The organism is Okeania sp. SIO1H4, from assembly GCF_010672695.1.
Classification (GTDB): domain Bacteria; phylum Cyanobacteriota; class Cyanobacteriia; order Cyanobacteriales; family Microcoleaceae; genus Okeania; species Okeania hirsuta.
Map to the genome: position 1 here is coordinate 1 of NZ_JAAHGB010000024.1, position 57,671 is coordinate 57,671.

Sequence of the window (57,671 nt, forward strand, 5' to 3'; positions counted from 1 at the left end):
TCCATAAATTCTCAAATTTCCACCTTTTTTCCTCTTTAATATTTATGTTTTTCTTTCTCTGTTCCCAGCTCCGGTGTTCCCAGTTAAGTGTGTCGTCACGCTTTGCAATATTTTATGAAATTGGTATAAAAATACTTGCACTACAGAATATTTAGTTATGAAGCAGTATTACCAATAGTATTGTTATTTTTAGTTTCCTGCAATAAATCTGCCCAAGACCAAGCAAAACTGACAATCATAGCTTTAGCTATTGCATTCATCTGTTCTTTGTTATAACTTTTGGGAATTTGTTGTGCTTCTTTAGATGTATTATTATTCATTTTGATTAATCTCATAAAATTACTCATAAAATTAAAATCCATACTTATAGATACAACTTCTATTAACTCTTTTCCGTAAAAATATAACTGTGACAAATAACAAACTGAATAGTGATCTATATCATCAAAAAATTACCGAAATATCAGTTTATAGATAAATTTACTTAGAGAAAAATGTCTTAACTGTACAAAATTATTAAAGTAGGGATTTTGCACAAATGAAGTAGAGAAATTACGAACTTTTGAATACTTGCATTATGCCAATTAAAAATATGGTTAAATACGGTTTCACAATCAACTAAATCCTGTAAAATGGCTTATTTATGAAAAGAGATAACACTGGATATCAGAAAAATTATCAACCTTTGATCAACTGGAGTTATACTAAATCCGGTTTAGATACTATCTTTAAATTGCAGGGATAATAGCATATAACTGAAGTTTTCAATAAAAAAAGCATTATTTTTAGGAATTGGTATAATACCAATTGATCGAGGAATATTATCAAACCAATAGGGAGGTTTCATAGAGCCTCCGTACAAAAGAATTTTATTTGTTTAGATACAAATATAAAAGCCTACATAGTCTCAACTACATATTTATAATTCTCACCTTTTTGTTCTTAATTCCCTTGCCTTAACATTTTTTTTATAGATGCTCTCTAATTCTAAGATATAATTATGAGAATTACGAGTAAAATAACAAATTCATATTCATAGATGCCAGTGTTTACTGTCAATAAGCAAAACTCTCGTCAACCTTATGACGGTTGGTCTTTAGATGACCGCGATCCAGAAGTAATTAAATCTTTGATGCCATTATGGGAATGGTTTTATCGTTATTATTTTCGAGTTCAAACCGATGGGTGGCATCATATTCCTAGAGATGAAAAAATACTGATCGTTGGCTCTCATAATGGTGGTTTACCCGCTCCAGATATGCATATGTGTATGTATGACTGGTTTAAAAGATTTGGTACAGAGCGTTTGGTTTATGGACTTATGCACCAGAATGCCTGGTCTGTTTTTCCTACTACTCCCTTAGCAGTACAATGTGGAGCAGTTAGAGCGCATCCGAAAATGGCGATCGCTGCTTTCCAAAGAAATGCCTCTGTGGCTGTTTATCCTGGTGGTGGCCCAGATGTTTTCCGTCCTCATTCTATGCGAGATAAAATCTATTTTGCTGGACGTAAAGGCTTTATTAAGTTGGCTTTGCGTGAAGAGGTACCTATTGTGCCAATGATTTCTAATGGTGCCCACGATACTTTAATAGTGCTGGCAGATGTTTATGAACAAGTGAAACAGCTCCATGAATGGGGTTTGCCTTGGTTATTTAGTCTCGATCCAGAAGTGTTTCCTATCTATATTGGATTACCCTGGGGATTAGCTATTGGGCCTTTACCTAATTTCCCTTTGCCAGTAAAAATTAATACTCGGGTTTGTCCTCCCATTGTGTTTGAGCGTTATGGACGTGAGGCAGCTAGCGATCGCGATTATGTTGATGCTTGTTATGAGCGAGTTATAACTAGAATGCAACAAGAATTAGACCAATTAGTGTTATCAACTTCATAATTTAGTATTGATTTCATTGCCCAAGAAATTTTAGCCTTCTCTTTCTGAACAAAAGACTCTGGTTTTAACTGGGAAAAGTTAGTGAAGTTCTCTCCCGTTAAATCGGAGATTATAACGGGAGCTTCTAAAACAGAGATAATTGAACTGAAGTGGGCTTGATTTTATAGCAATAAGTAATTATCATATTTTGATTTTACATTTACTGCTATATCATGTCAAGTAACTATAATAAAGGTTTTAGGTCTGTTTACTCTCTTGCTGTTCATATTGTATTTGTCACTCTTCTACCGAAAAAAAGTAATTACTTCTGAGATACTACAGCAATTGAACAAAATATTTGATCAAACCTGTCAAAAGTGGGAATGTGAGTTAGTAGAGTTTAATGGTGAAGTTGACCATGTACACTTATTAATCACATTTAACCCAAAAGTTCAATTGAGCAAATTTATAGCAAATCTCAAAACTGTTTCTAGTAGGTTGATCAGGAGAGACTTTGCTGATTACCTAGCCAGGTTTTACAAGAAACCTGTACTGTGGAAGGGTTCTGATTTTGTTGCTAGCTGCACCAGGTGTAACTATTGAGCAATTAAAGGAATATGTTGAACATCAATCGACACCTATTTAATTTGCTGTCGGGAATTGCCGAATCTAATTGGATATGGAGTAAAATCCCAATTACAAGTGGAGCAATAATTAACTTTTTCTTCTGTATATTTCGTATGACATATCGGACATTGATTCATATTATTTAATTCTTCTTATGAGTAAATATTGACAATAGTTTATATTATTATACCCAATACTGTCGCCGACAACTTGTAGATAGTCCACGAAATAAACCTATTTAAATATCTTGTGCAAGAGAATTTAGGAACACTCCATGAAATATCCCTACAAGGGTTTCATAAAAGGAGAATAATCTTAAATAATTTCCAACTCTAAATTATGACTTTTAGCAAAGTTATGAGTAAAATGATCTACCTCATTTGTATCACTCAATTCTAAGTTGTAAAAATCTACAAATTCATAATCTGAATATGGTCCCGCGTGCCAGGTTCCCACCTCTAATTTAATAAAACAATTCCCGGGAATTTTAAAAGCAACTACATCTTCTAATTTTGGTGCATTCTCTACACAAGGTGGAGCAACTGCCATTAACCATTCCTTAGCTTCTAGGGAACCCAAACATTGAGTACATTTTATATGACGAGTAATTTTAGTAAATTTTCGGTCTTTTCCAAATAACCGCATAATATAGAATCGTGGCGTACCATTTTCTAAATTTAATTGAGCATCGTCTTGGTTATATTGTTTATCATCTCCTGTTGCCCAAATTACTTGTCCAAAAGGTCGAAAATTCTCTGGTGTAATTTCTTGGGCAAACAGTTGTTTAACTACTATTGATTTACTCATTTTTGATTCTTATAAAATTTAGCTATACAAGTTTTTTTTACAGTAGATTTGACCAGGCGTGAGATACACACATAGGGGGCAAGATGCCCACACTGGGAACATTTAATTATTAATATTTGTACTTCTTATACGACCGAATCTACTGTATCTTTTCTATGGCGGGTTTAATCATGTTCGGATAATTACTTATATCATGTCCGGTTAAACAGTGATAAATAAATAACTACGGAGGAGTCAGGAGTCAGGAGTCAGGAGTCAGGAGGAAAGAGGTAATAAAGAAGAACAACAGGAGAAGAAGGAGAAAGTTTTTTTATAACTAATTATCCGGACATGATATTATAATAAATTTTTTGTTTGTAGTTAGGCTTTAGCCCTTACAATACTTAGTATTATTGCTCAAGCAAAACTACAAAGTCCTATTATAACTGTTCTACCGAACATGGTATAATACCTCACCTTACAGCGAGTGCTTCAAATTGTTTGGTCTCAGACCAATTCCCATGCATTAATTCTATACTTAAGTAAAACTTCAGTTATTAAGTAATTAACACAGGCAGAATTTTTTTTTGCTAATTTAAGCCAAGTTAATGTTAATTACTCTTATGTTTACTACTCCCCGACTCTCCCAGTCCCCTAATCAATAAAATCTAGAAAAGTTTTTGATAAATGGTATGATAAGACACGCCAATTCATGTCGTTGACTTATCCCCATCTACTTCTTCCTTCTTCCTTCTTCAAAGTTACTTAATTAGACTTAAACTCGAAACCATTCGCCTCAGCATAACGGTGTAAAAATCGCATGACTCTCTCAAAATTTTCCTCTGATTCTACTTCAAAAGAACATTCTACTTGAGAAAAATCACTTTCATCAGCAGACAAAAATTTAATCCCACTAGGAGCAACTTCAATATTTCCTTCCTCGTCTTTCAACCATAATTTATTTATTTTATTAGTGAAGGAACGAAAACTTTCCGTAGCTTGAAGACGGTCAAACATTAGTACAACTATTTTTGTGTCAGAGTTACGACGTTTTCTCAGACTAACTTCTGTAATTTTCTCATTCAATCCTTCAATAAATTCCACAGATACTGTCATTTTATTTCTCAAGCTGAATATTAATATTAAACAGTGATTATTTTACCAAAAAAAGTAGAAAGTGAGGAGTATAGCAGTCGAAGGAGAGATTATACCATTTCTCAAAAACTTTTCAACCCGTATCTTGAGTAGGAGACCCACCCCTACTGCTCCCAGGAGGGGAAGTAGATAGGGACATTGCATCCAACGTCTGTACAGAGAAGTAAACATACAGCAGATTCCACTTTAGTGAGATACATTCATGGCGGGCAAGATGCCCGCACTTGAATTCATTTCCTTGTTAATCTCTGTACTTCTTATGCAAGGAATCTGCTGTCTTTATCAAAATAATATGGGTCGCGCAACCCCACCTTTTAAGGCGCAATATTTTTGGATAGTTGCTCAAATCCCCTACTTCCGCTCCTGGGAGGGGTTAGGGGTGGGTTGACTTCTGAGTTCTGACTTCTGAGTTCTGACTTCCTTAAGCTCTGAGCAAGAAATCATCAGCACTCACAGATGCTTCATTGAGCAGTCTAGCAAATCTGCCACCACTACCAAATCCTGCTTCACTGCCATTTTGGTTGTAGAATAAGTTTCCGTTACCAGTGTTGTACACAATCAAAGCATTAGCAGTGGCCGCTTCTTGATTACTGCTAACTTCCTCAAACTCTGTTTCAATACTGGTAAGTGCAGTGAAAGTTCTTTGGTCTAGGAGAATCAAGTCTTGTCCGGGAACAAAATCTGTAATTCGATCTATTCCTAAATCTTCAGCAGTAAACTCCGCATTAGTGGCAAAAATAAAGCGGTCTATACTTGCTCCCCCAGTTAAAATGTCATTTCCACTACCGCCATTTAAGCGATCGCGACCAGTACCACCTTCTATAATATCATTACCATTACCCCCAAGGAGATGATCGAAACCAGGACGGCCAATCAAAAGGTCATTGCCATCCCCACCAAGTATAAAGTCGTTACCCAAACCACCATTAAGAACATCATCGCCATCCCCACCATTCAAACGGTCGTCATCCTTTCCACCCAGGAGACTATCGTTGCCGTTGTTACCATTAAGGGTGTCGTTACCTCCTAGTCCACTTAATCTGTCGTTGCCCAAGTCACCATTGAGAATATCGTTATCATTAGTACCTTCTAGGTTGAGACCAGGAACTATATCGCCGTCATCAATATTAGAAATCTCTACATCATCTGGATCGATGCCATTGTAGTTATCATCCTCACTTTCAGCGGCTGCTAGTTCAATAGTATAGTCGATGTTCCCGTCGATTTCGTTGTCGGTTACTCCTGTCACAGTAACGGTTTGGGGTTCGTCCCAATTTTCTGAAGTAAAGGTGAGACTGTCAGTATCAACTATGCCTTCGGTTTCGTCGGAACTGCTAATGGCAATGGTAACGTCGGCGGTAGGTTGGCTATCGAGAACAACGGTAAATTCGACAGTGTCTCCTGTTTCAGAGGTGTTGAGATCCTCTGTAGAATTAACTGTAATTCCTGGGTGTACTTCAATACTATATTCAATTTCCAGAGTATCTAGAGCTTCATTTGCTATGAACTGATGAGCTGCTTCTGTAGGATGAATTATATCCCAGAATATGTATTCATCTGGATCAGGAACATCAACATCACAGGATTCTACTGAACCATCTTCTCCTAAAAAGGCATCTGGGCAAACAGCCAAAACGTTATCTGACCATATATCTGTTACATTGGTAAAACCAAACTGAGCGGGATTATCAACGAACCCATCTAAAATAGGGTTAAAATTGAATAAGGTAATAGTAGCTCCAGACAAAGATTGCTCTAACTCAGCGATCTTTGACTCCAGTTTTTGATTATGCTCATTAGCTAAATTATTAAATTCCTCAGATGTAGATGTATCTACCAATGCACCTACAGGTGTGAGTTCTAATGATGATGATAAGTTAGGGACCAGGAAGTTGCGAGCGCCTACATCATATAAAGCTTCAATACCATTGGTGATATTATTAACAGTTGTATCTGTATTAGCTGGTTCCTCCGGTGGCGGTACTATGCCTAATTGAGATATAGGCTCTACAAGATAATCATTGGAACCCACCCAAATAATATATAGTGCATCAGAGTTAGCAGACTGATTTGTTGCTAATAGAGGATCGATAAAACTCTCAAGTTGTTGTTCTAAACCTGGCAGACCATTAACATTGTTTTGGTTTCCACTCTGCGCTCCAGCTATAGCATAGTTGGCTCCATCTGGAAAGACAACACCAGTGGAAAAAGCTATAGGATTTATTTCTAAGTCTAAGGATGATGCTAGAGAATCTACCCAAACAGGTCCGTTAGAAAGTCTGCCCTCAAAAGATAGGGGGTTTTCTGGAATTTGTCCTTCTAGGATACTAAAAAAATTTCCTGTATCTGAAAGACTATCCCCAAAGACGAACATTTGGGAAAAATCCAGATTGGAATTATCAAAGTTTTCATCCTCAATATCATTCATTTATTTAACCTTGATTAGTATAATAAACAGGACTTACGCAGGGACACTAAATCCAGTGATGGCCTTAGCGGAGTTTGGCGCTAGCCAATACCATTTGCCCCTACATATGGCGTTTTTAAGGTTAATTTGCGTAAGTCCTCATAAATTTACTTTTTAAGGATAATTCAAGTTATCTAGGAATGTCAAACTTATATGTCAATGCTTTTATATTTAATCAGCAAACCCTAATTAAATGATTGAGAAATCGCTGAGGAATATCTACTCTACTCCCCCAATGAATATGAAGATAGGAAGCATGAAGTTGATAAAATTTCCAACCTTCAACAGTTGCTTTGCTCCGATTTTTATCCTCATCAATTCGCCACATTTTGTATAGAGGTATTGGGGGTGCTGCAGTTAATTCAGAACGATGAAATTCATGTCCATAAACTTGTGTATTTGCTGCTAATAAAGGAGTATCTATATTAGTAATTGCTTGCCGATATCCTAACTTTAAATTTTTACCCATTACTGCCGTAGTTGGTAAAATTCCTACCATCTCCCAAGACTTACTATTAAAGTCAATAATTGCCTGAGATAAATACATTAACCCACCACATTCAGCATAAGTTGGCATTCCAGAAATAATTGCTTTCTCAACAGCTTTTCTGATTAAAATATTTTCGCTTAACTGTTGAGCAAAAACTTCTGGAAATCCACCACCAAAATATAAACCTTCCACTCCCGCAGGTAAATTTTCATCCTTTAGGGGACTCCAAAATACTATTTTTGCTCCTAACTCTTCCAGAATATCTAGGTTGTCTTGATAATAGAAATTAAATGCGCGATCGCGAGCTACTCCTATCAAAAATTGCGACTTTTTTTTCTCAATATTCTTGACATTTGATAGTGGAAAATGTATTCTATTGTTAGGGAGAACTTGGCTAGATAAAAAGTGCTGAGACCCCTCATTATGATTTTTTAAAAGTGGTAGTAATTTCTCCCAATCAAAACAAGTTTTTGCTAAGTCAGCTAAGTCATTAATTAAATTATCTAAATCTGGCATTTCATCAGTAGGAAGTAAACCTAAATGTCGGTCAGGAATAGTAATATTTTGATGTCGTCGTAGTACCCCAAGTACAGGTAAATTTATAAATTTAAGGGAATTTTGAAGTAACTGTAAATGGCGATCGCTCCCGACCCGGTTGAGTATCAAACCAGCAAAATTAATATTAGAGTCAAAAGAAATTAAACCATGAGCGATCGCTGCCACAGAACCTGATAACCGACTACAGTCAAGCACCAATAATACAGGTACATTCAGTAACCGAGAAATATGAGCAGTAGAAGCAAAATCAGGAAAACACCTACCACTTTGATCTTCTACCCCCCTTAAAAAGGGTGGACAGGGGGGAGCAAAACTTACCCCATCAAATAAACCCATCACCCCCTCAACCAAAGCAAAATCAACATCTTGAATATTTCGTGCAAAACATTGCTGCACATAAACCTCGGAAGTCAACACCGGGTCTAAATTCCGACAAGACTTACCCGTGACATACTGATGAAACATCGGGTCAATATAATCAGGCCCCACCTTAAATGATTGCACCTGCAAATTTTGCCACTTTAAATAAGACAGTAAAGCCAACGTAACAGTTGTTTTACCAACCCCACTACGTTCCCCCGCAACTATTAAACTCAATATTTCCCCCGTCTTTTTAACTCAAAAAATTGGGCATTGCTGAATTAAGATATGAAAGTAGGTTTATAGGGAACACTTAACTGGGAACAGGGAAAAGTTAATATTAACAAGTAGTTCAAACCATCCAAAATAAAAAATCCCAAATACAAAATTATCAAATCATACCCAGAATCAGCAACGCCAAAAATTGAAATCAGGAAACACCTTCCTCTTCATAAATTTCATGCTCTCGGTGAATAAAAACTTCTGCCAACGCCTGATAAGCTTCTGTCCAAGCAGATATAACTTCTGGCGTAGCTGCCTCTCCCAAAACATCCTGCATAGCTTGCAACATACATTCTCCCACCACTGGATATTGTTCCGGTAGTACATGAGTTTGCACATGGCGGTGAGCAATTTTTTCAACCATTGATTTTAGACCAGCCAAATTATCAATATGAGCAGCATAACTATAAACTGCAGTAGCTAACTTTGCAGGTTGAGATCCATCAGCTTGAGCAGACATATTAAACTGGGATTTGATTTCAGGATGATTTTCAAACATTATTTCATACATCCGAGTAGTAATTTGTTTTCCCTGTTTTTTCAGCACTGGTGCGGTAGATTTGACAATATTAATTGTTTGTTGACTGACCATATATATTGTTAATAATTTGATACCAAAATAATTTTACCTTTCGATAATTTGTTATCGAATTAAATCAACTTTTTCTTTATACATATAAAGTCAAAAAAAATAAGCAGGTAGGCGCGAATAAACGTCACTATGTAACGAAATGTTTATGCACCTCATATCCTTGAGATTGCTTCCTTCCATTCTGCTCCAATCGCAATGACGTAGTTGTAAATTTTCCCACCTACCTACTTATGGTGTTGCTGATTTGAGGTATGAAATTAAACTTTAGGTAAATTTTAAGCCAAAACAAGGCATTGCTTAGGGGTGGGATGAATATAAGTGGGGTGGGTATCCTGCCTGCCCAAAAATATCAGGAACGGGCAAATATCAGGAACGGGCAAGATGCCAATTCCACTTCCACAGTGCAAATTATATAAGACTTACGCACCTGCAACGTATTTTAGTCATTGCCATCGACAGGGTTTGCGTAGCAGTCCGGAACGGAAAGCAATCTCAAATCCTAGTTTTTCCTATCTCATAGGTAAGTCCTATATTTCTCCCTGTTGCCTGTTGCCAGATGAGTTGTTGCCTCTTTTCTGGAGATGTCTATCATAACCAAAACTAAATTTCACAGACATATTCGCTCCGTTGCTGAATCAACTTTGCTACTAAACCAGTCCAACCAGTCTGATGACTCGCCCCTAAACCCGCACCATTATCGCCGTGAAAATATTCATAAAACAAAATTAAATTTTGCCAGTGGGGGTCATTTTGGAATATTTCTGTGTCACCATAAACTGGAGATTTTCCATTTTCATCCTTGAGGAAAATTTTAATTAGTCTCGCTTCAATTTCTAATGATACTTCCCATAAATTCATCATCCGACCTGAACCTGTCGGACATTCCACTCGAAAATCTTCACCTAAATAATTATGAAATCTTTGCAGAGATTCTATCATTAAATAATTAATTGGAAACCAGATTGGACCCCGCCAATTAGAATTTCCTCCAAACATTTGACTGGTAGATTCGGCAGGTTCATAATCAACTCTATATTCTTCTCCATTCGCATTAAAAATATAGGGATTTTCGGCATGGAAATGAGATAAGGAACGAATACCATAATCGCTGAAAAATTCATTTTCATCTAACATTTTTTCGAGGATTATTCGTAGGCGTTCGGGACTAACAATTGCTAATAAACGTTCTGAGTCAATACCGCAAGCTTCCATACAAGCAATATTGGCGCTAAGGTCTATCCTATTTGCCATAAACCATTTTACCCGTTTCTGGAATTTAGGTAATTGTTGTAAAGTTTCTGAGTCAATAATTGCCACAGCAAATAATGGAATTAATCCTACTATTGAACGGATTTTTATATGTATATCTTCTTTATCTGGTTGGTGGAGAACATCATAATAAAAATTATCAGTTTCATCCCAGAGTTGAGTCCCATCTGAACCTAAATGATTCATGGCATCAACTATGTAGAGAAAATGCTCGAAAAATTTAGAAGCAATATCTTCGTATACTTCATTTTCTTTGGCAAGTTCCAGAGCAATAGTTAACATATCTAGACAGTACATTGCCATCCAACTTGTACCGTCTGATTGTTCAATATGACCTCCGGTTGGTAACTCTGAACTCCGGTCAAATACTCCAATATTATCTAAGCCTAAAAAGCCTCCTTCAAACACATTATTCCCCTCAACATCTTTCTGATTTACCCACCAAGTAAAATTAAGTAAAAGTTTTTGAAATACTCTTTCGAGAAACTTGCGATCGCTACGACCATAAAGTTCTTTTTCTATTTGATAAACTCGCCAAGTTGCCCAAGCATGAACGGGAGGATTTACATCACTAAAATTCCATTCATAAGCTGGTAATTGACCGTTGGGATGCATAAACCATTCTCTGGTTATTAGGTCTAATTGACGTTTAGCAAAATCAGGGTCAACTATTGCTAAAGGTACGGCATGAAATGCTAAATCCCAAACAGCATACCAAGGATATTCCCACTTATCAGGCATGGAAATTATATCGTCATTAAATAGATGAACCCACCCATAATTTCTAATATGTTTACGGTTTTCTGATACTGGCGGTTGGGTAGGGTCGCCTTTTAGCCATTCTTCGACAATATAATGATAATATTGTTTTGTCCAAAGTAGTCCGGCAAAGGCTTGACGCTGAATATTACGCCATTCATCCTTCATTTTACAAGGGGAAAGACGCTGATAAAATTCATTTGCTTCTTGAATTCTGGTTTGAAAAGTTTCTTCAAATTCTGTGTCTAAAGGCTGTTTAATTTCTGGGGAGTTAGCAAGTCTCAATTTAACAATTTTAGTTTCACCTGGTTCTAGTTCTAGACGATAATGTGGAGAAAATTTAGTTCCATACATCTCTGGATTAATGGCATTTTTTTGACCGTTAACTAGATAATTATTGATGCCGTCTTTGGTATAAAGAGAATCATTTTTTTCTCCAAATAAAGTTTGTTTATTAGTTTCATTTTCTGTGAAAAATAGTTCCATTGTCTGAGGAAAATAAAACCACCTTTTTCCTAAAGTTGGATGCTCTGCTTCAATCAAACCAGGATTAACTTTTTTGAGGAGAGGTTTTTGGGATTTATTATCCCAAGACCAAGTATTTCTAAACCAAAGAGTGGGCAATAAGTGTAACGTCTTAGTTTCTGAACCTCGATTATTTACTGTAATTTTAATTAAGATATCTTCTGTTGTTGCTTTAGCATATTCAACCAAAACATCAAAATAACGATTTTCTGCAAATATTCCTGTGTCGAGTAGTTCGTATTCTGAAGATTTGCGGTCGCGCTGTTGATTTTCTGCTACTAAGTCAGCATAAGGATAAGCACTTTGAGGATATTTATAAAGTGCCTTCATGTAACTATGACTGGGGGTATTATCTAAGTAAAAATAATATTCTTTAACATCTTCCCCATGATTTCCTTGACTTCCCGTTAAACCAAAAAGTCGTTCCTTGATAATAGGGTCTTCGCCATTCCAGAGAGCGATCGCAAAGCACAGTCGTTGATGATTATCTGAAATACCACAAATACCGTCTTCTCCCCATCGATAAGCACGAGAAAGAGATTGTTCGTGGGAAAAGTAATCCCAAGCAGAACCATCTTCACTATAGTCTTCTCGTACTGTTCCCCACTGTCTCTCGCTCAAGTATGGCCCCCAGCGTCTCCAGTATGCTTCATGGTTGAGGTCTGCTTCTAATCTTTGTTCTTCTTGAGTAAATAGGTTATTGTTTTGAGTATTCATGATAATTAATACTTCGGAACAGTTGAAAATATCAATTTATTATAATTTTCCTCAACTATCTGTAACACAATAACTATTTCTAAATCAGGGAATAGGGAACAGGGAACAGTGGTAAAAGCTTTTTCACGATCAACTCGATGAGCATTATCTTTTTTCTTTACGGGTTTAATACCCCCCCATCTATACGATGTTTACAATTAGTTGGGTTATAAAACATGAACAGGACTTACGCACAGACATTAAATCTAATGAGGGCGAACGCCATTCGCCCCTACATATGGCGTTTTCAAGGTAAATTTGCTAATTCCTGATGAAGTGACTTATCGAGGACTATCCCCATCCATTTTTTCCTTCTCTCCTAGATAACTAAACACCTTCTTCCTTCTTCCTTCTCTCCTAGATAACTAAACACCTTCTTCCTTCTTCCTTCTTTTATCTATTGAGATTATTTTTTTCTTCCAGTTCTTTCACTTCTTTTTCTAGGAAAAAGTTGAGAAAAGTCCTAATTCCAGCAACTGCTGCTAACTTTCCAAGATCGCTCCAACTTGGAGAGATGGCAGTTCCTACTATATCAGCAGCTAACAGAAATTCTAAAGCTAGAACTAGGGAAATACCTAAGTCGAGTCTAATTCTTCCCTCTTGTGCAAAAAGCTGATTATTTTTCCGTCTGTGCCACATTTGTGCTAGTGCTTTTAGCACTGCAAAGGCAATAATAAAAACTGCAACTGCCTCAATAAAAATCTTCAGAATAAGGACAAACTCATCTAAAAAAATCTCAGCTAATTCTATTATATTTGTAGCTAGATAAAAATATATCATTGAAAATAGATTGAGTAGATTCATTTTCCAGTATAGCGATCGCGTATTTTTCTAGATAGCAAATTAACAAATTATATCAAATTCGGTTAAACAGTTATAGAATGGTTAAGTCTTTAGGAGTCAGGAGTCAGGAGTCAGAAGAATCACAAAGATGAGCGTAGTTATGACGATTGAATATTTTTTTATGTCCAATTCCCTCGGATTTGATCTTAAAACCCGGTGTTGGTGATTTGAGGTATGATATCAAATCCGGTTAAATACCCTCACAATCAATAGACATCTCCAGAAAAGAGGCAACAGCTCATCTGGCAACAGGCAACCCACCCCTCGCCCCTCCCCCTCCTGGGAGGGGAATAATTGATAATTTATGGATAATAATTGATTTTATTTTTGATTTTTACCAGATGTCTAATAGCTTAAAACCCTGATTATTACCTTATTGGATCTATATGCAATTAGGCGGATTTAATATGATATCATGTCCGGATAATTACTGATAGAACTCCGTTCCGCGCTCCGCGTTAACGTTTGCGGTAGCATTCCGTAAGGAAAGTTGTGCGCCAGCAAACAAAAAACTTTCTGCTTCTACTCCTCTTTCTTCTTCTTTCTTCCCTACTGACTCCTGACTCCTGACTCCTGACTCCTAAGTCATTAAGATTAATATCACTCACGCGCTTCAGCAACCTCTAAAACCCAATATCATCCAGAGCAACCTGAGCTGCTTCATATAATTCTTCATCAGACACATATCGCCAGTCTGTATCTCCAATTTCCTGATAAAAAGTCTGGTCATAAGCACGAGTTTGAATAACCACTGGCATCGGTACCGCATGACCTAATACCAAAGCTTGTTGTTTAGAATCCAACTTTGCTAAAACAGACCGTAAACTATGACCGCCAGAAACTCCTGTAAAAATAGAATCTATATCCTTATCATCATTTAATAGAGCTGTAATTCTTGTACCAATTTGAGACATAACTTCTGCATCTATCCCGGAAGGCCGCTGGTCTACTACCAATAAAGTTACAAAATATTTCCGCATTTCTCTAGCTATTGTTCCAAAAATAGTTGAACGTACTATTGCGGGGTCGAGAAAACGGTGAGCTTCCTCAATAGTTATAACTAATGGTTGAGGGCGATCGCTCGGATTTTTAGAACTCAAAAATTTATCAGCTTTCCGCACATAACTATTATGAATTCTGCGAGTAATCATATTAGCAGCTAACATATAAGAAAGCATATTTGATTGGGAACCAAATTCAATAATAACGTGTTTACCAGCATCCAAAGATTCTAAAATTTCTTCAATATAATTATTAGTATTTTTTGTCTGCATATATTTCAGATTATCCAGTCGCAATAACTTTCTTTGTAAAGACATTATTGAACCTTTGTGACCCCTTTTCTCATCACAAAATGTTTGGATATCTTCATTAGTCATTTCTAGCAATTGAGAAATCCAAGACTTACCAAATTCACTTCTGAGAATATTTGCACTATCAATACTTGCCTCAGATAAATTTAATTCCCGTTGCACCAACCCAATATCTTCTACCTCAATTTGGTTATAACTTAAATACAATTCTCGTGCATCTCGCACCCCTCTACGTTTAGTCGCTTCTGGGTCGAGAGTCCAAAGTTCCACTCGTTCTGGAAACAATTGTTTTAAACCTTTTACCGTATTAACTTGTTTTCCTTCCGCCATTGCTTCCCAACCATATTCAGAGTGCATATCAAAGATTAAATTTACAGCAGCTCCTTTACGAATAATCCCAGATAAAAGTAAACGAGTCAGAAAAGACTTACCTGTTCCTGACTTGCCAAAAATGCCATTACTCCGTTCTACAAATCTATCTAAATCTAAACAAACAGGTACATCCATATCAATAGGTTTACCCACAGCAAAATTGCGCCGACTCTGGTCATCTTCTCTACCAAAAACCAGACTAAAATCTCTCTCACTTGCGTCAAATACTTGGGAAAAATGACTAGGAATAGTTTTCACTGGCATTAATTTAATTTCAGCACTGGTTTGAGCTTCAAAAGATGCTAGATTTTCTATAGATTGAGATTTTTTGTTATTGCTATTATCGTTATTAGCATTGAAATATACTGGGGATTTTTCTGAAGAAATAATTAACATCAACATTGGTGCAAGTTCGATCGTGCCGTAAGTACTACCTCCAGCTAAAACAGATTGCAAAAAATCATCTGTAGGTAAAGGAGGATTAATCATTATTCGTTCGCTGGATGTTCCTAATAAAACATCAGTTAACATACAAAAAAAGTGGGCGCGTACTCCTTTTACGACCAAAAATTTACCAACCCGCATATCTTCTACTAATATGTCTGGATGTAGTCGTACTTCTAGTCCTTGACTGAGAGAACCTTGAATTACTGAACCTAATGGTTGTTCAAAATCCATATAAATTACTTAATTACTTGAGAATGCTATATCAAGTTATACCATTTTTATTAGCTATTGAGAGGAATTATATCAAGTCTGGTAGCATCGGTATTGTAAGGGTAAGGAAGAAGGAATAAAGAAGAAGGCTTTAGTTATCTAGAACAGAAGACTTAAAAGTTAGAAAAACTTAAATTTTCTGTAGATATTCACGCTAACTTTTACACAAAAGCAATTCTTATCTATCAATTTTCAATTATTTATCCCTGTTCCCTGTTTCCTGTTATTTATTTTCTGGAGATGTCTATTTGATAAATGACTCAGCATTGATGGTAGGTATTCCTGCACATAACTTTTCCGGCGTTATTGATTTGAGGTATGATATCATTCAGGATAAGAGGGCGAGCAAAAAACTTTCTCCTTCTACTCGGGGTTTCTGATTCTTTCTTCCCTCCTGACTCCTAACTTCCCCTCCTGGGAGGGACGTGGGGGTGGGTTGACTCCTAAGTAATTAGGATTAATATCATACACGTGCTTCAGCAACGCCACTTTTCCAAGTATTTTCACAAGGCAGTTCATTAGACATATGGTAAAAATCAAAAATCAAATCAATTATCACACATAAATTATCAATTCTTTCTCCCTACTGCCTACTTCCTACTGCCTATTCCCTCATTTGGTGGAGATGTCTATTTTTCAACAAAGCCATAATTAATTATTAGACATCTGGTGAAAAAGATATAAACTTTTTGCAAGAGTAGGGAACAGGGAACAGCGGTGCGACCCCCCGTTGGCGACACACGCATCTGGTAGCGCACTCCTGTGAGGGAACAGGGAACAGGGAATAGATTTTCACACCTAAGATACGAAAAATGATTTTGTAAGTTACTGTTACAACTCTAGCTTATTTTAAATAAAAAGCAAGTTTATTTTCTGGAGATATCGGCGTTGCTGATTTTAGCTATGATTTGTATTTTTTGGCGATTGCTAAACTATATTAATGACAAATATTTGAGATTCTTCAGTTTTTATTTTCATACCTTGATTCAGCAACGCCGAGATATCTATTAATTGTTGACCCTTCCATGATAAAATTCAAATTACTGACTCCTAATTTTTTAACTACCAAAACTTCATGTCTGACAAAACTTATGAATTAATTCTGCGAAACAGTCGCTTATTGCAACCAACTCAACAAACAGAAATAGTAGATATCGCCATTGATGACAGTAAAATTGTTGCTATTTCTAAGGATATTCCAGCTTTTGCCTACCAAGAACTCGATCTTCAGGGAAAATTAGTCAGTCCACCATTTGTAGAATCTCACATTCATCTAGATTCTGCTCTCACTGCCGGAGAACCACGCTGGAATCAAAGTGGTACATTATTTGAGGGTATAGAAATTTGGGGTGATCGTAAGCAAGAGTTGACACTAGAAGATGTGAAAAAACGTGCTATTGACACTCTTAAACTCCAAGCTAGACAAGGAGTATTATTTGTTAGAGCCCACATCGATGTTAGTGAACCAAAACTAACAGCATTACAAGCACTTTTAGAAGTAAAATAAATTGTCAAAGATTGGATGAATTTACAAATAGTTGCTTTTCCCCAAGATGGTATTTATAGTAAAGATGAAAACCTCTCACTTTTAGAAAAAGCTTTACAATTAGGAGTGGATGGTGTGGGTGGAATTCCTCATTATGAATTTACGAGGGAAGATGGGGTAAAATCTGTGCATAAAATCTTTGAATTGGCAGAAAAATATGACTGTTTTATCGATATTCATTGTGATGAAATAGATGACGACCAATCACGTTTTTTAGAAGTAGTTGCTGCTGATGCTATTAGAACAGGTTTAACTTCACAAGTGACTGCTAGTCATACTACTGCTTTTGGCTCTTATAATAATGCTTATGCTTTTAAATTAATGAGTTTATTAGAGAGGTCTAAAATTAATTTTATTGCTAATCCTTTAATTAATATTACTCTTCAAGGTCGTACTGATACTTATCCTAAAAGACGGGGTGTTACGCGAGTAAAAGAATTATGGCAACGAGGAATAAATGTTAGTTTTGGCCATGATTGTATACAAGATCCTTGGTATACTTTGGGTACTGGTAATATGTTGGATGTGGCTTATATGGGCGTACATATATGTCAAATGACTGGAATCAAAGAAATTGATGCTTGTTATCAAATGGTTACTTGGAATGGTGCGAAAACTTTAGGAGTAGAAGATGGGTATGGAATTAAAGTAGGAAATCCAGGCAATTTGATAGTTTTAGATGTGGATAGTTGTTTTAATGCAGTTAGGAAACGTGCTACTGTAAAATATGTATTTTGTCAGGCTAAATTATTGGCAGAGACTATTCCGAAAACAATTAAATTTACTTCTTTTACTTAAGGGAAATATTTTTGATTATACTGTAGTTATTGTGTAATGAAAAAAATCAAGAAATAGACTAGAAATTTTGTGGTAAAACTACTTAAAAAAATTGGATAATTGATGATAAATCATACATCTTTTATGATGAGAATTTCATGATTAACTCTCAAACCCTTTGTTTGTAAATTATTTAGCCTTTTTTAGAAAAAAAATGCAATTTTTTTTTCACTCCAAAAAGCTGAAAATACTCAAAATTTTAGCAAACCTAGATAGACAAAGATCAGACCATTATTCCTGCCCTCTTCTTCCCGATTTATGAGATATAAAACCTGACTTATAACCTCGACAAAAATACTTTTTCAGCAAACCCTAATTACTAATTTAATTATGAAAAATATCGAAAAATATGTGGAATGTACGGCAGAATTAATCAATTTACCATTACAGCCAGAACACCTTCCCGGTGTAGTAGAAAATCTAGAAAAAATTGCAGCGATCGCTCAATTAGTCATAGACTTTCCCCTACCACCAGAAATAGAGCAAGCACCAAAATTTGACCCAGAAAAATTAGGGAATTGATATGGCTACAAAAACTAGTGGTGGTGGATTGTAATGGTCGTGCATTGTAATTATTTTTGTTACCAGACACAGCAGTAGGAGCATCTTGCTCCCGTACTCGCGGGCAGGATGCCCGCACTAGACATTGTTGATCTGCGTATACCATTACTATGCAGAACTACCCAAAAACTTTTTTACTTTTTTACCTATTAAACCAAAATGACTATCAAATTTAATGAAATAGATGCAATAGCGATCGCCACAGCTATCAAAACAGGGGAAAGCACAGCTCAAACCATAGTAACTAAATGCTTACAACAAATTAACCAGCACAACCAAACCCTCAACTGCTTCACTGCTATTACTGCAGAAACCGCACTTAACACTGCCAAACAAATAGACACAGAAATTGCTCAAGGCAAAAATCCTGGTATCCTAGCAGGCGTGCCCTTTGCAGTCAAAAATCTCTACGACATCGCAGGTATAATAACTCTCGCTGGAGCCAAAATAAACACCAAAAACCCACCCGCAACAGTAGACGCAACCGCCGTAGCTAAACTTAAACAAGCAGGCGCTATCCTCATCGGTGCCCTCAACATGGATGAATACGCTTATGGCTTCGTCACCGAAAACAGTCACTATGGCGCAACACCAAACCCTCACGACCTCACCCGCATCTCCGGCGGTTCCTCCGGTGGATCTGCTGCTGCCGTTGCTGCTAGTTTAGTACCCATAACTCTCGGTTCCGATACCAACGGTTCTATCCGCGTACCCGCCTCCTTATGCGGTGTATTCGGATTTAAACCCACTTATGGACGCTTGTCACGAGCAGGGGTTTTTCTGTTTGCTAGTAGTTTAGACCATGTCGGACCATTTGCTCGTTCTGTAAGAGACATCGCAACAGTTCATGATGTTTTACAGGGGTCAGATATTAGAGACCCAGTTTGTACCCATCGTACTCCGGAAGCTTGTTTGCCTCAACTCAATCACAATATTGAAAGTTTACGCATTGCAGTTGCTGACGATCACTTTGCCACAGGTGGGGAGCCAGAAGTTTTCGCAGCAGTGGAACAGGTGGCGACTGCATTGGGAGTAACTCGAAGGGTGACGATACCGGAAGCACACCGAGCTAGAGCTGCTGCTTATATTATTACTGCTACGGAGGGAGCTAATTTACATTTGGATAACTTACGCACTCGCCCCCAAGATTTCGACCCGGCAACTCGTGATCGCTTTTTAGCTGGCGCTTTAATTCCCGCAGACTGGTATATTCAAGCTCAACGTTTCCGCCGTTGGTATCAAGGTTGTGTTGGAGAAATATTTAAGGAAGTAGATATTATTCTGGCTCCCACTACACCTTGTGTTGCGCCACTATTGGGGCAGGAAAAAATGACTATTGCTGGGGAGGAAGTGTTGGTGCGTCCAAATTTGGGTTTGTATACGCAACCTTTGTCTTTTATCGGTTTGCCAGTTTTGTCAGTACCCATCCGTCGTACTAATGGTTTACCTTTGGGGGTACAAATTATTGCTGCACCTTATAATGAAGCATTGATTTTACGGGTGGCAGCATTTTTGGAAATGGAACAGTTAGTAGGACTAATATCAAATCCTCCTAATTGCACATAGATCTAATAACTTCATAATCAGGATTTTAAGCTATTAGACATCTCCTATCATAAAAAATCAAATCAATGATCACACTAGATATATCAATTATTTCCCCTCCTGGGAGGGGGAGGGGCGAGGGGTGGGTTCCCTACTGCCTACAGCAAAGCTGCCTACTGCCTCATTTGGAGGAGATGTCTATTGATTGTGAGGTTATTTAACCGGATTTGATATAAATTCATAGTTTTGGGAACTAGGAAACACAAATTCATCTTAAAGTGTATCTCATTATCCTGAAAAGCAGTGCATTTGTTTGTAGTTGTGCTTGAGCACCGCCAAAATGTCAGGTAGCACTAAAGAGCAACTACGAGCTGCTATTAAGTAGTCGTCAAAATAAATTTCTTAGTTGAGAGAGGCAACAGGCAATAGGCAATAGTAGGATGTGTAATTAATTTTGCTTATGCACTTATCACCGTTATCGTTGATAGCATTTATTTCACAGGAGAAGAAACCTTTGGTGGAACTGAGTTTGCGTTAGACATTGAAAATAACACCCTTTGGAGGTATTGGTAACGACAGAGTATTGGGACAAAACAATGATGATGTGTTGATAGGTCGTCGCGATAACGATTTCTGATCAGGAGGTGCAGGTAAGGATACTCTTGAAGGTGGTATTAGTCGCGATCGCCTTAATGGTAATGCAGGAAATGACCAACTCACAGGTGGTGGTAGTATAGACAGCTTTATCTTTAATACTAAAATACTAATAATGCGTTTGCATCAGAAGATTTGAGTGTAGATACAATTACAGACTTCCAGTCTAACAAAGATATAATTCTACTTGACAAAGATACTTTTACAGAAATAACTACTGCTACGGGAGGAAATCTTGGTGGTGAGTTTGCTACTGTAACAAGTAACCCTGAGACAAGTAGTGGTATTATTGTCTATGATTCTACTACAGGTGGTTTATTCTACAATGCTAATGGTAATGCAGCAGGTTTCGGAGATTGCGCTCAATTTGCTACTCTCCTTGGTAGTCCGGATTTGACGACAGATAATTTCGTTCTCAGATAGTATGTCTACGTAGTTTTTAGCAATAGTGGAACTATTGGGAGATAGAGAAGACAAGGGAGACATAGTTATCAAAAAACTTTTTGCTTCTTCTGGGAGGCAACTCGCTATTCTCTATCTTTTTCCTGTTTTTGGTTTCCTGTAAATCTGGTTAAAACCACGATTTTCACGTTGTTAGTTTACGAAGTATGGCGCTAGGCAAAACAACCACATTGCTAGTACTGTAACGTAGTACGTATAAAGCAGCAATCCACGCTTACGGTGCTAATTGCCACTACCTTCTCCGGTCAAAAGATTATTGAGGCTACTTTTTAAGTTCTTGGTTAATTATAACACATTTTTTTGACACCGAAATTTTACTATGATTTATAAGTTATACCAAATCCGATGACTATAGACCACAATATATTATTGAGAAAACCTTGATATATATGAATTGTAGTTAACTTATTTGTGGTCTAGCTAAACTGGATTTGGTATTATTAAGTAGTTGACTACTCCAGGAACTAAAGTCACGGAAATTCTTAGAATAAATATTGATTATTTGACTAAAAACATTGATGTTTTTGCCTCTTATTTAAAAAAAAATTAGGCTATTTTTGAACTAAAAAAATGTTTAAATATCACTCATTAAACTTAAAATCTTAGCTTAAAGGTAGAAAGCAAAAGTTATATCATGTCCGGTAGCATCGGTATTGTATAGCAAGGGTAGGGAACACCGGAGCTGGGAACAGGGAACAGGCAAGAATACTTAAGAGCAAGAAAAAAACTTAAATTTCCTGTAGATATTCACCTTTGGGTTTACACGAACGCGCCCCAGCGGACATGATATTATTTATTCCATTAAAAAGTAAAAAGTTATATAATATCAATACCCAGAATAATTATCGAATTAACATTATAATATTTTTATTACTGTAAACTAAGGCCGCCTAATTTAAAGCCAAAATATTGAATCTCAAAGAGTATAAATCCCTTGAGAAATAAAACCAGTATCATAGGTCACTTTATTTGAGTTTTTACGGCCTACACTTTCATCCTTTATCAACAATTAATGGGAGGGTTGAGAAGAGGTTATGCTAGTCAAACGTTGACAAATTTTACTGAAACTTTAGAAGCGTTTGTTACAGGAATTTCTTACAACTTTTTTTGTTTGCTGCAAGAGCATCAAGATGTTTTTGCAGAGCATAAAGCGAATCTGGGATTTGTTTGAGGATAGACTCAGGTATAATCTGCTTGTGATCAGAGATTGAAGTGATTTTATTTTACTTTTTTCCAAAAGTCCAGGTATCATTGATAGTCAATCAGTAAAAACCACAGAGATTGTTTGTAGTGGGTTAAGAAAGTGGACATTGGTGGCGGAGGATGTATAGCTTGTCAACTGCTACCATTTTTTTCTTTTAATTCTACTCATATCATAATCTACACTATTTGTCGCCATTGTTTAGATAATTGATATAAATCTGTGAGTTTAAACCATACTTAGTATAATTAATATTTACCCACCTGAATATTTTAAGTGTAAGTCCCACTAGATTAATGCTCAAAAAAGAATTAAGAAGCTCGCTGTTAAAAAAACGTCAGTCTATGTCGGAGACAGAATGGAGGGAAAAGAGCGATCGCCTTTGCCACCACTTACAAAATTACTCCCTATTTCAAAAAGCTCAAACTGTTTTAGCCTACTTTAGTTTCCGTCAAGAAGTAGACCTTAGTTTATTATTTACAAATAATCGAGAAAATTCAACAGTTTCTAATAAAAATTGGGGATTTCCACGGTGTGTCAAAAAAACTCTATCTTGGCATATTTGGCAACCTGAAAGTTATTTACAAAAAGGCATTTATGGTATCTTAGAACCAGAATCAAATGCACCATTATTACATTCATCAGAAGTAGATTTAATTTTAATTCCTGCTGTTGCTTGTGATCTAAATGGTTATCGTTTAGGCTATGGTGGTGGTTTTTATGACCGGATGTTAAGTTCTGAAGAATGGGCATCAAAACCTACTATAGGAATTGTATTTGAATTTGCTTATTTACAACAATTACCAATAGATCCTTGGGATAGACCTCTAAGTGCCGTTTGTACAGAAAATGGTGTAAAATAGATAGTGTATAATAGGCAATAGGCATCTTCATGGAGGAGTCAGGAGTCAGGAGTCAGGAGTTAGGAGTTAAGAGGAAAAAAATAAGTAACAAAAGAAGAAGAAAGTTTTTGTTAGTGTAAGCAGAACGGAGTTCTATATAAGTCCAAGTAGTGTCATAATTAACTTATTTGCTCAATGATTATATGTTAGTTCCTAAATTGAAAATTTTTTCCTTCTTCTTTATTGTTTGTTATTTGTTGGTGACCCCTACTTTAGCAATTCAGACAAAAGATGGTACAGTTTATTTTGCTCAACCACCTCGCCTAGTTAAGGCAGTGACTACCCGTAGTGAAACCTATGTTTGGAGTGCAACCTATTACTTTACTCTCAGTTTATTGCCTGATGCTGGAGTGCCATTGGAACGAGTAACAATTACCAAAACTGAAGGATCTGGCAATATCCGATATAACCCAAAGAAAATTATTGCCTTTGAAGGAACTCATCGCCAGAAAGGACAGCAACTGGCAGTTGAGGAAGTGGCGATCAATCGGGAAACTAATACTGTCTCAGTAACCTTTAACCCTCCAGTACCTCCAGGCAAAACTTTTACTATAGGTTTGCGTCCAGTGCGGACTCCTAAGTATGGGGGTATATATTTATTTGGGGTGACAGCTTTTCCTGTGGGAGAAAAATCATCTGGTCATTTTCTTGGCTATGGTAGACTTCATTTTTATGACAGTTCTAATAGTTATGATTAAAAGATATTACTAAAAATTATAGAATGGTGAAAGCAGTTATCTTATTATCAGGAGGATTAGATTCCTCAACGGTTTTGTACCAAGCAAAAGCAGATGGTTGTCAATGTTATGCTATTTCTTTTGACTACCAACAACGCCATCGTCGAGAATTAGACTCAGCCAAAAAAATTGCTGAAAGTGTTGGTGTAGTAGAACATCATGTTGTTAGTTTTGACCTCAGACTATGGGGAGGATCAGCATTAACTGATAATCAAATTGATTTACCAAACGATCGCTCTGTTGAGGAAATGTCGCAAAATATCCCTATTACTTATGTTCCAGCGCGTAATACTATTTTTCTGAGTTTTGCCCTCGCTTATGCTGAAGTTGTCAATGCGAGTCGGGTTTATATTGGGGTGAATGCTTTAGACTATTCGGGTTATCCTGACTGTCGCCCAGACTATATTCAGGCCATGCAAGAAGTGTTTCGCCTGGGAACTAAACAGGGGAGGGAGGGTGAAGCGATCGCTATTGTTTCCCCACTTATTGATATGAAAAAGACCGAAATTATTCAATTAGGGAATAATTTAGGAGTACCTTGGGAAAAAACTTGGTCATGTTATGCAGGTGAAGAAAAACCTTGTGGTGTATGTGATTCTTGTCGCTTGCGGTTAGCTGCTTTCCAGGAGTTGGGATTAAAAGATCCATTGTCTGATTAAAAATCTTTGTTCATAGTAGTACGCGCTGGTATATTTACAAATTGCCGGAATGGCTAATTGCTGATTATCTGTATCTAGTCAGCTTTTTTCCTACTCCCTGAATGTAGCGCTATAGTTCCTGTTTCAGGGAGTTGATAGTTTTGTTGCGAATATCGCAATAGAAGTTTTTACTTACAGCGGTTTTCATTTCGGTAGACCACACTAGGGACCTTCCATGGAAGGTCTCTACTGGGTTTTGATTGTGACGTCAGGTCATCAATCAGCAAAAGCGCTGTAGGAATTTCCCAGAAATCAACTATCTGAGAGTATTGACATACTCCCGACGCTCCCCTACGGGAGAGCGCGGGATTCTTCAGTCAGATAAGCCCTGACTGCAGTTTTAACAGAGGTGATGTCCTCCCCCTGTGTTGATAACAATCCTATTTTTTGTATTAGTAGTGCTGAGTTATAGTCTCTGTCTAGTTCCTGTCCACATTTAGGGCAGGAATGCCAACGCTCAAATAAGCTTTTCGATACTTTATTCAAGCATTCCCAGCAATGTTGAGACGTACCTTTTGGGTCTACTTTGATAATTCTCTTGCCTAGTTTCCAGGCAACATACTCTAAAACCTGAACAAACTGACCAAACGCTGCATCTTGCAAAGACTTATTTAATCCTGACTTAGCTGATTGGCCATTAGGCAAAAACTGACCATTACTTCCTAATTTAGCTTTGCAACGTCGGAGTAAGTTTGCTGTAAGTAGGTCTTCAAGGAATATCACCCTTACATCACTAAACAAATGATCAGCAAGTTTGAATTGCCAGTCCAGTCGTTGTCTAGCTATCAACTGATGCAGTTTAGCTATTTTGCGTTTGAGAATTTTCCAAGACTTAGAATGTTTTTGTTTTTTTAGTTAATCTGACCTGTAGTTTAGACAACCGATATTCAGAGAGCCTGAAAAATTTAGGAACTTCTATAAACTCACCATCACTGGTAACAACATAGTGCAACAATCCTAAATCAATACATGCATGAGTTATCTTCGGTGGGTTGAATTTCTACAACCTCATAAGGTACCGTCTTATCTTCTATCGTGAAGCTAATATACCATCCGTCTGCTTCACGGATTACTGTACCTGTCTTAACTTTGAATCCTGTTGGTATTGGACGATTGTATACTAAAGCGACTAAGCCAATTTTTGGCAGATTTACACAAAAACGACCGTTGGCATTTTTGACAATATTTGCATTTGATAGTTGAGGATAACTAAAAGAGTTATAGTAATGCCTACCTTTGAATTTAGGTCTACCACTGGTTTTACCTTTTTTGTCGGGTTTGCTAAAGTTATCCATAGTAGTTTGTACTCTTTGGATAACATCTTGCAGGACCTGAGAGTGTATAGACTTGTATTCCCGAAATAGCTTTTTAGTTTGTGCTAAGTCCGCCAATTGAACAGTCTCCCACAAAACATAACCATTGACTAAATTCGGATGTTGATCCCCTTTCCTTGTTATGGGATTACCATCACTGTCTTTTTTCCTGCCATCTCCAAAATGCACTCTAAATTCGGGGATATTTTGATAAATCCGTTCTATTGGCACTACTGAAACATTAAGTGGACAAGCATTGACTGGTGTGCGCGTTGCTTCAAACCAGTTTAACCTTTCAGCTAAACGGTAATTATATTGTCGTCGAGCTAATTCTAACCAATTAGCTATAATTACCCCTTGCCTTTTATGTGGCTTGAGCTTGTACTTATATTTCAGGAGCATGGCAGAATCGACCTTTATATCTACAATTAGGTAGTATATCAAAAATAAGGGCAAACCACACAGACAACGCCCGGATATCCCATACGACGCTCCCCAAGGGGAGAGCGCGGGACTTCCCGCCGGGGGAGTTAAAAAATAAAAACAAAAAAAATATAGGCGGATTAACTAATTGAATCTGTCAAATTCTACCAATTTCCCTTAAAATTTTATTAACGGCTATTACAATTTTATTAAAAAATAATACTGTTTTAGATTTTTGTGTTTTAATTTTCCTCTTTTAAACACAAAATAATTCTTCAACTTTGTTATCACTAAATATTGTAATTGTCAAGACAAAAACTTTTATAGTTTTGAATTATGGAATGGCAAGAAAATTCTGGTAATTGGGTACTAATACCTTCTCACCCCAAAGCAGTCATACATTTTTTGGGAGGAGCGTTTGTTGCAACTGCACCCAATGTAACTTATCGGTGGTTATTGGAAATGCTAGCAAATCAAGGATATGCAGTAATAGCGACTCCTTTTGTCAATACTTTAGATCATTTAGCAATGGCTAAAAATGTTCTCAGCAGTTTTGATAGCTGTCTCAATCTTATTTATGCTCAAAGAATACTGCGAAAAAAAAGTCTACCTATATATGGCATTGGGCATAGCATGGGATGTAAGTTACATTTACTGATAGGTAGCTTATTTTCTCTAGAAAGAGCTGGAAATATTTTGATATCTTTTAATAATTCTGCAGCTCGTGATGCAATACCCTTGGTGGAACAGATATCTCCTGTGATAAAAGTAGAATTTACTCCATCTCCTAAGATTACAAACCGCCTAATTCAAAAGCGTTATCAAATTCGGCGCAATTTATTGATTAAATTTAAAGACGATGATATAGATCAAACTCTTCGTTTGAGTGATTTGTTGAGATTACGTTTTCCCGATCTGGTGACAGTTAAAAGATTAAATGGAAATCATTTAACACCTTTGGGCCAAGATATAAATTGGCCTGTAGGAAAAGTATATACTCCTATAGATGCGATCGGTCAATGGCTCAAACAAGAAGTTTATCGAGACCTCAATCAACTTAAACGTGAAATTTTGCTTTGGCTCAATCCATTGGCACAAATCTCATAGCTTTACACTCACACATTTTAGATTTAGCTGTTACTATCAGAAGTTTGATTTTGTTCTTTGGGGTATGGCCAATAATCTTTACTAATTAACAAACAATTCCGATTTTCGGATGTGCTACGGGTATAACTAATATTGTCTGCTATGGCATACATAAGTTTTATACCCCGTCCACCAGGAGCAAACATATCTGTTTGAGCTGGTTGTGCTTTTAACCATTCTTCCAAGTCAAAAGGCGGACCACAATCCCAAATTCTAATTTCTGTGTGGTCACTGAATATTGTAACTTCAATGTCTATAAGTGTTTCTCTAGATAAATCTCTATGGGCATGGCGGGCTGCATTAGTAAAACCTTCAGCCAAAGCCAGCTCACACTGTAGCCAAACTGTTTTCGGAATAGCTGCTTGATATAATTGTTCAAACCATGACAAAACTTTGTCGTTTTCTCTAAGGTCTGAACTAACTTGTAAAAAAGCACTATGTTTCGTAGGTAATTTATCAGATCCTTTGACTTTATTCACACTTACTGTCTTAAATTTATTACATAATATTTTAGGTATATCCTAAGCTATATTGTAAAGTATGTGTATAAAATTTATGTAAATAATTAAAAAAAATGAAGAAAGTTGATGAAAAAAGGGATTCGATCCCAATGTAAGATTGAAGACCACTAATTTTTAAAAGGCGTGGGAGAATTAAACCCAATATCTGCAAAATGAAGGAATTAAGAAAAGACAAAAAATATTAGCACTTTACTTATATCCTTCCTCCTGCTTCATTCAAATGAAGCGAGTGAAATAAAAACTCCTGTTGGTCTACTCACTTTTATGTTGGCTTTAGCCGAAACAGTGAATTGTTGAACTGAGTGCATGATGTATAAAATTTTGGTTATTGATGATGATATTGCCATTCAGGAATTGCTCAAAAGAGTTCTCCAGAAACAGGGTTATGAAGTGACGGTAGCAAGTAATGGTGAAGATGGTTTTCAACAGGCACAAAATTTACAACCTGCTTTGATTATCTGTGACTGGGTCATGCCACGACTCACAGGAATAGAGGTATGCAGCCGAGTTAAAACAAATTCTGAACTATCTACTACTTTCTTCATTTTATTAACTTCTTTAGGAACGGTTCAAGATCGAGTTAAGGGTCTGGACGCAGGTGCTGATGACTTTATTTCTAAACCAATAGAAATGAGTGAATTGACCGCCAGGGTCAGAGCAGGGTTACGATTACATCAGCTATCTCAAGACTTACAAACCCAAAAGCGACTATTAGAAGCAGAATTAGCTGAAGCTGCTGATTATGTGCGCTCTCTTCTACCAGAACCCTTAATGGAACCAGTAAAAGTTGAATCACAGTTTATTCCTTCCCACAAATTAGGAGGAGACTGCTTTGATTATTATTGGCTAGACGAAAATTACTTGGCTATGTATTTACTGGATGTAGCTGGCCATGGTTTACGGGCAGCACTTCCTTCTGTGTCAGTTTTGAATTTATTAAGGTCGAAGGCAATACCGAATATAGATTACCATCAACCTAGTGATGTACTTAGAGCTTTAAATAATACTTACCAGATGACCTATCAAAATGACAAATACTTTACAATCTGGTATGGGGTGTATAATCGCTCTGAAAATCAACTGGTATATGCAAGTGCAGGTCATCCTCCGGCTGTTTTAATCTTAGGTAATGGTCAGCCTAGTCAGGTGAATAAGTTGAAAACTCCAGGAGTACCTATTGGTATGTTTCCAGATGTGACTTATGTTGATAATTCTTGTTTAGTTGAGAAGTTAAGTTCTCTGTATATCTTTAGTGATGGTGTTTATGAAATTCCTCAACCTGGAGGAGAAATCTGGGGTATAGATAACTTTATCGATCTAATTTTAGAGTACCATAAATACGGTTATTTTCATCTAGATAAGATATTAAACTATGTGCGAGATTTGAATTGTGGTCATGCCTTTAGTGATGATTTTTCTTTACTAAAAATTATTTTTGGTTAGCTTGCTGATATAAGCTAAGAGACATTTAGGTTTTATGTTCTTTGTTAAGGGTTAAGGGTTCCCTTTGATCAAGAAGTTCTATAGTTTAAATGTTCAAAAGCTTATATCAGGTGTGATAAATATTTGTTAAAAATACTTAGGGTGTTTGTAGTAGTCTGTCAAGATAGTTTTGAGGGGTCATATTACCCAAAAAACATTACCCAAAAATCACAGTTACAAAAATCTATCCATCACTTCAAAGTTGACAGACCACTAATAGTTTGCAGATATGCCTTCAGTAAAATCTGCCTTTAGTAACATCTTTGATTATGTAGAAACAGCTAATTTTTTTGCCAATATCTGTCGAAAGCCAAATGGTCAATTAATTTATATTGGTGGTCAAAAAGCTAATCCTGAAAATGCTATTAAGATACCTGCAATAGCTGAATAGGGAACTGGATATGTTGCTGAAAACGGAAATATTATCTATATTGTAACAGGTGCTACTTTAAGTATTGTAGAAAATGGTAAGACTATCAGTGAAGAACAAATAACCTATGTGTGTAGTCAATTTTTTGAAAAAGTATGTCAAGAGAGATAGTAGCTCTATTGATTTTTATTTCAAGAAAGTTTAATTCGCCTCCCTTGCCAGATATGCTTTTTATTGAATCATAGAAATTTAATTATTAAATTTTGCTTCTATGTTGTATCATGGAATCCATTAATTAATTTATCGGAGAACTAAACTGTGAATTTTGTTAAGACTAATCAACAGCTCTTAAAGTTAGGACTGTTGACAATTACTACATTCTTTTTATATACATTTTTAGCAAAAGCTCTAGCAGATCATAACAATCTAGAAACAGAGCAAGGAACTATATTATTAGCTGAACTTCCCCGGAATAATCGGCGTATTTGTCTTCAACGTGGAGACAACTGGTCTGAAGTAAATTATTTTGAATCCAAGAACTATTTTGCCAATATTTGTCGTCAACCAAATGGTAAATTAATGTTAGTTGCAGGCAGAAAATCTAATCCGAATCAAGTTTTAGAGTTACCTGTAGAATTTAATCAAGGATATGCTGCAATTGATGGAAATAAAACTTTCAGAGTGAATGATGGTTCTTTTAGTCTAGCAATCAATGGTCTGGTCGTGAAGAGAGAAGAAATTACTTATCAACAACAATAAAACTAGGTATTGTTGATTTGCGATTGAAGCAAAAATTAAAAATTAAGATGTTAGAGTAATTATTTCCTCTATTCATTATGATAAATCAATACAAACAGTCTCTAATATATTTCGGTGGTCCTGTATATGTAGTGATAAAATTGTGGTCAGGCGATATAGCTGCTGCTAGTCTCCCCCTCTCATGTAGCGCAGCGAAACGCTTCATTTAGTTTCTATATCAATTGCTAATCAGAGCCATTGTTTGTGATTTTTATGGTCAACAAATGACTACATTTCATTACATTGGATTATGAGTTTACCCAGTTTTTTCTTAGTATATTTAATAGACCGAGAAACTTCAGCATACTTATTATTAACGTAATTCTGGAACCATTTTTTCGACACACCTGTTACACGAATTAAAAAGTGCCAAACTAATTTATCAATTAATTCTTTGGCTTCATTACTAAATATAATTTATTTTACTATTTTCCACAAATTTTCACAGACAATTTTGACACTGATATTTTTGTTTTTCTGAAGTGAATAATCCCATTTTTAACAATATAATTACTACCACAACTAGGGCAGAACTGAATTATAGAGATAGAGATTTTTTATGATTACTTTCAATAGATAATAGGATACTTTTTGCTTAGAATGTTTGGGGTTAATTCCTGATGATTTTATAGCTGATTATATGAAGCGTTTTGCTGCGCGACATGAAAGGCAGATCCTAGAGGCAGCTATATTGCCTAGACAATAAATTTTTAAATTTTTCAGCAGGAGAAAACGTAACTGGAGAGTACAAAGTTCTTCTAAAAAACGGTGTGCTCTCAAGACTGATAAGTATTACTGGAAAAGGCTTACTGAAGAATTAATAATTAAATAATTAAATAATTCAGGTTGAAAGCTTCCCCTTTCAAGGGGAAAAAAATAAATTTTTTCCTTTTAGTTAATCCTCTCCCTAAAAGGGAGAGGTAATTATCCATTATCCATTATCCATGGATGAAAGCACCTATTATTCTGAATCGATAGTTTTTAACCTTGAGTCCCTGAAAGCCTTGGCTAGCAATAGTTATTCCAAGAACTTTCACTGTCTAAAAACGTAATATTTTCAAGATTAATCTCAAAAACTAATAATTTATATTGACTTATCACTACATATACAGGACTATCACTTATCTAGTGTATATACAGCATTAATATCTACATCTCAATCCCAATAAAAAAATTTTCCAGTTTACAAAATTCTACGTTCCTGGTCATCAGTGACTACAACTTCATTTTCGTCAAAGGGTAGATCACCAGTGTTGGTTACTTCATAAGTCCAAGTAACTGTCTCGCCAGCAGCAATTTCTACTGCTTCCTCTATGGTGTCAGCATCTACACCATTAGTGAACTTTTCAATGTCAATACCAGGGTCTTGAGGATCTGGTTCGCCGTTAACGTAGTGACTAGGATCTTCGTCGGTGACATCATCAGCAACAACTGTACCAATATTTTTATAGATGACGTCACCTATGCTGTCAAAATCTAACCCAGAAATAGCACTGCTACCAGCAAGTTCAACTTCCCAAATAATTCAATTGCTATCTGTCTCAAATGAAGGGGTGTCATTCTTGGGAATCTCAATGGGTATTGTAAATTGGCGTTGGTAAATTACAGGATGAAATTTGTAGGGGCAATCCCCCAATGATTAACCGGGGTAGGTTACAGAGCGCTACCCCAAAATATAAATCATCTCATTAATTACCAACGCCGTAAATTCAATTACCTGAGTACCCGCAGGTATTGTTTGATTAATCAAAGGTTGTTCTAGGATGATTTTTTTAGAACTTCTTCTTTTTCTTTTTCTTTGAGTTATATCATGTCCGGATAATTAGTGATAAAAAAACTTTCTGCTTCTCCTCCTCTTTCTTCCCCCGTGACTCACTCCTCCTGTATCTCGCCCATCCGACGGCTTCCCTACCTGACTCCTCCGTCGTTGATTTATAACTGTTCAACCAGACATAATATTACTTTTGCTAATGTAAAATGCTTCCCTATTTTATAGTGTAAAACAGAGAAGCACTTACCGATCGCTTAAAGCAATTTATGCTTCGTCTAAAGCAACAATACCTGGTAATTCCTTACCTTCCAACAATTCCAAACTAGCACCACCACCAGTAGAAATATGACTCATTTTTTCTCCCAAATTCAACTGCTCCACAGCAGCAACAGAGTCACCACCACCAATAATAGTAATAGCATCCTGCTTATCTGCAAGAGTACGCGCGATCGCTTCAGTACCCTTAGCAAATTTCTCCATTTCAAACACACCCATCGGACCGTTCCAAATCACAGTTTTGCAATCACCCAAAGCATCTTGGAAAACCTTTGCAGAGTCAGGACCGATATCCAAACCCATCCAACCATCAGGAATAGCTTCAACACTAACGATTTGAGTATTAGCTTCTGGGTCAAACTTGTCAGCTACAACTACATCAGTAGGTAATAACATTTCCACGCCTTTCTCTTTTGCCTTAGCTTCCAGAGACTTAGCTAACTCTAGCTTATCGTCTTCAACCAAAGACTTACCCACACTTAAACCACGAGCTTTGTAGAAAGTGAAAATCATGCCACCACCCAATAGCAGCTTATCGCACTTATCCAACAAAGCATCAATCACACCAATTTTACTAGAAACCTTAGAACCACCAATAATTGCAGCCAAAGGTTTTTGAGGATTATCAATTGCACCTTGGAGGAATTTTAATTCCTTTTCAATTAAATAACCACCTACAGAAGGACTCAAATATTTAGTCACGCCTTCAGTCGAAGCATGAGCACGGTGAGCAGTTCCGAAAGCATCATTCACATATACATCTGCCACAGAAGCAAGTTGCTTGGCAAACTCTGGGTCATTTTTCTCCTCTCCAGGGTAGAAGCGAACATTCTCCAGCAAAACTACATCACCATCTTGCATCGCTGCCACAGTAGAAGTTACATCCTCACCAATGCAGTCGTCACACTTTTTAACTTCCTTACCCAATACTTCAGAGAGTCTTTCTCCCACAAGAGTAAGACGCATACCATCATTTACTTTTCCCTTCGGACGTCCAAAATGGCTAGTCAAGATAACTTTTGCACCTTTGCCAATTAAATCTTGAATTGTGGGAAGAGCTGCCCGAATCCTAGTATCATCTGTAATACTACCATTATCAACAGGCACATTAAAGTCTGCCCGCATGAGTACCTTTTTGCCAGATAAGTCAGATGCCGATAAATTTGCTACAGTTTTTTTTGTCACAGGATTAATCTCCTAAGTATTTGTTTTATCAATGTCCATTAATTGGGATTGTATGGCCTATAAATGGATAAAATTAGGTTACACCAATTCGTTCACGGTAAACATTTTATCGGAGTCCGTGCCCCAAATATACTTCTATGTTTAAAACAGTTCTATTTCCTGTAGACCGTAGCCGAGAAGCTCGCGAAGCTGCGGAAAAAGTGATTAACATTGTCAAGACATATCAAGCTCGCTTGGTAGTAATTTCAGTGCGAGAAGTAGTTTCAGAAGGCCAGGAAGCTTTCCACCCAGAAATGACTTCTGAGCAAACAGTTACCCAACTTTTAGAGGAGGCTAAGGCTCTATTTGCCGGGCAGGGTATTGAAGCTGAAACGATCCAAAGGGAAGGCCATCCGGCTTTTACTATCTGTGATGTGGCAGATGAGATTAATGCTGACTTAATTGTGATTGGCTGCCGAGGTACTGGTTTGAGTGAGGAAGGAGCTACTGATAGTGTTAGTAACCGGATTATTAATCTGTCTCCTTGTCCAATTTTGGTAGTGCCTTAGATTTTAGATTTTAGAGTGTAGGGGAATTTGGGATTTGGCAAAATAGAAAAGGTGATGATTGGGGATTTTTTTAGAGATTAGCTTCCTGGTATCAGTTTTGTGAACAAAAACTAGCGGGTCTGCTAATAGCTAAAAATTTGACAAATTATTTTCCTCTGTTCCATTCTTTGCCTTTCTTCTTGCCACCCTCACCCCCCAAAAAAACAAAAAACTATCTCAACTTCTAGGCAAATACTCAGCGTAATCAGCAGAATTGCTTTGGCTAAAAATGCGGATTATGTTGGGAAAAATCGGGTTTCTATGAGAAAAATAGGATTAAGAACTGGGAAAAGCAGATTTTTGGATATCTTCATAGCTAGAGCTTTGTTTTTGCTTCACTATTTGTAAACCTTCCTTAAGTGCAGTCAGGCGATCGCCCATCCAGTAATTCTCTGGAATTAAGCCAGCAATTCCCAGCTTTTCTAACCGGCGTTTTACCTTTCCAGTTGCTCCAACCATAATGATATCTCGTCCAGCATCGATCGCCTCTTGAATGGCATTTTCAATCGCTAAAGAAGAAGTTACCCCTAGAATTGGTACTTCACTCAAATCGACAATCAACACATCATAATTACTAATGGCACTATGTTCTCTGGAAATCGCTTTGGCTACTCCAAAAATCATTGGCCCGCTCAAATGAAACAGCAAAACTCGGCCATTTGCCCAATCCAAAATTTGCTTTTCTTCGTCATTCATTACGATTTGATCGTCCGCATCAGTAATCGCTTTTACAGACTGAGATTGCATTTCTTCGAGACGTTCAATGGTTAAAATATTCGCGATAAAAACTCCCACGGCAACCGCTACCATTAAATCCACAAATACCGTGAGGAGTACCACGCTATAAACTATTCCGGCAGCTTTCCAAGAAATGTTGTGAACCCGTTTGAGGAAACCCCAATCAATAATATCAATTCCCACCTTTAAGACAATTCCTGCTAACACAGCTAGGGGAATTCCGGAAGTTAAAGGTGCCGCCCATAACACAACAATCAACAGTGCTAAAGCACGACTAATGCCAGCTAAAGCGGTGCGTCCTCCTGCTTGGATACTAACTACAGTTGCCGTTGTTGCTCCAGAACCAGCAATTCCACCACATAAACCTGTAATTAAGTTAGCCACCCCTTGACTGATTAATTCTTTATTAGATTTATGTTCAGTTCTGGTCAAACTATCTGACACCAAACAAGTTAATAGGCAATCAATAGAACCCACCATACCCAAAACCATGGCATTTACAAACATTAACCGTAAATTTTCAGCGGTAAATGTAGGAATTTGCAGTTGTGGCAAACCGGGGGTAATTTCTCCAATTGTAGCGATCGTCCGAATTTCTATATTTCCAAAGAAAATCAAAGAAATCGCTGTACCAATTACCAAAGCTATTAGTTGGGGAGGGACTAACTTTTTTAGTTTGGCGGGACAAAAGAACAAAATTCCTAGAGTAATTAACCCTAACAACGTTTCCCATGGATTAATATTGGTAATCAAATTAGGGAAAGCCTTAATCACGCCAATTACTCCACCAGAGGGGGTTTGTTGACCGATAAACGGCGCAATTTGCAAAAAAATCAAAATCACGCCAATTCCTGTCATAAAACCGGAAATGACGTTATAAGGAAGCATGGTAATATACTTTCCCAACCGCAGGACTCCAAATAGGATTTGAAAGATACCCGCCATCATCACCACGGTAAAGGCCATTGCCAGACCACTTTCGGGATTTACGGCCATTAATTCGGCGATAACAGCGGTGACAATGACCGTCATCGGTCCAGTTGGTTCAGAGATTAGACTAGGGGTGCCACCAAATAAAGCGGCAAAAAATCCGACTAAGATTGCTCCCCATAACCCTGCAGCAGCACCTGCTCCAGAAGCAATTCCGAAAGCTAGTGCCATTGGTAAGGCCACCACTGCAGCAGTTAACCCGCCAAAAATATCTCCTTTTAGGTTTCGGAAATGAATCGTATTGGTAATTTGCATGAAAGATTTCCCTGAATCACCGAAAAACTGGGTTTGAAGCCTCCCCCTAGAAGCTATGCTTTACCCACATCTGTTAAATTCCTTACAGGATAGGGGAGAGAGGGGAGAGGGGGAAGAGGGGGAAGAGAAGACTTTCCTGCCATTTCTCATATCTAGGACATAGGTGGCTAAAAGTGAATAAGGCAATTTCGGCATTTGCCAACTCTGACTAGCTACTTAAACCATCTCCCCACACGGACCACACGGACCACACGGACCACCCTGCAATGCTTCTAAGACTTATGGGTAAAGCATAGCCCTAGAAGGGGGACTTTTGATTTGATTTAATACCCACAAATATCCTATAGTATTGTGAGTTAAAAACGATAATTATGAAAGCTAGGTACAAATATCGAATTTATCCAACACCGGGACAAAAATACCAATTAGCAAAGCTATTTGGTTGTGTCCGCACAGTCTGGAACGATAGTCTAGCTTGTTGTCAGGAAAAGTATGCTTTAGGCCAGAAAAAACCAAGTAACTCTGAATTACAAAAACTCTTTATTACTCAAGCTAAAAAAACTAAAAATAGGGAGTGGTTGTCGGAAGTTTCAGTAGTCCCATTGCAACAATCATTAAATGATTTAAATCAGGCTTACCAAAACTTTTTTAATTCAACTAAAAGTAAGAGAAAAGGTAAAGCAATTAAACCTCCCAGGTTCAAAAAGCGAAGGTCAAGACAAACTGCTAGGTTTAGCTTAAGAGGATTTCAAGTAAATGAAGACAAAGTATATTTAGCAAAAATCGGCTTATTAAAAGTAGTATGGTCAAGACCAATACCTGGAGAACCATCATCAGTAACAGTAATCAAAGATTGTAGGGGCGATTCGCGAATCGCCCCTACTGGATACTTCTTGAGTTTTGTAGTAGAAATTCAAGCACAAAAACTACCAGAATCTAGCAAATCAGTAGGCATAGATTTAGGAATTTCTACTTTTGCCACATTCAGCAATGGTCAAAAAGTAGAAGCACCAAAACCATTAAAAAAACGAATTAAAAAATATAGAAAATTAAGTAAATCATTATCAAAAAAAAGTAATGGTTCTAAACGATATGAAAAAGCCAGACTTAGGATAGCTAAATTTTCCTACGGAATGCTACGCAAACATGCCAGATTAAAAGACACTAGAACCGATTTTCTACATAAATTATCTACCGAAATAATTCGTGAAAACCAAACAATTATTCTGGAAGATTTAAACGTTTCAGGTATGATTAAGAACCGGAAATTGTCCAGAGCTATCAGTGATTTAGGCTGGAGACAATTTCGTACCTTATTAGAAGGAAAAGCAGAAAAATATGGTCGTGAGCTAAGAGTAATTAGTCGTTGGGAAGCTACTACCCAAATCTGTTCATGTTGCCATTTTCGAGGGGGAAAATTAGACCTGAAAGTGCGAGAATGGGAGTGCCTTAACTGTGGTACAAAGCACGACCGGGATGAAAACGCAGCAATAAATATATTAGTCGCCGGAGGACATTCGGAGACAAAAAACGGACGTGGAGGGAAGCGTCAGACTACCGCCAAGGAAGCAGCAACCTGTGTTAGCGACAGCTATGCGAAGCAAAGCGTCAACCCACCAAAGAGCTACGGCTCAGTAGGAATCTTCGCACCTTTAGGCCGGAGAGGATGTCAAAATATAAGATGCTACATCTGAATACTTTACCATAAAACAGCTTTATTTTTAGTGCCTCTTTTAGAGGAGCATTCCTATTGGAATGCTGCGCAAACGCTTGACTTCCGCAAAGCGGTTGAATTTATTCAATGACTATACAATGGTATCCGGGCCATATTGCGAAGGCCGAACGAAATCTTAAGGAACAACTGAAACGGGTTGATGTGGTTCTAGAAGTTCGAGATGCTCGTATCCCACTGACTACTAATCATCCCCAGGTGTCTGAGTGGGTGGGGAATAAGGCGCGGGTATTGGTTTTGAACCGCATGGATATGATTTCTTCGGATGTAATGAAGATGTGGCAGGAATGGTTTGAAGCTGAGGGACAAATACCTTATTTTACTAATGCTAAGTTGGGTGATGGGGTGAAGGGTGTGGCCAAGGCGGCGCGCGAAGCTGGTCGTGCTGTTAATCAAAGAAGGCGCGATCGCGGGATGTTACCTCGACCTGTCCGTGCTGTGGTTATTGGTTTTCCTAATGTGGGAAAGTCTGCTTTGATTAATAGGTTGTTGAAGAGGAAGGTTGTTGAGAGTGCTAGACGTGCTGGTGTGACTAAGCAATTAAGATGGGTACGGATATCTGATGAGATTGAATTGTTAGATGCTCCTGGGGTAATTCCTAGTAGGATTAAAAATGAAGAGGATGCGATTAAGTTGGCTATTTGTGAGGATATTGGCGATGCTGCTTATGATAATCAGCGAGTTGTTGCTAGTTTGATTGATTTGTTGATGTCTCTAGAGGTTGATAGTAATGGTTTTGTTTCTGCTTCTTGTTTAGAATATCGTTATGAGTTAAAAGCGAGTAATTATACAGGTGAAAGTTATTTACATGAGGTTGCAAATCAACTTTTTCAAGGAGATGTTGAGCGTACTGCTAGACGAATTTTGGATGATTTTCGTAAGGGTTTATTAGGGCAAATACCTTTGGAGTTACCTTTGAATAGGGAGTAGGGGAGAAGTGGAGTAGGGGAGCAGAGAAAAAGAGTATAGATTGTTGGCTAAACTACTTCAGTTATTGAAAATAATCTATTTTTTAATGCACTTTTTCTCTTCAAAAAGCCTCTCAAAGAGATACACATAACTTATCTATTTTGTCGGTTTTTTGTTAAGAATAGCTATTAAAACAAGACTTACGCCAAGGTACTATATATAGAGTTAAAAAAACTCTAACGTTAGAGTTTTTCACTCTATATATGTGGTCTGGTGCGTAAGTCCTATAAAATAGAAATTAGGGAATAGGGAATGGGCACTATTACTTGTCACTTAGTCACTTATTTTTTACTATAACTTTATTAAGTTTATTTAATAAATAAGCGATCGCTCAAAAATTTTATCTAGGATATTAATAATTTAAAAAAGTTTTTACTATCAAAAAAATGTCAAATATATTTGGAAATATTGGTCCAGCCGGAGCTAAGAATCTCTCTCTTGATTTTCAGGAACTTGTTGAGAAATATCAATTAAAAATTCCAGGATTAATTCATATTGGCGCTCATTATGGTCAGGAGTACGAAATTTATCAAAAATTAAATATAGTTAACTTGGTTTTTTTTGAACCTCTGACTGAAAATTTTGAAATTCTTAAAAGCCACGTTGGAGAAAATGTTAGGTTATTTCAGAAGGCTTTAGGGAATGAAAATAAAACAGTTAAAATGTATGTAGAAAGTGCGAATAATGCAATGTCATCTTCTGTTTTACAGCCTAAAAAACATTTGGAACAATATCCTGAGATTATTTTTGATAGAGAAGAATTTGTGGAGATGGTAAGACTAGATGATATTTTAGAGGATAAAGAAAACTATAATTTCTTGATTATTGATGTACAAGGATATGAGTTAGAAGTTTTGAAAGGTAGTCGAAAAACTCTGAAAAATATTGATTATATTCTGACTGAAGTTAACCGAGATGAATTATATGAAAATTGTGCCAGGGTTGAGGAGTTAGATGAATTTCTAGGAAGGTTTGATTTTCAAAGACTTGAAAGAAATTGGGAAGGAGAAACTTGGGGAGATGCTTTTTATCTAAAGAGGTAGTTTTTTGTTTAATTACTGTTAGGTTGGTAAGAATAAGAAAAGGTGGTAGTTCCAAGGGTAAATTCTTCCTGTAAATCTCAAAGCTCGGGACAGCGGAACGGAGTTCTATCGCTACTAGATTCACCATTTGTTAGATTTTTTTAGTTGAATAAATAATCATGCGTATGTACGAGCAACCACCATTAAATACAAAGTATCACAATTTTTTTGAGGATGCAAGGGAAAATACTCCTGCGCCACCGATTTTTTAGTAGTGCTTCACAGAATGATGTTTTCCTTTACTTTATAAACTCTTGTAGGGATAGTAAAAGTAGAATTATTGTATTTGAACGACTTATCGGAAAATTTGCTCAATGCAAATAGGATAGGAATATCATCTCCGGAACCAAGATAAATTGTAATGGAGAAAAAATTAATACAGACAAATAAATTATGAACAATTCAATTATCACATTAGTAGATGACTTACCCACTGGTGGGATTACAGTTTCAGCATTACGCGCTCTAGATTTCATCGTACCTGGAGAATGGAACAATTTAGTAGGTTTTAAAAATACAGTTCGGGAAGTTACTGGCAAAGATAAACCTCAAAAAATTCAGAAAATTAGCGAACGCGCTCTATGGATATATAATGACAAATCTCAAGGATATCAAGACGCTATCTGGGTTTACCAAACTTTAGATAAAGCTGATGCTGCTATGGGTGCGGCAGCAATGGCCAACAAAATTGGTGAAAAAATCTCTTTCCTCAGTTTCCTGAATAAATTAACCCCATCAGCAGATAAAACTCAGGCAGTTGATTTAGCGATTAAGGTGGTGGCTGAGTTGGTTGCTTTCTGCAAATTAAATGGAATGCCAACTAGAGAAAGTTTAGGAGATTTTTCCGCAGCTTTGGTAGAAGAATATAGTGGCCCTTCTTTGATGCGAATGGTTGCTTTGGTGTGTTTTGATGGGTTGATTCCTTTAGGACCTGATTTTGTCGATCGCGTGGGAGATATTATTGGAGGAATGAGTTCTGCTGGTCTCCAACAAAATCCTTTGTTTCAGAAGGTAAATAATTTGATTCCTGGTGATAGTACCCAGGGTAAACTTGATTTTATTGGTAATAGTTTTGATTCGGTTAGGGGTTGGATGAGTAATTTAGTGTCGTCGCGAGGATTAGACCCTCAAATGATTATCGATCATTTACAAAGTTTTGTTGAAATTGCTGATGATAAGTTGGATTATTTGGCCGCTTTTCTCGATTTGACTACTAATTATTTTGAACATACTGGTACTCAAACTGTAGCTCGTCGTTTGATTTTGCAAGCGGCAGAGGAAGTTTAATCGCTTAATTTGCTGATAATCAAAAAATTTTCTGTAGGTTGGGTTGAGGCAACGTTAGCGGAGCTTATCTGAAAGATAAACCCAACACTACTAATATTGTTACTTTGCAGGTTAAAACAATTCTTCTTTATTCCTGATTTTTTTGGGTTGCCCTGTCGCTTAACCCAATCTACAATATCTTTTGTTGAATAAAAAATCATGCGTAGGTACGAACAACTCCTAATAATTACATACTACTATGATTTTTTTGCCGATGCAAGGGGAAATATCCTACCGATTTTTTTTGGTGCTTCATAGAATGAGTGATTGGTTTGTTATGGTAGCGATCGCGCTGTGAGTTTATTTATAATATGCTTGCTTCTAAAATGCTTTTTTCGCGTTGAATAAAAAATCATGCGTAGGTACGAACAACTCCCAATAATTACATACTACCATGATTTTTTTGCCGATGCAAGGGGAAATATCCTACCGATTTTTTTTGGTGCTTCACACAATGAGTGACTGGTTTGTGATGGTAGCGATCGCTCTGTGAGTTTATTTATCAAAGTCTCTATGGGAGAAATCTTTTGGTGCTTCACACAATGATTTTTTGTCTTCTGATGCTATTGTTGGCGATCGCTTTTGAGCCTCTATATATATGCTTGGTTTATAAAATGCTGTTTTTTAGTTGAATAAAAAGTCATGTATAGGTAAGAACGAACCCCAATAGTTACATACTACCATGATTTTTTTGGGGATGCAAGGGGAATTTCCTGCCGATTTTTTTTGGTGCTTCACACAATGAGTGACTGGTTTGTGATGGTAGCGATCGCGCTGTGAGTTTATTTATATATTTATAAAAGTCTCTATGGGAGAAATCTTTTGGTGCTTCACACAATGATTTTTTGTCTTCTGATGTTATTGTTGGCGATCGCTTTTGAGCCTCTATATATATGCTTAGTTTATAAAATGCTGTTTTTTAGTTGAACAAAAAGTCATGCTTAGGTACAAGCGAACCCCAATAATTACATACTACCATGATTTTTTTGGGGATGCAAGGGGAATATCCTGCCGTTTTTTTTGGTGCTTCACAGAATGCAGACTCAGATTAATCATCCCTACATCTGTAGCAAAATCCTTGTCTTGCCACGACTTCTCCCACTCTGAAAAAAAATTTCTCCCATGGAGCGAGCAGGAGAAGAGAAAAAAGAAAAAGCACACACAGATTTGGCCACGGATATACGGATGGATGCAGGAAAGAGGGAAAAGGTGAAAACAGGAAAAGAAGAAAGGGGAAGAATCCTAGGAACGAAAGGGAGAAACTACCGACACAGACCAGACAACCCGAAAACCCCTATAGAAGATGAAGCTGTCGCCATAGTTGCTGCCACGCCTACCACTCCGGCAATACCTAGAATCACTGCTCCAGCTACCGCCACGGAGAAGTCTGTAATTACTATCACCTCCATTTTCCCAAGCACTACCATCTGTAGGCGCACCTTCATAATTATCATGCCAAACATCCTGACACCATTCCCAGACATTGCCATGCATATCGTATAAACCAAAAGCATTGGGTGGAAAAATTCCCACATCTGTTGTTTTTTTACGATATTTTCCTTTTGGTGCATCAGCGTAAGTATAATTGCCATTAAAGTTAACTAACTCAGACGTTATAGTTTCGCCAAAATAAAATGGTGTGGTTGTTCCTGCACGGACGCCATATTCCCACTGACTCTCACTGGGTAAACTATATTTTTTACCTGTCCAGTGTGAAAGTTTCTGACAAAATTCTGTCGCGTCGTACCAAGTTAAGCTTTCTACAGGACGCCTTGCACCTTTAAACCAAGAAGGATTATTTCCCATAACTGCTTGCCATTGTCCTTGAGTTACTGGATACTTTCCCATGAAAAATTCTGGCACATCCACATAATGTTGGGGATCTTCATTCTCAAATCTTTTTGCTTCTGTCTCTGGAGACCCCATGAGAAATGTGCCTGCGGGAATTTTTACCATTTCTAGGGTAACTCCATTACCGAGGTTTTCTATGATTACTTCTACTTGATGTTGACGGCGACTAATTATTTGTCCTCTGCTGTTGACTGTAAGGGTGGTAAATTTCTGAATGGAAGTTTTGGGTTGTGGTGCTGGTTTTGGTTCAGGAGTAGGAATAATTTCTGGAGATGGTTGATTCCACCAATCTTTACTTAACATTGCTGCTGCAAACCCACTTCCTGCTAAACCTCCTAATATCAATATTTTTCTTCTGGTTTTATTAGGTTGGGTTTGGGGTGGGGATGGAACTGTTGTTGCTTGTTTTGGTGCTAGTGTGGGTGTGAGTAGGTTTACTTTTGCTGTTGATGTTTGTGTCGGTGTAGGTGGGTTTACTTTTACCGTCGTTTTTGCTAGTACAAGTTCACTCAATGCTTCTAATACTTCTGTGGCGTTTTCATAACGCTGTGGAAAATATTCCTGCACCATCCTATCTAATATATTTGCTAGATAGTTACTTACTTTTGCTTGGTTTCGCCAGATAACATTTCCTGTCTTTGGGTCTGTGGGTAAATTTTGGGGGTCTTTGCCTGTCAGTGCTTTTATTCCTACCATTCCTACTGCATATATATCGCTACTCAGTTTTGGTCTGCCGTTACTTTGTTCGCTTGGCATATAACCAGGTGTTCCTACTGCCACAGTTAAAATAGTTGTTCCTGGTTGATTGGTAGTCAATACAGTTATTTCTTTGACTGCTCCAAAGTCTATCAATACTATTTTTTTATCTGACCTGCGACGCATCAAGTTTTGTGGTTTGATGTCTCGGTGAATTATATTGTTTTGATGAGCTTTTTCTAATGCTTCTAATATTCCTTTGAGTAATGTAATAGTGTAAGACTCGCTTAATTTTTTCCCTGATGTTAGTTCTTTGCTTATATCTTGCCCTTCTATATATTCTTGTACTAGGTAAAATTCTGTTGCTTCTTGGAAATGGGCAAATAGTTTTGGTATTTGGTCTGAGTCTTTGCCTAGTTTGTATAAGGTTTCTGCTTCTGTTTCAAATAATCTTTGGGCAATGGTTAATGTTCCTGGGTCTGAACTTTTGGGTTTGAGGTGTTTGACTACGCATTTAGGTTTGCCTGGTAAATCTAAATCTTCAGCTAAGTAGGTATCTCCGAATCCTCCACGTCCGAGGGACTGAATAATTTTGTAGCGTTGTCTCAGGATTTTTCCAGACTGCATGACTTTTTCACTTATCAGTTCAGTTATTCAGATATTCAGACTTCTTCGTATACTATCTAGCCTTGTTTCAAAAAAAATTTTTTTCAACCTGTGTAATTTAATTTTGCTGTTAAGTTAGGGAAATATGGTTTTTTTGGCCGAATTTATTTGAGTATATATGAGCGCACCTTTTCCATTATATTTATAATATCATGTCAAGTTTTTTTGTCAACCCCCTTTTTTCAGTTATCAGTTATCAAATTTCTTTGTACACTGCCTAGCTTTGTTTCAAAATTTTTCCAAATCGCTTCTTTTAAAAATCCTGTTTCTTGTGTATAAGTTATTTTCTGATTGCCCTAAAAATACCCTAAAGTAACAGATTTAAACTATACTCATCCACTTTTTTCTTCTTCCTTCTTCAATTTTTATAGCACTACGCAAATAGGGCGCGGAAATTTATAAATGCTCAAACTAAGTCAGGGATTACTTCTAACTTGTGACTTCTAACTTCTAACTTCTGACTTGCGCGTAGCGCCATACTTCTTACTATAAAGTAGAGGTAATAGAATATTTTTTTATTAGGGGATAACAAAGTTGCTTTCACAAAATCCGATTGTTACATTTACGATTCTTTTATTAGTAATTTTAACTCTTCCACCTCTATTTGAACGTCTCAGACTACCTGGATTAGTGGGTTTATTAGTAGCAGGAATTTTTTTAGGTGGAGATGGATTAAATTTACTCGACCCCGAAACAGAAACGATGAAATTATTATCAGACATTGGTAAGGTTTATCTGATGTTTGTCGCGGGATTAGAAATTGATTTAATAGAGTTTAAAAAACATCAAGACCGCTCTCTTTGTTTTGGCATTGCCACATTTTTATTCCCACTTATTACTGGTACATTAATTGCCAAAATATTTGGTTTGGGTTGGAATGGTGCAATTTTAACAGGTTCTTTGCTTGCTTCTCATACTCTCTTAGGTTATCCCATTGTGCAGCAGTTGGGTGTAGTGGGAAATCAAGCGATTACTGTTACTATTGGGGCGACTATTTTTACTGATATTGCTGCTTTATTAGTTTTGGCAATTTGTGTGTCGATTAATGCTGGTAATTTCTCTGTGATTAGTTTGGCAATTCAATTGGGAAGTTTGGCTATTTATGCGGGAGTAATTCTCTGGGGTTTTCAATGGGTAGGTAAACAATTTTTCCGGCGAACTACTAATCAAGAAAGTAATCAATTTTTATTTGTTTTGTTGGTTGTGTTTATTGCTGCTTTGGGTGCAACATTGATTAATGTCGATCAAATTGTTGGTGCTTTTTTGGCAGGTTTAGCGATTAATGATGTGGTTGGTAAAAGTCCGGTTAAGGAAAAAATAGAGTTTGTTGGCAGTGTTTTATTTATTCCTTGTTTTTTTGTTGATATGGGATTATTGCTGGATATGTCGGCTTTTTTCAATACTTTTTTAACTAGCTTTGAATTAACTTTATCTATTATTTTTGGTTTGCTTGGAAGTAAATTTTTGGCTGCATTTTTAGCAAAAAAGATTTATAAATATAATTGGTATGAAACTATGAGTATGTGGTCTCTATCAATCCCACAAGTTGCTGCTACTTTAGCTGCTGCATTGGTGGGTTTGCAAGTAGGAATATTGCCAGAGGTAATATTTAATAGTGTAATTTTTTTGATGTTGGTAACATCTATTTTTGGTCCGATTCTTACTGCTAAATTTGCGAGTAAAATTTCTTTGCCTGAGGTTGATTTTACATCGGATAATTCTTTGATTTGGTGGGAAACTCATCAGCAAGTTTCAGATAGTTTTACAGAGAGGGTTGATGGAATTATTAACCATAAGTTTGTTGTATTAGTGCCAGTATATTTTTCTCCAGAACAAACAAAATATTTAATTGAAATGGCAGCAATGTTGGCAAAACATGAGGGAGGTTTAATAATTCCTTTATCCATAGTTAAAGGTTACGTCAATATGGATTCTCCTCAGTTAAATTTGGCTTTACAACAGAGCAGTAAAAGGTTAAGTTCTGCTTTGGAAATTAGTCAAATTTTTGAAGTTGAAGCTGCTCCAGAAATCCGAATTTATGATGATTTTGCTAAAGGTGTTAGTCGCACAGCACGGGAAAAAAATTCTAGTCTAATTGTCATGGGTTGGCACAAAACTACTGGTATTAAAGCTCGTTTATTTGGAAATATAATAGACCGAATATTTTGGTCTGCTCATTGCCCGGTAGCTGTGGTACGTTTGTTGGAAAAGCCGATTAATATTCATCGGATTTTAGTACCTGTTAAAAAGATTACTCCCCAGGCATTAAGAACTGTACGTTTTGCTCAACTTTTTGCTGATACTAATCAAGCTTCTGTAACTCTACTTCATGTATGCGATCGCCAGACTTCTAAAGAACAACTTACTAAGTTTCATGCTCAGCTTTCTCAACTTATTTCTCAAGGAAAAACCAAGGTAAAATCAAGAATAAAAATTATTCGTTATGATGATGTTGCCCCTGTAATTAGTAAGGCAGCAAAATCATATCAATTAGTAGTATTACGCTCTATGCGGCGACGTACTGCAGCAGGATTATCTGTTAGTGATGTGACTACTAAAGTTTTGTCAGAAATTACTTGTTCAGTTGTTATATTTGGAGAACCTTATTCTTAATTTTAGGGAATAGTAAACAATTCATAATTAATAATTAATTATTAATTATTAATTATTAGGGCTTGCGCTCATAATGTTAGTTGTATTTATTGCTAGTGTAGAAGCACAAATAATTCATGTTGATATTATTGTGGGAGCTTTCTTAGCTGGTATTGCTGTGAATGAAGTTGTAGGACATGGCCCAGTCAAAGAAAAAGTGGAATTTATTGGCAGTACATTGTTTATTCCTTTTTTCTTTGTAGATATGGGATTAATCTTGGATGTTCCGGCTTTTGTTTCAACTATAACTAATGAATTTGTATTGTTAAAATGGCACGGTATTTTGATTTAGTTATTTTGCGTTCTATGCGTCGCCGTACTGCTGGTGGTTTGGCTGTTAGTGATGTGACTAATGAGGTTTTGAAAGAGTTAAATTGTTCTTTGGTATTGTTTGGCGAACCTCATTCTTAAGTTAAGGAAGAGGGAAGAGGGAAGAGGGAAGAGGGAAGAAGGAAGAGGGAAGAAGGAAAAATTTTGCGTTGTCTGAGTTTTATAGCACTACGCAAATATGACGCGGACATTCCTCTATTCCCTGTTCCCCTATATATCTACAAAAATTATTAGAACTACAAATTAAATAACCTCCGGAAAACTGCATCAGTAATATGTACTTTTATTTTAAGGACGAAAATTAAGTATTTAAGCTTTTCAAGATTTTCTAACTATGGGGACATTAAAAAAATTAATACTGACTCAAATTTAAGGAATAAAGGAAGAATAGTAATGCAGAAATTTAGTAATAATACTCCCAAAATGTTTTCTAAACCTCAAGTTGGTGTAGTCGATGAAAAGATTACTTTTGATGAACCTGGAAGAGTTAAATTCAAAGCTACATATTGGCCTGCTATGCTTTTTAGAGGTTACAGCATGACTCTTGAACCTGGTGAAGAAGTTGCAGTTATCGGTCGTCAGGGAATTACATTATTAGTACGCCCTTTTTAGGAGTGGGGGGGGTGTGGGGAGTGAGGGAGTGGGTAGGGACATTGCATGCAAGGTCTCTACTAAGAGGGAACTCACTCCTACTGCTCCTGAGAGGAGAAGTAAACATCAGAATAATTTAATGCGCTCCTAGGGTGCTAATTGTCAAAAATACAATTTGGCTGATGTTCCTTTGACAAAAAGAGAATTTTTGACCTAAAAACTGGTATTAAAGCCATTCATTCTGATTCCTGACTCCTAAAAAATCACCTATTTATTTGTAGCAAATATTTATCAGACTTGTTATTAAACTTGTCGTTGTACAGCCAATAAAGTAATATCATCAAACTGTGTGGCACTACCAGTATGATTTAAAACACTAGTAGATATTTCTTTGAGTAAACCTTCCGCCGAAGCTGCTTTTTTCTCCACAAGTAACCGCAATTTTTCATTGGTAAAAAATTCACCTTTACCATTACGAGCTTCTGGTACTCCGTCTGTGTAACCCAACAAAATTTCACCAACTTCTAAGTGAGTTTGTTCAATTTTAAATTTCATATCGGGCAACATTCCAACTGCTGGACCTGTAGAATTTAACTCCTCCTTGATTTCTCCTGTAGCACTAATAATAAATAGTGGTTCATGACCACCATTAATATAAGTAATTTTACCATTATTTATGTCTAAAACCCCAAAGAAAAGTGTGGCAAACATTCCCACTTCGCCATGATTTTTCGCAATATAATTATTAGTCAAACATACAGCTTTCAAAGCATGATAGCAATCTTCAGTAGCTAGACCTCTATCTAAATACAATTTATCTTTTTCACCTCCTAAATCCTCATTCATTTCTTCAAAATAATTTTGACCAGAAAAAACCCTAATTAAGCTACGAAATAAACTCATAAATAATGCTGCTCCTACTCCTTTATCACAAACATCAGCAATTACTAATCCTACGGTATGATTAGAAAGTTCAAATACATCATAAAAATCACCAGCAACTTGTCTAGCTGGTTGAAAGAAACTCGCAATTTCCCAACCATTTTGTTGCGAAATTTGAGCAGGCAGAAAATTTTTCTGCATCTGATGACCTTGCTCTAATTCATAATTGAGAGCTTGAGAATAAGTTTTTACTTTTTCTAGACTTTCCTGTAAAGCTGCTTCAGCTTTTTTCCGCTCACTAATTGCTTGAGAAATTTTGATAAACATTAATTCAAAGGCATTAATTACTTCTCCTAATTCATCTTGTCTTTGGAGATAAGTTGAGCTAAATGCAGGTGGTTCTTGATCGTTATATATTGCTTCCCCTGCTTGATTCAAATCGCTTCTTAATAGTAGAATAGGGTTAATTACAATTGGTTCTAAACATAGCCAAACTGTAATTGTCAAAAACAGAGATATGATAATAACTAAACCAATAATTCGAGAAATATAAGCTAGTAATTCTGGTCTGAGATTAGAACAATCATGGCGAATAATAATACTATAGTCTGTTTGCATATCTTTTCCAGACCAAATTAAGTCATCATAACGATAAACGTTACTACTGGTGGAAAAGAAGAGTTTTTTGGAATTATTTACTTCAGAAAGTGACAATTCTGGAAACTCACCAAATGTACCTACTTTTTGTTTGTTAGTATCATAAACAGCACCTCCTAAAATGGTAGGATGATGTTGCATAAGTTCTGATAAATGATTGACAAGTTCTGTATTTGAAGCGTCAGGATAGGTAATCAAAATCCAAGCAACTTTTCCAGAAGACATTTGCTTAATTTGAGATAGAAGTTCTTTTTCTCTTCTCTTGAGAGAAGGGATTAAAAGAATAGCTTCAATGACAATAATGCTAGTAAAAACACATAACACTACACGACGAGACAATTTTGATTTTAGTCGGTCATTAATTGACTGAGCTAACTTTTGAATACTAGATAGTTTGCTATTCTGTTGATTTTTTTTCATCTCAATTTCGGTTTGATAACTTGAATTATTTGATAACATATATTCTGCCCTTTATTATATATATTATTTGACTGCTTTACTCTAAAATCTCATACTTTATTCATTGATTTTAGGGAGTAGGGAGTAGGGAGTAGAAAAGAAGAAAAACAACTGTACCTTATTAACTTGAGAAACGCTATATCTAAAAATACTCACTATAAATTATGTTCTTTATATATTTTTTTTAACAATTATTGTGATTTTATGTATACAAAAATTTAATTTTTCTCTCTGAAACTGTACAAATTTATTCACGATCAAATCTACTTTAAATAATATCATGTCCGGATAATTAGTGATAAAAAACTTTCTCCTTTTCCTCCTCTTTATTCTTTCTTATTGCTTCTTTCTTATCTCCTGACTCCTGAGGAATGACTCTTGACTCCTCCGTCGTTATAAGTATTCAACCGGACATGATATAACTTGATTTTTGTATTGTTTTGGAGTAGTACCTGTAAGTTGATGAAATATTTTAGTTAAGTGACTTTGATGAGAAAAACCACATTGAAAAGCAATTTCTGTAATGCTGATATTTTGCTGTTTCAATAATTTTTTTGCCAGTTCTACTCTTTGGTGAATGACATATTGATAGGGAGTAATACCCATTGATTGCTTGAATAACCGGGAAAAATGATATTGACTCATACCAACTACAGCAGCAATTCTAGTTAGTTTTAAATCTCGGTCTAAATGTTCATTAATATATTCAATTGCTTGGCGAAGTCTATATTTTGATAATCCTCCTCGGTACTCATTAACTTCTAAACTCATAGTGGAATATTCGCGGACTAAGTGAACTGTTAATGAATATGCTAATGACTCTGCATATAACCTACCTGCTACTCCTCCTGATTCTAGTTCCCCTAGTAACAGCAACCCGACCTGACGAATAAATGGATCGCGCAGAGTAAATCTGTCTACGAGTTCAATTCGCTGGGCGTCTACTTCTACAACTTCATTAGCAACTTTTTCCATGAGCGAAGGTGCTAAATATATGTATAACAAGTCTGGGTTTCCTTGAATATGCCACTGGGAAAGTTCTCCACTTGGCACAACAGTTATATCTCCAGGCACTATTCTCCCCCGGTCGTATTTTCCTTTTAGCGATCGCTCTATGTGACAAGGATAGTCTAAGTGAATTATCAGTAGTTCTTCTGGTATAGCAGGTAAGGAAAATTTACTTTCTGCTGCGGAATAGTATAGACGTTGTAGCAGAATACCTTGCCAATTATTCTGTTTACTTGATATCAACAGTTTCCTAGATTCTGGTTGGTCTGGTATTTTTGATGATTGAGGAATTACATTAGATTGTAGTATCATGTTTTTTGCTTGTGATTTTTTGTATAGCAGAAGAAGAAAGAAGGAAGAATTTTGCGTTGTCTAAGTTTTAAGCTTTTGATATGTCCGCACCCTTTCCTTATATTGGTGGCTGAGAAAATAGTGATCGAAAAGATTGATAATTTTGTCTCCCTATTACAGTGCTATTAGTAGGGTGTGTTACGTTACCGCTAACACACCAAAATCCCATATCTATTGTCAGTGCGTAAGTCCTGAAGATTGATAATTTTGCCTTCCTATTCCAGTAAAGTACTGATAACGCAGTTCCTCTGTAATATAGAATCTGGTTATATAATATATGTTGATAATTCTATAATTACTTGAATATTCAATCTTCCCTACTCCCTCACTCCCCCACTCCCCTACTCCCAACTATATAATTAAGTATTAACCGGATTTGATATCAGAGGTTAACTGAATTGACTTTAGCTTTGTATTAGCAATACACTGAGTGCTAATTGCCATATAGTACATAAAATTAATTAAATATGAAGTTCATTTCAATACAAGAATGGATTGATTATCATCAAGCAATAGAATAATTATGTAGGACGATCGCACGTTGAGAGCGACTAATCAGACCATCTCTTTCTAAGCGTTTGAGGGCACGAGATAGAGTTTCTGGGGTCAACCCTAACTCAGCAGCTATTTCTTTGAGAGGTCTATCTAAATTGACAGATGTCTGGTTAGAAAGTCTAGCTATCTGGCATAAATATTGAAGCACTCGTTCGTGGGCAGTCTTGATATCCCGTAATTCTAGATGGTGTTGTAGGCATTGATTTTTTCTGACTAAAATTGCCATGAAATCTTGAGCTAGGTCGGGATAGCTATGCAAAGCTGCTAAAAAATGTTTCTTCGGATAAACCATTACTTGTGAGGCTGTTTCTGCGATCGCTGTATTGGTATATCTGCTAGAAAAAAGTGTTGTCTCGGCTAAAATATCTCCTGCTGTAGCAGTACATAACCTAACTATTGTTCCACAACTTTTGTAGCGCACTATTTTAAGTCGCCCAGTTTTGACAATAAAGACTGCTTGAGCTGAGTCTCCCTGCCAGAATAGTTTTTGCTCTTCTGACAACTCTCGCTTGGCGATCGTTTGACGTAAATCAGAAGGAAGGATATCTATATCTAAGAGCTTCGTCGGCACTTTTGCTTCTCCTGTCGAGTGAGATTTATCAGTTTTTTTGGAACGATTATTCCAGAAATAACAAAGAAAATCACACAAATTTCAGCATTAGAAGTTTATTAAAGAATGTCATAACAGGGTATTTTCCAGTTGTGGACAATCCGATCCAAACTTCTATAAATTGATAATTGATGGTTATTTTTTGTTTATATAACTACCCTAGCAATAACAGAATGCTCAGTCAAGTATATTAGCTTTCATTCAAATAAGTTATTAATTATTGCCAGTTTAGAAGCAATTTATATACTATTAATCAAATTCTCATTATTAATTTATTTGTTTCTCATCATTAATTTAACTTTGATATTAAAGTCAAAGCTTTTGATATAGTTCTTAATATTGTGTCTAGTTGAATACCCACAAATAACTGTTATTCTCGAATAGGAAATAAGGTCAATTCAGTTATCAGTTATATCAAATCCGGTAGCATCAGTATAAAATCTTTTGAAGCGAGGAAGACCGAGTCAGGAGGACTGAGTCAGGAGGAGAGAGAATCACAAAGATTTAGTAGTTATGACGATTGGATAATTTTTTGATGTCCAATTCCCCCGGATTTGATATTAGAGACTGTTTGTCAACAAAAGATTAAGTAGTGGACTGACACAGCTAAAACTTTGCAATAGATTTTTGTTTCTATAGCAATGTGCGCTGGCATATTTACAAATTGTAGGAATTGTCCAATAGCTAAAAGTTTGATCTTATCAGCTTTTTATTCCCCCTTCCGGAGCTGTTGCCTTCCGGAGCTGTTGCCTGCACACAGCGCTATAGTCCACTACTGGACTTTTCCCTTATGGGTTTAATATCATGTTCGTTTAATTAGCGATAGAACTCCGTTCTGCGCTCCGCGTTAACGCAGTTGTGCGCCAGCAAACAAAAAACTTTCTTCTCCTGACTCCTGACTCCTGACCCCTGACTCCTTCTTCAATGTTACCAGATTTAATATCATTATCCGGATGTGAGACCGGGGAATTTAGAAATAGAATAGGGAAAATATCAGGAACAGGCAAGATGCTCATTCCACTTCCACTTCCACAAAACTATTAAAATCCCAAGCGCATTTATGCAACACCCTGACTCCTTCTTCAATACTTTCTTCTCCTGACTCCTGACTCCTTCTTCAATATTCCAACTTTTCCATCGGTGCAGTTTTAGGGTCAATAATTTTTTTACTTTTACCAAATTTGATACCTAAACTCAGTTTTTGTCCTCCACCAAAAACATTAGTTACCTGTCCTACTCCAAAACTTTTGTGCATCACCTTCTCGCCTACTTGCCAATTTTCTGCTTGATTATTTGCCGATTTTTTGACAGAAGTATTTTTAGTATTTTTGCTTTGACGACGGGAACGATAAATCACCTTTTTCATCCCATTAGTATTAATCAAATCTTCCGGTAATTCAGCCAAAAATTGAGATGGAACTGCGACATCTCGCGCTCCCCAAAATTGTCGCCTTTCAGTAGCATAAGAAATAAATAATTGTTCCTGCGCCCTCGTAATTCCTACATAACAAAGTCGCCTTTCCTCTTCCAAAGACAAAGGGTCATTTTTACTGCGAAAATGAGGTAATAAACCATCTTCCAAACCAACCATAAAAACCACCGGAAATTCCAAACCTTTAGCCGAATGTAAAGTCATTAACGACACAGCTTCCTGCCCATCTTGTAGATTATCTAAATCAGAAGCTAGAGAAGCATTTGCCAAAAAACCTCCTAAACTTGTATCCTCATTATCCTCTTGAAATTGAGCAACAGCACTACATAATTCCCCCAAATTTGCCAGTCGATTATCTGCTTCTTCCGTACCCTTTTTTTTCAACTCTTCAATATAACCAGAAGTCTCCAAAATTCCTTCAACAATTTCAACCGCCGTCAGATTTTCTACTTCATTTTGCCAGTGCTTAATTATGTCAGCAAATCTATTCACAGCCTTTGAAGAACGCCCTGCCAAAGTATTAACAGAAGTTTCATCATTAATAATTTCCCATAAAGGTATTCCCATTTCCAAAGAAGCATTCACCAAAGAATCAATAGTCGCCTTACCAATACCTCTTCTCGGAGTATTAATAATTCTGAGCAAACTAACAGTATCAGCCGGATTAGCAATGACCCGTAAATAAGCCAAAGAATCCTTAATTTCCTTCCGGTCATAAAATCTCAATCCGCCAATTATCACATATTTAATATCGTAATGAATTAAAGCTTCTTCCAGGGCGCGTGACTGAGAATTAGTCCGATAAAGTACAGCAAAACTCCCTAAATCTAACTCTGGGTTTTGGTCTGTAATTTCCTGAATTTTACTACAAACAAACTCCGCTTCTTCTAACTCACTTTCCGCCTCATAACAATAAATTTCTTCCCCTAAACCTCTCGTTGGTTTGAGAATTTTATCAATACGTTGAGTATTATTTTCAATCAATTTATTTGCCACTTCCAGAATATTTTCCCGCGACCGATAATTTTCCTCCAATTTAATCATTGTCCGGGTATCTTCATCCGCCAAACCATCTCCAAAATCATGTTGAAAATCTAGCAAAATTGTATAATCTGCCATGCGGAAAGAATAAATAGATTGGTCTACATCTCCAACTACAAAAACAGAACGATTTTCCCATTTATTAAAATATTTAGGGTCTTCACCATTCGTTGCTAAAAATCTAATAAAATTATATTGAGTCCGATTAGTATCTTGATATTCATCTACTAAAATATGGTTAAAATGTTTATGCCAATAAGCCAATACTTGCTCATTTTGCCGAAATAATTCTACGGGTATTCTGATTAAATCGTCAAAATCAAGAGCATTATTAGCTGCCAAATTATCTTGATAAATACCGTAAACTTCAGCAATTACCCGCCCCCGATAATCTGGTTCTGACCTTTGATATTCTAGAGGCGACATTCCCTTATTTTTAGCATTGCCAATAGCATATCTAACCGAACGAGGTTCAAATCTTTTGTCATCCAAATTGAGCTGTTTCGTAACAATTTGCTTAATCAAAGTTTGAGCATCACTTTCATCAAAAATAGAAAAATTTTTATCCCAACGACGTTTTTTTTCATCCTGATACTTGTTAATATCAAAACGCAGAATACGAGCGCAAAGACTATGAAAAGTTCCCATCCATAAATGTTTCGTAATACTTTTATAGACCTGCGATCGCAACTTAGTCTGTTCTTCCAGTGTTAATGCTGAGAATGGTTTACCATATTTTGCTTCTGCTTGTTGCCCAGCAAATAGCTTTTCGATCCGCTCCTTCATTTCCCGCGCAGCTTTATTTGTAAATGTCACCGCCAGAATATTTTCTGGATGTACCCGATGATGACGTATTAGATGGGCCACGCGATAGGTGAGCGCTCTAGTTTTGCCAGAACCAGCTCCTGCCACAACTAGCATTGGTCCGCAGAAATGTTGTACTGCTTGGCGTTGCGATAAATTTAGCTCACTCAGAAAGTCAGTAGTTTGCATAGTTAAGTATTTAATATATCAGTTAATATATTGCATATTATCACCAAACTAAAACAAAATAGTAGTTGACTGACACAACTAAAATGTTGCAATAGTGGAGGCATGTTACACATTACAGCGGTTTTCATATGAATAAACCACAATGTTCAAACCAACCCATGGCATCATCTTCAGTAATTTGAGCGATACGGCTGACACCATGCTCCGCGATCACTAAACTAATAACTCGATCCAATTGTTTTTTTGTAACAAACATTTATTGAATTGGTATTAGGTGTAAACCTAGGGATCGTGCAACGAGTGGCAAATTTATAAAGTTTTATAAAGATTATAATACCAAATTGATAAATGTTTGCTACAAATAATTAGGGTATTTCTTATAATTTAGAATTTAGAATGCAGAATGCAGAATGCAGAATGGATAGATTTAATACCATTTTTGATGTGGCAAATTACCTTTTTCTTGAAACAGACTTTATCTGAAAGTCTTTTTATGGTGCTTATTATTCGTAACATTCTTTTTTCAAAATGGTATAACCCCGACAATACTGGGGCATTTTTGTATCAATTCTGTTGTTGAACCGGATAATAAATGAACTTGTCCGCCATCAAACCCTTTAAACAAATCTGCAACATTGACGGAGAACAGTTGAGTTGTTGCTGTAATTATCCGATTGTTATTCCTTGAGGATTATTGGAGGTCAAAAGTAAAATGTAACTATTCAGGTTGAGGTTAGCAAAGTCAAATTAAGTATTTGTACTGTTTGACTTGAGTGAAATTTTGAATAGACTGGAAATACAAAAATTGGAGATTAAATATAATGGCTAATACTGAGCAGCTAGAAATTTTAAGAAAAGGGATTGATACTTGGAATCAGTGGCGAAAACAACAAAGAGATGTTCAAGTAGACCTTAGTGAAGCTAACCTTAGTGAAGCTAACCTTAGTGGAGCTAACCTCAGAGAAGCTAAACTTAGTGGAGCTAACCTCAGAGAAGCTGACCTCAGAGAAGCTAAACTTAGTGGAGCTAACCTCAGAGAAGCTGACCTC

General features: G+C 36.7%; 44 protein-coding genes and 2 pseudogenes (1 of these 46 running past the window's edge). 25 read left to right on the plus strand and 21 right to left on the minus strand.

Going from position 1 to position 57,671, the window contains the following annotated elements; translation table 11 throughout:
- Positions 1-155 precede the first annotated feature (155 nt).
- A complete protein-coding gene (locus F6K06_RS17200) occupies positions 156-320 on the minus strand; it encodes a hypothetical protein (RefSeq protein ID WP_161564722.1) in 165 nt (54 codons plus the stop codon).
- A 719-nt stretch (positions 321-1,039) separates the two neighbouring features.
- Between F6K06_RS17200 and F6K06_RS17205 the strand changes: the two genes are divergently transcribed.
- Positions 1,040-1,891 carry a lysophospholipid acyltransferase family protein gene (locus F6K06_RS17205; protein ID WP_124147351.1) on the plus strand — a complete coding sequence of 284 codons (852 nt, stop codon included), beginning with the start codon at positions 1,040-1,042 and terminating at the stop codon, positions 1,889-1,891.
- Between the two features lie 212 nt (positions 1,892-2,103).
- Positions 2,104-2,516: pseudogene (tnpA, locus tag F6K06_RS17210) on the plus strand (IS200/IS605 family transposase).
- Between the two features lie 296 nt (positions 2,517-2,812).
- On the opposite strand, the gene F6K06_RS17215 reads toward tnpA, so the two are convergent.
- The 10 genes from F6K06_RS17215 to F6K06_RS17260 form a co-directional block, all read right to left on the minus strand.
- Positions 2,813-3,304: an ureidoglycolate lyase gene (locus F6K06_RS17215; protein WP_124147350.1), complete on the minus strand. Its 492-nt coding sequence runs from the start codon at positions 3,302-3,304 to the stop codon at positions 2,813-2,815.
- A 744-nt stretch (positions 3,305-4,048) separates the two neighbouring features.
- Entirely contained in the window at positions 4,049-4,399 is a 351-nt protein-coding gene (gene psb28 / locus F6K06_RS17220; protein ID WP_124147349.1) for a photosystem II reaction center protein Psb28, read from the minus strand.
- Positions 4,400-4,859: 460 nt separating this feature from the next.
- Complete coding sequence (locus tag F6K06_RS17225; protein WP_240041579.1) at positions 4,860-6,866, minus strand: SGNH/GDSL hydrolase family protein; 2,007 nt, start codon at positions 6,864-6,866, stop codon at positions 4,860-4,862.
- 214 nt (positions 6,867-7,080) lie between these two features.
- Entirely contained in the window at positions 7,081-8,550 is a 1,470-nt protein-coding gene (locus tag F6K06_RS17230; protein ID WP_287239023.1) for a cobyrinate a,c-diamide synthase, read from the minus strand.
- Between the two features lie 193 nt (positions 8,551-8,743).
- On the minus strand, positions 8,744-9,187 hold the full coding sequence (locus F6K06_RS17235) for a globin domain-containing protein (RefSeq protein ID WP_124147345.1): 444 nt from the start codon (positions 9,185-9,187) through the stop codon (positions 8,744-8,746).
- 600 nt (positions 9,188-9,787) lie between these two features.
- Positions 9,788-12,457: a glucosidase gene (locus F6K06_RS17240; RefSeq protein ID WP_124154672.1), complete on the minus strand. Its 2,670-nt coding sequence runs from the start codon at positions 12,455-12,457 to the stop codon at positions 9,788-9,790.
- Between the two features lie 432 nt (positions 12,458-12,889).
- Positions 12,890-13,276: a DUF1622 domain-containing protein gene (locus tag F6K06_RS17245; RefSeq protein WP_124147343.1), complete on the minus strand. Its 387-nt coding sequence runs from the start codon at positions 13,274-13,276 to the stop codon at positions 12,890-12,892.
- Between the two features lie 521 nt (positions 13,277-13,797).
- Positions 13,798-13,947 (minus strand): hypothetical protein, encoded by a 150-nt coding sequence (locus F6K06_RS17250; protein WP_287308847.1) that lies wholly within the window; start codon positions 13,945-13,947, stop codon positions 13,798-13,800.
- 15 nt (positions 13,948-13,962) lie between these two features.
- Positions 13,963-15,702: an ATP-binding protein gene (locus F6K06_RS17255; RefSeq protein ID WP_124147342.1), complete on the minus strand. Its 1,740-nt coding sequence runs from the start codon at positions 15,700-15,702 to the stop codon at positions 13,963-13,965.
- Between the two features lie 402 nt (positions 15,703-16,104).
- Positions 16,105-16,248, minus strand: a complete 144-nt coding sequence (locus tag F6K06_RS17260; RefSeq protein WP_161564721.1) for a hypothetical protein — start codon at positions 16,246-16,248, stop codon at positions 16,105-16,107.
- Positions 16,249-16,816: 568 nt separating this feature from the next.
- Here F6K06_RS17260 and F6K06_RS34040 point away from each other — a divergent pair.
- The 9 genes from F6K06_RS34040 (at position 16,817) to queC (ending at position 24,845) form a co-directional block, all read left to right on the plus strand.
- The gene (locus F6K06_RS34040) at positions 16,817-17,248 is read left to right on the plus strand and encodes an amidohydrolase family protein (protein WP_338043262.1); all 432 of its coding nucleotides are present in this window, start codon (positions 16,817-16,819) and stop codon (positions 17,246-17,248) included.
- Between the two features lie 15 nt (positions 17,249-17,263).
- On the plus strand, positions 17,264-18,085 hold the full coding sequence (locus tag F6K06_RS34045) for an amidohydrolase family protein (RefSeq protein ID WP_338043261.1): 822 nt from the start codon (positions 17,264-17,266) through the stop codon (positions 18,083-18,085).
- Between the two features lie 369 nt (positions 18,086-18,454).
- Positions 18,455-18,646 carry a DUF4089 domain-containing protein gene (locus tag F6K06_RS17270; protein ID WP_124147341.1) on the plus strand — a complete coding sequence of 64 codons (192 nt, stop codon included), beginning with the start codon at positions 18,455-18,457 and terminating at the stop codon, positions 18,644-18,646.
- Positions 18,647-18,844: 198 nt separating this feature from the next.
- Positions 18,845-20,251, plus strand: a complete 1,407-nt coding sequence (locus F6K06_RS17275; RefSeq protein ID WP_124147340.1) for an AtzE family amidohydrolase — start codon at positions 18,845-18,847, stop codon at positions 20,249-20,251.
- 652 nt (positions 20,252-20,903) lie between these two features.
- Positions 20,904-21,023: a hypothetical protein gene (locus tag F6K06_RS17285; protein ID WP_161564723.1), complete on the plus strand. Its 120-nt coding sequence runs from the start codon at positions 20,904-20,906 to the stop codon at positions 21,021-21,023.
- On the plus strand, positions 21,020-21,307 hold the full coding sequence (locus F6K06_RS17290) for a hypothetical protein (RefSeq protein ID WP_124147339.1): 288 nt from the start codon (positions 21,020-21,022) through the stop codon (positions 21,305-21,307). The genes F6K06_RS17285 and F6K06_RS17290 overlap by 4 nt, the downstream gene beginning before the upstream one ends.
- 1,536 nt (positions 21,308-22,843) lie before the next feature.
- Complete coding sequence (locus F6K06_RS17295) at positions 22,844-23,410, plus strand: 5-formyltetrahydrofolate cyclo-ligase (protein ID WP_124147338.1); 567 nt, start codon at positions 22,844-22,846, stop codon at positions 23,408-23,410.
- 182 nt (positions 23,411-23,592) lie between these two features.
- Positions 23,593-24,147, plus strand: coding sequence for a DUF2808 domain-containing protein (locus F6K06_RS17300; protein WP_124147337.1), 555 nt, complete (start codon positions 23,593-23,595; stop codon positions 24,145-24,147).
- A 26-nt stretch (positions 24,148-24,173) separates the two neighbouring features.
- Complete coding sequence (queC, locus tag F6K06_RS17305) at positions 24,174-24,845, plus strand: 7-cyano-7-deazaguanine synthase QueC (RefSeq protein WP_124147370.1); 672 nt, start codon at positions 24,174-24,176, stop codon at positions 24,843-24,845.
- A gap of 330 nt (positions 24,846-25,175) precedes the next feature.
- Here the strand turns inward: queC and F6K06_RS17310 are convergent, their stop codons facing one another.
- Together F6K06_RS17310 and F6K06_RS17315 are read right to left on the minus strand one after the other, a co-directional pair.
- On the minus strand, positions 25,176-25,673 hold the full coding sequence (locus F6K06_RS17310) for a zinc ribbon domain-containing protein (protein ID WP_240039178.1): 498 nt from the start codon (positions 25,671-25,673) through the stop codon (positions 25,176-25,178).
- Positions 25,674-25,846: 173 nt separating this feature from the next.
- Entirely contained in the window at positions 25,847-26,599 is a 753-nt protein-coding gene (locus tag F6K06_RS17315; RefSeq protein WP_124147335.1) for a helix-turn-helix domain-containing protein, read from the minus strand.
- Positions 26,600-26,956: 357 nt separating this feature from the next.
- Between F6K06_RS17315 and F6K06_RS17320 the strand changes: the two genes are divergently transcribed.
- Positions 26,957-27,727 carry a DUF1350 family protein gene (locus tag F6K06_RS17320; protein WP_124147334.1) on the plus strand — a complete coding sequence of 257 codons (771 nt, stop codon included), beginning with the start codon at positions 26,957-26,959 and terminating at the stop codon, positions 27,725-27,727.
- A 23-nt stretch (positions 27,728-27,750) separates the two neighbouring features.
- Here the strand turns inward: F6K06_RS17320 and F6K06_RS17325 are convergent, their stop codons facing one another.
- Entirely contained in the window at positions 27,751-28,245 is a 495-nt protein-coding gene (locus tag F6K06_RS17325; protein WP_124147333.1) for an ATP-binding protein, read from the minus strand.
- A gap of 351 nt (positions 28,246-28,596) precedes the next feature.
- Between F6K06_RS17325 and F6K06_RS17330 the strand changes: the two genes are divergently transcribed.
- The 3 genes from F6K06_RS17330 (at position 28,597) to F6K06_RS17340 (ending at position 30,898) form a co-directional block, all read left to right on the plus strand.
- The gene (locus F6K06_RS17330) at positions 28,597-29,730 is read left to right on the plus strand and encodes a PP2C family protein-serine/threonine phosphatase (protein ID WP_124147369.1); all 1,134 of its coding nucleotides are present in this window, start codon (positions 28,597-28,599) and stop codon (positions 29,728-29,730) included.
- Between the two features lie 268 nt (positions 29,731-29,998).
- Positions 29,999-30,160 carry a hypothetical protein gene (locus F6K06_RS17335; RefSeq protein WP_161564718.1) on the plus strand — a complete coding sequence of 54 codons (162 nt, stop codon included), beginning with the start codon at positions 29,999-30,001 and terminating at the stop codon, positions 30,158-30,160.
- A gap of 297 nt (positions 30,161-30,457) precedes the next feature.
- Positions 30,458-30,898 (plus strand): hypothetical protein, encoded by a 441-nt coding sequence (locus tag F6K06_RS17340; protein WP_124147332.1) that lies wholly within the window; start codon positions 30,458-30,460, stop codon positions 30,896-30,898.
- A gap of 2,074 nt (positions 30,899-32,972) precedes the next feature.
- Here F6K06_RS17340 and F6K06_RS17345 read toward each other — a convergent pair.
- A complete protein-coding gene (locus tag F6K06_RS17345) occupies positions 32,973-34,169 on the minus strand; it encodes a phosphoglycerate kinase (protein ID WP_124147331.1) in 1,197 nt (398 codons plus the stop codon).
- Positions 34,170-34,306: 137 nt separating this feature from the next.
- On the opposite strand from F6K06_RS17345, the gene F6K06_RS17350 reads away from it, so the two are divergent.
- A complete protein-coding gene (locus tag F6K06_RS17350) occupies positions 34,307-34,717 on the plus strand; it encodes a universal stress protein (protein WP_124147330.1) in 411 nt (136 codons plus the stop codon).
- 315 nt (positions 34,718-35,032) lie between these two features.
- Here the strand turns inward: F6K06_RS17350 and F6K06_RS17355 are convergent, their stop codons facing one another.
- Positions 35,033-36,739, minus strand: a complete 1,707-nt coding sequence (locus F6K06_RS17355) for a SulP family inorganic anion transporter (RefSeq protein ID WP_124147329.1) — start codon at positions 36,737-36,739, stop codon at positions 35,033-35,035.
- Between the two features lie 371 nt (positions 36,740-37,110).
- On the opposite strand from F6K06_RS17355, the gene F6K06_RS17360 reads away from it, so the two are divergent.
- The 4 genes from F6K06_RS17360 to F6K06_RS17375 all read left to right on the plus strand — a co-directional run bounded on the left by F6K06_RS17360 (position 37,111) and on the right by F6K06_RS17375 (position 41,809).
- Positions 37,111-38,433 carry an RNA-guided endonuclease TnpB family protein gene (locus F6K06_RS17360; RefSeq protein WP_287239038.1) on the plus strand — a complete coding sequence of 441 codons (1,323 nt, stop codon included), beginning with the start codon at positions 37,111-37,113 and terminating at the stop codon, positions 38,431-38,433.
- Between the two features lie 107 nt (positions 38,434-38,540).
- Complete coding sequence (gene ylqF, locus F6K06_RS17365) at positions 38,541-39,401, plus strand: ribosome biogenesis GTPase YlqF (RefSeq protein WP_287239041.1); 861 nt, start codon at positions 38,541-38,543, stop codon at positions 39,399-39,401.
- A gap of 425 nt (positions 39,402-39,826) precedes the next feature.
- On the plus strand, positions 39,827-40,483 hold the full coding sequence (locus tag F6K06_RS17370) for an FkbM family methyltransferase (RefSeq protein WP_124147327.1): 657 nt from the start codon (positions 39,827-39,829) through the stop codon (positions 40,481-40,483).
- 432 nt (positions 40,484-40,915) lie between these two features.
- Positions 40,916-41,809 (plus strand): hypothetical protein, encoded by an 894-nt coding sequence (locus F6K06_RS17375; protein ID WP_124147326.1) that lies wholly within the window; start codon positions 40,916-40,918, stop codon positions 41,807-41,809.
- A 1,281-nt stretch (positions 41,810-43,090) separates the two neighbouring features.
- On the opposite strand, the gene F6K06_RS17380 is transcribed toward F6K06_RS17375, so the two are convergent.
- Positions 43,091-45,022: a bifunctional serine/threonine-protein kinase/formylglycine-generating enzyme family protein gene (locus F6K06_RS17380; RefSeq protein WP_287239043.1), complete on the minus strand. Its 1,932-nt coding sequence runs from the start codon at positions 45,020-45,022 to the stop codon at positions 43,091-43,093.
- 573 nt (positions 45,023-45,595) lie between these two features.
- On the opposite strand from F6K06_RS17380, the gene F6K06_RS17385 reads away from it, so the two are divergent.
- The 4 genes from F6K06_RS17385 to F6K06_RS17400 all read left to right on the plus strand — a co-directional run bounded on the left by F6K06_RS17385 (position 45,596) and on the right by F6K06_RS17400 (position 48,655).
- A complete protein-coding gene (locus F6K06_RS17385) occupies positions 45,596-47,674 on the plus strand; it encodes a cation:proton antiporter (RefSeq protein WP_287239046.1) in 2,079 nt (692 codons plus the stop codon).
- 70 nt (positions 47,675-47,744) lie between these two features.
- Complete coding sequence (locus tag F6K06_RS17390; RefSeq protein WP_375340275.1) at positions 47,745-48,005, plus strand: cation:proton antiporter; 261 nt, start codon at positions 47,745-47,747, stop codon at positions 48,003-48,005.
- Entirely contained in the window at positions 47,984-48,124 is a 141-nt protein-coding gene (locus F6K06_RS17395; protein ID WP_287239048.1) for a hypothetical protein, read from the plus strand. The genes F6K06_RS17390 and F6K06_RS17395 overlap by 22 nt, the downstream gene beginning before the upstream one ends.
- Positions 48,125-48,436: 312 nt before the next feature.
- Positions 48,437-48,655, plus strand: coding sequence for an NfeD family protein (locus tag F6K06_RS17400; protein ID WP_240039111.1), 219 nt, complete (start codon positions 48,437-48,439; stop codon positions 48,653-48,655).
- 282 nt (positions 48,656-48,937) lie between these two features.
- On the opposite strand, the gene F6K06_RS17405 is transcribed toward F6K06_RS17400, so the two are convergent.
- The 4 genes from F6K06_RS17405 to pcrA form a co-directional block, all read right to left on the minus strand.
- Positions 48,938-50,632 (minus strand): PP2C family protein-serine/threonine phosphatase, encoded by a 1,695-nt coding sequence (locus tag F6K06_RS17405; protein WP_287239051.1) that lies wholly within the window; start codon positions 50,630-50,632, stop codon positions 48,938-48,940.
- Positions 50,633-51,025: 393 nt separating this feature from the next.
- Positions 51,026-51,952: an AraC family transcriptional regulator gene (locus tag F6K06_RS17410; RefSeq protein ID WP_124146412.1), complete on the minus strand. Its 927-nt coding sequence runs from the start codon at positions 51,950-51,952 to the stop codon at positions 51,026-51,028.
- Positions 51,953-52,496: 544 nt separating this feature from the next.
- Positions 52,497-53,195 (minus strand): Crp/Fnr family transcriptional regulator, encoded by a 699-nt coding sequence (locus F6K06_RS17415; RefSeq protein WP_205127475.1) that lies wholly within the window; start codon positions 53,193-53,195, stop codon positions 52,497-52,499.
- Positions 53,196-54,273: 1,078 nt separating this feature from the next.
- A complete protein-coding gene (gene pcrA / locus F6K06_RS17420) occupies positions 54,274-56,622 on the minus strand; it encodes a DNA helicase PcrA (RefSeq protein WP_287239054.1) in 2,349 nt (782 codons plus the stop codon).
- Positions 56,623-57,443: 821 nt separating this feature from the next.
- Between pcrA and F6K06_RS34565 the strand changes: the two are divergent.
- Positions 57,444-57,671, plus strand: a pseudogene (locus tag F6K06_RS34565) (pentapeptide repeat-containing protein); its annotated part runs 195 nt beyond the window's last position; the annotation flags it as partial.

Bases quoted from the DNA above. Each gene is read 5' to 3' on its own strand.
- F6K06_RS17200 (WP_161564722.1), bottom strand. From the start codon at position 320: ATGAATAATAATACATCTAAAGAAGCACAACAAATTCCCAAAAGTTAT.
- F6K06_RS17205 (WP_124147351.1), top strand. From the start codon at position 1,040: ATGCCAGTGTTTACTGTCAATAAGCAAAACTCTCGTCAACCTTATGAC.
- F6K06_RS17215 (WP_124147350.1), bottom strand. From the start codon at position 3,304: ATGAGTAAATCAATAGTAGTTAAACAACTGTTTGCCCAAGAAATTACA.
- psb28 (WP_124147349.1), bottom strand. From the start codon at position 4,399: ATGACAGTATCTGTGGAATTTATTGAAGGATTGAATGAGAAAATTACA.
- F6K06_RS17225 (WP_240041579.1), bottom strand. From the start codon at position 6,866: ATGAATGATATTGAGGATGAAAACTTTGATAATTCCAATCTGGATTTT.
- F6K06_RS17235 (WP_124147345.1), bottom strand. From the start codon at position 9,187: ATGGTCAGTCAACAAACAATTAATATTGTCAAATCTACCGCACCAGTG.
- F6K06_RS17240 (WP_124154672.1), bottom strand. From the start codon at position 12,457: ATGAATACTCAAAACAATAACCTATTTACTCAAGAAGAACAAAGATTA.
- F6K06_RS17245 (WP_124147343.1), bottom strand. From the start codon at position 13,276: ATGATATATTTTTATCTAGCTACAAATATAATAGAATTAGCTGAGATT.
- F6K06_RS17255 (WP_124147342.1), bottom strand. From the start codon at position 15,702: ATGGATTTTGAACAACCATTAGGTTCAGTAATTCAAGGTTCTCTCAGT.
- F6K06_RS34040 (WP_338043262.1), top strand. From the start codon at position 16,817: ATGTCTGACAAAACTTATGAATTAATTCTGCGAAACAGTCGCTTATTG.
- F6K06_RS34045 (WP_338043261.1), top strand. From the start codon at position 17,264: ATGAATTTACAAATAGTTGCTTTTCCCCAAGATGGTATTTATAGTAAA.
- F6K06_RS17270 (WP_124147341.1), top strand. From the start codon at position 18,455: ATGAAAAATATCGAAAAATATGTGGAATGTACGGCAGAATTAATCAAT.
- F6K06_RS17275 (WP_124147340.1), top strand. From the start codon at position 18,845: ATGACTATCAAATTTAATGAAATAGATGCAATAGCGATCGCCACAGCT.
- F6K06_RS17295 (WP_124147338.1), top strand. From the start codon at position 22,844: ATGCTCAAAAAAGAATTAAGAAGCTCGCTGTTAAAAAAACGTCAGTCT.
- F6K06_RS17300 (WP_124147337.1), top strand. From the start codon at position 23,593: ATGTTAGTTCCTAAATTGAAAATTTTTTCCTTCTTCTTTATTGTTTGT.
- F6K06_RS17315 (WP_124147335.1), bottom strand. From the start codon at position 26,599: ATGCTCCTGAAATATAAGTACAAGCTCAAGCCACATAAAAGGCAAGGG.
- F6K06_RS17320 (WP_124147334.1), top strand. From the start codon at position 26,957: ATGGAATGGCAAGAAAATTCTGGTAATTGGGTACTAATACCTTCTCAC.
- F6K06_RS17330 (WP_124147369.1), top strand. From the start codon at position 28,597: ATGTATAAAATTTTGGTTATTGATGATGATATTGCCATTCAGGAATTG.
- F6K06_RS17335 (WP_161564718.1), top strand. From the start codon at position 29,999: ATGCCTTCAGTAAAATCTGCCTTTAGTAACATCTTTGATTATGTAGAA.
- F6K06_RS17350 (WP_124147330.1), top strand. From the start codon at position 34,307: ATGTTTAAAACAGTTCTATTTCCTGTAGACCGTAGCCGAGAAGCTCGC.
- F6K06_RS17355 (WP_124147329.1), bottom strand. From the start codon at position 36,739: ATGCAAATTACCAATACGATTCATTTCCGAAACCTAAAAGGAGATATT.
- F6K06_RS17360 (WP_287239038.1), top strand. From the start codon at position 37,111: ATGAAAGCTAGGTACAAATATCGAATTTATCCAACACCGGGACAAAAA.
- ylqF (WP_287239041.1), top strand. From the start codon at position 38,541: ATGACTATACAATGGTATCCGGGCCATATTGCGAAGGCCGAACGAAAT.
- F6K06_RS17370 (WP_124147327.1), top strand. From the start codon at position 39,827: ATGTCAAATATATTTGGAAATATTGGTCCAGCCGGAGCTAAGAATCTC.
- F6K06_RS17375 (WP_124147326.1), top strand. From the start codon at position 40,916: ATGAACAATTCAATTATCACATTAGTAGATGACTTACCCACTGGTGGG.
- F6K06_RS17380 (WP_287239043.1), bottom strand. From the start codon at position 45,022: ATGCAGTCTGGAAAAATCCTGAGACAACGCTACAAAATTATTCAGTCC.
- F6K06_RS17395 (WP_287239048.1), top strand. From the start codon at position 47,984: ATGGCACGGTATTTTGATTTAGTTATTTTGCGTTCTATGCGTCGCCGT.
- F6K06_RS17400 (WP_240039111.1), top strand. From the start codon at position 48,437: ATGCAGAAATTTAGTAATAATACTCCCAAAATGTTTTCTAAACCTCAA.
- F6K06_RS17405 (WP_287239051.1), bottom strand. From the start codon at position 50,632: ATGTTATCAAATAATTCAAGTTATCAAACCGAAATTGAGATGAAAAAA.
- F6K06_RS17410 (WP_124146412.1), bottom strand. From the start codon at position 51,952: ATGATACTACAATCTAATGTAATTCCTCAATCATCAAAAATACCAGAC.
- pcrA (WP_287239054.1), bottom strand. From the start codon at position 56,622: ATGCAAACTACTGACTTTCTGAGTGAGCTAAATTTATCGCAACGCCAA.